Below are 57671 nucleotides of genomic sequence, written 5' to 3' on the forward strand. Positions count from 1 at the left end.
CGCCTGACTTGCAGCGTAGCCTGCTGGAGGCAGCGCGGTTGCGTGTGCTGACGGCGGGGCAGTACCTGTTCAAGCGAGGTGACCCGCCGTGCGGCGTGTATGCGGTGCTGGAAGGCACGGTGCGCATCAGTGCGGTCAGTGCCCAAGGCAAGGAAGCGGTGTTGAGCCTGGTGGAAACGCCCTACTGGTTCGGCGAGATCTGCCTGTTCGACAACCTGCCGCGCACCCACGATGCCCTGGCCACGGGCGCATGCAGGCTGTTGCAGGTGCCGCAGGCGGCGATGCTCGGCATTCTCGAACAGCATCCGCTGTTCTGGCGGGAGATGGCCCTGTTGATGAGCCATAAACTGCGGCTGTCGTTGATCAATATCGAACAGATAAGCCTGATGCCCGCCTCAAAGCGCCTGGCCCATCGGTTGCTGATGATTGCCCAAGGCTACGGCGAAGTGGAGCAGGCGCGCCGCGTGCTGCACCTGCCCCAGGAGGATCTGGCGGCAATGCTGGGCCTGTCGCGCCAGACCATCAACAGTCTGCTCAAGGCGCTGGAGCAACAGGGCATTATCGGCTTGAGTTACGGCGCCATCGAGATATGCGACCTCAACGGGCTGCAGCTGGCCGCGGGCCTATGAACCGCGATAGGTGGAGAAGCCGTAAGGGCTGAGCAGCAGCGGGATGTGGTAGTGCTGGTCGGCCTGCTTGACCTGGAAAATCACCGGCACCTCGGGGAAGAACGTCTCGCGGTTAGCCTTCTTGTAGTAATCGCCGGTCTTGAACACCACGCGGTACTCGCCCGGCTGCAGGCTGCGGTTGGCCGGGAACAGCTCGGCGATGCGGCCTTGCTGGTTGGTGACACCTTCAGACAGCGACTGCCATTTATCGCCCACGTGCTGTTCCAGGGTGACATTGACCCCGGCGCTTGGCAGGCCATTTTCCAGGTTGAGTACGTGCACGCTCAGCGGGTTGCCGTCGGCCAGGGCCAGGTTGCACAGGCCGCTCAGGCTTAGTGCGGCAAGGGTCATGCTCAAGGTTTTCATCGCGAAGTCCTTTTGAGGGAAGTGGAATCAAGGGGTGATTTTCAAGCCCAGTTGCTCGGCGGCCTGCACGGCGCAGGCTTCATCCTGCGCGGCGCCACCGGCACCGGCGATGCCTAGGGCACCGACCAGTTCGGCGTCGGCAAACAGCGGCACGCCACCGCCGAGCAACAGCAACTCGGGCAAGCTGTTGAGGTTGGCGGCCTCGGGGTTATTACGCGCCCGTTCGGCAAACAGCCGGGTCGGGGTTTTTGTCGACAGCGCCGTGTACGCCTTGCGTTGGCTGGCGAGGCTGTTGTGCGGGCCGACACCGTCAGCGCGCAGGCCCAGCAACAGGTTGCCACCGCGGTCGAGTACGGTCAGCGCAGCGGTGCAGTGAGCCAGGCTGGCGTCGGCCAGTTGGCGAGCGGTGTGCAGATCCAACTCGGCGTGGCGTGGCAATTGTGGCGCCGCCTGGGCGGCGGTGGCCACGGCGAGGCTCAAGAACAAGGCAGTGCGGTACATAGTGAGGGCTCCAGAAAGCAGGCCGTCACGGTAACCAGCGGATGCGGACAAAAGCCGCACAATTGGATGACAGGTTTGTAATCAAACTCAGGGAGTTTTGGTGGTTGTACTGGCCTCATCGCAGGCAAGCGCCACATGATGTGAACCCATTCCCCTGTGGGAGCTGGCTTGCCTGCGATGAGGCCCTTGCTACTGCAACCCGTCGCGAAACTGCCCCGGCGTCATCCCCGTCCAGCGCTTGAACGCACGATTGAAACTGCTGGTATCGGCAAACCCCAGCAAATGGCTGATCTCGGCCAATGAGCACTGCGGGTCGCGCAGGTGCAATAACGCCAGGTTTTGCCGGCACTCGTTAAGCAAGGCGTCAAACCGACACCCTTCATCGGCCAAGTGCCTTTGCAGGCTGCGCAGGCTCAAGTGCAGCGCTTGTGCAATGCGTTCGGCACTCGGCTCGCCGTCTGGCAATTGCGCCTCAATAGCGGCGCGCACCTTGCGTTCCCAGGTCAGCGGTTGCAGTTGGGCGAGGGTGCGCTTGAGCACGGTTTCGTTGTGTTCGGCCAGCTCCGGGTTGGCATCGTCCAGGTGGCTGTCGAAGTCGCTGGCGGCGAACTCCAGGCGGTCTTCGTCGGCGGCAAAGAATACTGGCGAGCGAAATACCGTATGCCATGGCTTGGGGTCGGCAGGTTCCGGGCGCCGTAGGTAAACGGCCAGCGGCGCATAGTCACGCCCGAGGCGGTTGCGGCAGGTGCGCACATAGATCGCCGCAAAGGCATCGATCGCTTCCGGCGCGGGCGCGGGGCTGCCTGGGGGTTGGAGCAGGCGAAAACGGTAGACGTCGCCGTGGCGGCTCAGCTCCAGGTCCAGGGCATCACTGACCACTTGGTGATAGCGCACGATGCGCTCGAACACCTCGCGCAAGCTGCCGCTGGCCACCAATGCGTAACCCAGCGCATGAAAGGTGGTGGGGCTGACAAACCGCGACACCCGCAACCCAATCGCCGGGTCGCCACTGGCCTCTACCGCCAGCGCCCATAAGCGCGTAGTGGCCGACAACCGATAGCGGGCGTTGGGGTCGTCCATCTGCTGCGGGTCCAGCCCGGCTTCGGCGCACAGCGCGGCGCTGTCGAGGCCCAGGGCGTCGAGCTGCTTGCGCAGGGCGCGGGTCCAGCTGGCGAGGGAAGTGGGTTCGGTCATGGCAATTGGCGCTTGTGGTCAACAGATTGGCGTGCGCGGCTAGCGTCCTGCGCTAGGGTTAGGTGCAGGATTCAGGCATCACTTCACAAGAGAATGGAAGCATGGACGGTACTTCTGCAAGCCCCCAGCCGTTGAACGCACAACAGCGTTCGGCGCATATCCGCGAGGTGGTGATGGCCGAGGGCGTGCGCCTGCGCCAGCGGCACCCCTGGTTGTTGCATCAGGACACGCTGGGCGCGGGCATCCTGGCCTTTGCCTTGTTAGGCATGCTCGGCTCGGCGGCGCTCTATATCAGCGGTCACATGGCCTGGTGGGTGTGCCTGCTGCTCAATGCGTTCTTCGCCTCGCTCACTCACGAGCTGGAACACGACCTGATCCACAGCATGTACTTTCGCAAACAGCGCGTGCCCCACAATTTGATGATGGGCCTGGTGTGGCTGGCGCGCCCGAGCACCATCAACCCGTGGATACGCAGGCATCTGCACCTCAACCATCACAAGGTTTCGGGCACCGAGGCCGATATGGAAGAGCGCGCGATCACCAATGGCGAACCCTGGGGCATCGCGCGGTTGCTGATGGTGGGGGACAACATGATGTCGGCCTTGATCCGCCTGTTGCGCGCCAAGACCTGGCCGCACAGGTTCAGCATCCTCAAGCGCGTGCTGCTGGTGTACGCACCGCTGGCCTTGCTGCATTGGGGCGCGTGGTACGTCTTCCTGGGCTTTCATGCCGCCAATGGGATTGCCAGTTTGATGGGCGCGCCCATTCAGTGGTCAGCTGGTACCTTGCAGGTGATGCAGGTGATCGATATCGCTGCGGTGGTGATCATCGGCCCGAACGTGTTGCGCACCTTCTGCCTGCACTTTGTCAGCTCCAACATGCATTACTACGGCGATGTGGAGCTGGGCAATGTGATCCAGCAAACCCAAGTGCTGAACCCCTGGTGGCTGTGGCCGTTGCAGGCGTTCTGCTTCAACTTCGGCAGCACCCATGGCATCCATCACTTTGTGGTGAAAGAGCCGTTTTACATCCGCCAGATGACCACCAAGGTGGCGCATAAGGTCATGGCCGAGATGGGTGTGCGCTTCAATGATTTGGGCACCTTTGCCCGCGCCAACCGCTTCGAGCGACGTGAGCAGGCACACAGCGATTTAGCTCACCTCAGCAGGCAATAAACGCCAGGGGCAAATCGCGAATCTGTTCGCGCACGGGCGGTTGGTAGTGGTCATCGCTGATCAACTCGTGCAGCAGTTCTTCGCGCAGTTGGTGGAATTCAAAGCTGCTGCGCTGGCGTGGATGGGGCAGGGCGATGTCGACTATTTGCTTGATGCGCCCGGGCCTGGGCTCCATCACCACCACACGGTCGGCCAGGAAAATCGCCTCTTCCACATCGTGGGTCACCAGCACCGTGGTGATCCTGGCGCGGGCACGAATCGCCAGCAGTTCATCCTGCATCTGCTGGCGAGTCAGCGCGTCGAGGGCGCCGAAGGGCTCGTCCAGCAACAGGATGCGCGGGCTGGCCACCAGGCCGCGGGCAATCGCCACCCGTTGCGCCATGCCGCCGGAGAGTTGGTGGGGGTAGGCACGGGTGAAGTCGGTAAGGCCCACCAGCTCGATAAAATCGTTGATGCGCCGCGTGCGCTCGGCCTCGCTCAGCGGCTCGTTGACCAAGCCCAAGCCGATGTTTTGCGCCACGGTCAGCCACGGAAACAGACGGTGCTCCTGGAACACAATGCCGCGTTCGCCGCCGATGCCGCTGACGGCGTTGCCATCCACCCGGATCTCGCCGCGAAACTGCGTATCGAGCCCTACCAGCAGGCGCAGCAGGGTCGACTTGCCGCAACCGCTGGCGCCGACAATCGCGACGAATTCCCCTTCGGCCACCTCCAAGTTGAATTCACGGATGGCTTCCAGTTCGAAGCCATCGACGTCGAAGGACTTGCCCACGTGGTTGAAGCTGACAATCGGTGCGTTCATGCGTGTCTCCAGCGAGTGGCGCGGGTTTCGAGGCGTTGGCCGAGCAGGTTGAGGGTGGCGCCGGTGAGGCCGACCAGCAGCATGCCGCTCATGATCAGGTCCATGCGCAGCAGCTGTTGGGCACCGATCATCAGGCTGCCGATGCCGCCATTGGAGGGCATGAAGTATTCGGCGCCGAGGGTGCCCATCCACGCGTAGATCAGGCTCAGGCGCAGGCCGGCGAAAATCCCCGACGCGGCACCCGGCAGCACCAGGCGGCGCAGGCGTTGCCAGAGGTTCAGGCGCAGCACCTGCGCGGCTTCGCGCAGTTGGGGTGACAGGTTGAGCACGCTGCGCTGGGTGGCAATAAACAACGGGAAGAAGGCGGCGAGGGCGATAAACACCCACTTGGCCAACTCACCCAGGCCGAACCAGGCGGTCAACAGCGGCACCCAGGCGAAAATGGCAATCTGGCGCAGCGCGGACAAGGTCGGGCCGAGCAGTCGCTCACTGCGCCGCGACAACCCCAGCCACAGGCCCACGGCAAAGCCCAGGCTGCCGCCGAGCAGCAAGCCGCCCAGGGCTCGGCCCAGGCTTTTGCCCAGGGCTGTGGTCAGGCTGCCATCCAGTGCGCCGGCCAGGGTGGTTTGCAGCACGGTCCAGGGGCTGACCAGAATGTTCGGGTCTACCCAGCCCTGTTGCGTCGCTGCCTGCCACAGCGCCAACAACAGCAAGGGTAACAACCAGGGCTGCAGGCGTTGCCAGCCTTCATAGCGTGGCCCGCGGCGGATCTGCGCGGTGGCAGGGTGGGGCCAGTGCACCCACTTGCGATCCAGCCAGCCGATGCCGCGGTCCATCACCACACCCAGCACGCCAATGACCACGATGCACACGAAGACGATATCGAGCATGAACAACTGGCGCGCCCACACCATCAGGTAGCCGATGCCTTCGCTGGAGGCCAACAACTCCACGGCCAGCAAGGAAGTCCAGCCGGCCCCCAGGGCCAGACGCACGCCGGCCATGAACGCCGGCAGTGCGGCGGGCAGGACCAGACGGCGGATCAGCAAGTGGCCAGGCAGGCGCAGCACCCGGGCAGCTTCGCGCAGGTTGGGCTGGGCATCGCGCACGCCCACCAGGGTATGCAGGGTCACGGGCACCACGATGGCCTTGACCAGCACCACCAGTTTGAGGGTTTCGCCAATGCCGAAAAACACCATGAACAGCGGGATCCAGGCCAGGGTCGGCACTTGAGCCAGGGCGCTGAAGGTCGGGAATACCAAGCGCTCGGCGCGCGCACTGAAGCCCAGGAACGCACCCAGTATCGCGCCGGCACTGATACCGGCCAGCAGGCCCCAGAACAGGCGCTGCAAGCTGATCGCCAGATGGCTCCATAACTCGCCGCCGGCCAACTCCACCGCGCTGCTCCACACCAGGGCGGGGGTGGGCAGAATCTGCTCGCTCATCCAATGATTGCGGCTGGCCAGCCACCATAAGGCAAACAGCGTGAGTGGCAGCAGCCACGGCAATAAACGCTGGCCCAGCTGCGGCCAGCGCGGCGCGATGCCTTTGGGCGGGGCCGCCAGCGGCAGGCTCAGAAGTGAAATCCGGGCCATGGAAGACCTCCGAATGCGTTATGTGATTTCGATCTTACAAAAGCGTGATCAAGATGATTGTGAGATAAGAAAAGTCATTTAAAGCCTCACACCGCCACGCATCCAATGCATTCGAAGAATATTTTCGATGCTGTTTGTGCATACCCCGCTGGAGGCTGCGGGTTAGCTTGCATAGTTCTAAAAGCTATTAAATTGTGAATTTATAGTATTTAAAGTTTTGTTCAGTCTGTGCCTACTTTTTGCTCCCCAGGCGACCGTCGCCCACCAGGAGCTGCGCTTATGAAACTGCCCTTTAAACGTCTGATCAGCCTGTTCGTCGGCACTGCCCTGGCCGGGTTGGTGCATGCCGCCGACCTCAAGGAAATCCGCATTGCGGTGCCCGACCTCAGTGCCGGCAGCCAGCACAGCGGCGGTGGCATCACCGACGTGTTGCGTGAACAGCAGATCTTTGAAAAAGCCTTTGCCGACCAAGGCATCCAGATCCAGTGGAATTACTTCAAGGGCGCCGGCCCGGTGATCAACGAAGCGTTCGCCAACGGCCAGGTGGACCTGGCCTATCTGGGCGACCTGGCGGCGATCATCGGCCGCTCCAATGGCCTGGACACGCGGCTGCTCAGCGCCTCCGCACGGGGAGTGAAACACTACCTCGGCGTGGTGCCGGGCTCCGGCATCAAGACCTTGCAAGACCTCAAGGGCAAGCGCGTGGCGGTGTTCCGTGGCACGGCCAGCCAGTTGTCGTTCGACAGCGCTTTGGCCAGCCAGGGCTTGAGCGAGAAGGACCTGAAGGTGATCAACCTGGACTTCAACGCGGCCGCTGCCGCCCTGGCCGCCAAGCAGATTGACGCCACCTGGGGCGGTTCCACCCTGACGGCGTTGCAGGCCAAAGGCTTGGCAGAGATACCGCTGACCACCAAAGACCTGGGCGATGCCGGCAGCATCCAGGCCGTGCTGGTGGGCAGCGCCAAATTCGTCGATGAACACCCAGACGCTGTGGCCACGTTGCTCAAGGCTCAGCAGCAAGCGGTGCAGTGGTTGACCGATGACAACAACAAACAGGCGTACATCGCACTGGTGTCAGGGCTGGCCAGTTACCCGCCGGTGATCCTCACCAATGATTTGAAAGACCAGAAACTCAGCGAAGTTTTCCCCTCCACGCTGGACCCGGTGTTCCTTGGCAAATTGCAGGATGCGGTGGACTTGGCGTCCAGGGAGAAGTTGATTCGCAAGTCGTTTCAGGTGAGTGATTGGGTGGCGCCTGGGCTGGTGGCGGCAGGGCTCTGAGCTTGTCGGTGCCTGGGCTATCGCTATCGCAGGCAAGCCAGCTCCCACACACTTGAATGTGTACACCGCTCAAATGTGGGAGCTGGCTTACCTGCGATGAGGCCCGTCAAACCGCCACACTCACCTGCTGACTATCCACCTCCACCAAGGTCTCAATCATCGCCTTCGCCGCCGGCGACAACCGCGACCCCGTGCGGCTGACAATCCCGCAGCGTGCACTCAGGGTGTCCATGTGCTGCGGCAAGTTGCGCCAGTGCAGCAGTACCAACGCCCCCCTGGCAATGTCCTCGGCAAACGCTTCTTCAGTGCCGACACCGATGGCATTGGTTTGCAGCACGATGCTCACCAGCGCCGGGAAGTGCTCGGTCTGGATGCTCGGTGAAAAATCCATACGCCCACTCAGGTTGGCCAACAGCTTGCGAATGCCTTGGGAAATCAGCGGCGCCGCCAGCGGGTAGTCGAACATATCGTTGGTCGACAGGCTGTCCTTGGCCAACAACGGGTGCCCAGGGCGGCAGAAAAACACCCCGCGTTTGGGGGTGAGTGCGCGGGTCTGGAAATTCGGGTCGGCCTCGAACTGACGAATGTCAGCGATAAAGAATTCGATCTCTTCACGGCTCAGGCGGCGGCTGAGGGTTTCCCAGTTATCCACCTGAAACGTGGTGCGGATTTTCGGGTGCGCGTTGATAAACCGCGCCACGGCATCCGGCACCAGTTTCACCGCGGGCGCCGGGCCGCAGCCGAAACGCAGGTCGCCGGCGTCCAGCTTGGTCATGCGCGTCACTTCACTGCTCAGCAGCGCTGCGCCATGCACCAGGCTCAGGGCGTGCTGCAACACCACCTGGCCTTCCGGCGTGGGGCGCAAGTCCTTGTGGCCACGGTCTACGAGCACGCAACCGAACTCCTGCTCCAGCCCCTGGATGCTGCGGCTGAACGCTGGTTGGGTGATGCCCATGGCGTCCGCGGCACGCACGAAACTGCGGTGTTCGTTGAGGGCGATGAAGTAGCGCAGTTGGCGAAGATCCATATGCTTTCCCGGCATTTTAAAAATAGGTCGAAGGCATTTGCGACCGAGCAAGCTGAGGTTTTAAATGCAAGCTCTTATTCCGTCAACGAAGCATTCATTCATTTGCTAGACCTAAATTGCATATGAATAGAGCGTTGCTGGAAGCGTCCCCCACCATTTCGCAGGCACATGAGGGTCATCACAATGAGCAACGCCGCATTAGCCGTTCAACCCATCGCCCACGCACTCGATATTCACCCGGTGGCCGGGCGAATCGGTGCCGAGATCCGTGGCATCAAACTGTCCGGTGAGCTGGATGCCGCCACCGTCGAAGCCATTCAGCAGGCGCTGGTGCAGTACAAGGTGATCTTCTTCCGCGAACAAACCCATCTTGATGACCAGAGCCAGGAAGCCTTTGCTCACCTGCTCGGTGAGCCGATTGCCCACCCGACGGTGCCGGTGCGGGACGGCACGCGCTTCTTGATGGAGTTGGATGGCACCCGTGGCCAGCGCGCCAATTCCTGGCACACCGACGTGACTTTCGTCGATGCGTACCCAAAGGCCTCGATCCTGCGTTCGGTGCTGGCGCCTGCTTCCGGTGGCGACACCGTATGGGCCAACACCGCCGCTGCCTACAACGACCTCAGCGTGGAACTGCGCGCATTGGCTGACCACCTGTGGGCAGTGCACAGCAACGAATACGACTATGCCGCCCGCAAGCCGGATGTGGCGGTGGAGAAGCTGGAGGAATACCGCAAGGTGTTCACCTCCACGGTGTACGAAACCGAACACCCGGTGGTGCGCGTGCACCCGGTCAGTGGTGAGAAAACCCTGCTGTTGGGGCACTTCGTCAAACGCCTGAAAGGCTACTCCCAGGCAGAGTCGGCGCAGTTGTTCAACCTGCTGCAAGGCCACGTCACTCGCCTGGAAAACACCGTGCGCTGGCGCTGGAACACCGGCGACGTGGCGATCTGGGATAACCGTGCCACCCAGCATTACGCGGTGGACGACTACGGCACCCAGGAGCGCATCGTGCGCCGGGTTACGCTCAAGGGGGATGTGCCGGTGGGGGTGCAGGGGCAATCAAGCAAAACCACTAAAGGTCTTTAATCTGAGTGAAGATTAAAAAATGTGGGAGCGTGGTGTTTACCAGACTCCGATCTTCACCACTTTCTCTGCCTCTGGTTCACCATAACGAAACCATTGCCCACGCAGTTCAACCTCCGTGTGGCTGATGGTGGTGCGCCGCTTCAAACCGCGCAGCCAGTCGAACAGATAACCCAGGTGCGTCTCGCGCACCTCGGCATAGGCAGGATCGCTGCCCAGGTCGTGCAGTTCTTGCGGGTCGTTTTCCAGGTCGAACAGTTGCGGGCGAAAGCCGTCGTACGCCAGGTACTTCCAGCGCTCGCTGCGCACCATGGTCATGCGGCAACGGTCGATGGGTTGCTCCAGGCGCTCGCGAGCGGGGGCCTGGAAGGCGTAGTCATATTCGGCAATGGCATAGCGGCGCCAGGTGGGTTGTGCGCCCTGCAGCAATGGAATCAATGAGCGGCCTTCCAGGCGATGGTCGGCGGCGGGCAATCCCAAGGCGTCGAGGAAGGTGGGCAGGGCGTCGATGGTTTCCACCAGGCGCTCGTCTACGGTGCCGCGGCTGATATCGGCGCTGGCACGCGGGTCGCGCACGATCAGCGGTACACCCACCGCAGGCTCCAGCAAGAATTCTTTTTCACCGAGGAAATGATCGCCGAGGAAGTCGCCGTGGTCGCTGGTGAACACGATCAGCGTGTCGTCCCAGCGGCCAGTGCTTTGCAGAAAATCGAACAGCCGCCCGAGTTGATCGTCGATCTGTTTGATCAGGCCCATGTAGGTCGGAATCACCGTGAGGCGCACCTCGTCACGGGAAAAATTCTGGCTCTCCTGGTGTTGGCGGAATGCCTGGTACGCCGGGTGATCGCTGGTGTGCTCAGGTTGAATCGGTGCCTGTACATGCTCGGTACCGTACAGCGCGTGATAAGGCGCCGGCGCGATGTAGGGCCAGTGCGGCTTGATATACGACAGGTGCAGGCACCAGGGCTGTTCACCTTGTTCGTCGATAAAGTCGATGGCGCGGTCGGTGGTGTAGACGGTCTCCGAATGTTCTTCGGCCACACGTGCGGGTTTGCCGGCGTTGCGCATGTGCCAGCCGCTGAGCACTTCGCCGTTCTCACCTTCGGCGGCGTTGGCCCATTCATGCCAAGGGTTGCTGCCGTGGTAGCCGTGATCACGCAAGTATTGAGTGTAGGGCGCGGACTCGCGCTTATCCTCGAACAGCGGGCTGTCGGGATAGATGCCGTCGTGACGCAGGTACGCGTCGAAGCCCACCTCATTGAGTGGCTCGGCCTGGGCACTGTCGGGGTCTATCTGCAGGCGCTGCAAGGCCTCAAGGTTCGGCGTGGCGTGGGTCTTGCCCACCAGGGCGGTGCGGATGCCGTGGGGGCGCAGGTAGTCGCCGATCGTCAGCTCTTCGAGCGGCAGCGGCACTGCATTCCACGCCACCTGATGGCTGCTGACATAGCGCCCGGTGTAGGCCGACATACGCGACGGGCCGCAGATGGTGCCTTGTGTATAGGCCCGACTGAAACGCACACCCGCGGCGGCCAGGCGGTCGATATTCGGTGTGTGCAAATGGGCATGGCCGTAGCAGGACAGGTAGTCGCGGCGCAGTTGGTCGCACATGATGTAGAGCACGTTGCGCACGGGTTTTGGTTCAGACATAGGAATTTACCGAACGGAGGACAGGTGGGTTTTTTCGCCGTTCGAGGGGCGCTCTGGCAAGTGCATTTGGGGACTGGGTTCTATGCATTAAGTGCATGGGTGTGGCTGCTGACGTCATCGCAGGCAAGCCAGCTCCCACAGTTGAAATGCATTTCCCTGTGGGAGCTGGCTTGCCTGCGATGACGGCCTGGCAGCAGACACATATCTACCTGGCACCCCGCGATCAAATGGTGGGAGCAGGCTTACCCGGCGAAGGACCTGATGTGAGCGGCCAGTCCTGCCAGCGCTTTATCCTCTGCCCTGGCCGCGTCATGGGAGGAGACATAGCCTTCATAACGCTCAAAATATTTGTCCTGGGTCGAGCTGATTTTTTGAAGGCGCTATCTTCCCCGGTCCCGTGCATCGGGAATAATTTGGCGTGCAGATGATCGACGCCATAACCCTCCAGAATCATGCCCGTTCTAGCCACACCTTTTAGCGCTTTGTCCAAAAGCTTCGCCGTCTTCTTGGCTGCGATGACCAAGTCACACAGCACGGTGTCCGGTTCGGCAAACGCATAGCTGCCGTGATGGGTTTTGGGGATAACCACACTGAACCCCGGCGTATTGGGAAATATGGAGAGAAAGGCCATGTGGGTCTGGTCTTCCCACAGGAGGTGGGAGGGTGCAGTACCGCGGGCAATGCTGCAAAAGATACAGTCCATCAAACGCGCTTCCTCGTGCGGGTCAAAAGGTTATAGACCCTCTTGTAGGTGATCTTTGTTATCTAATGATGACTTCACGCAGGTGACGGGCAGCCGCTTAGTCAGACCGCAAGATTTTCCAGCGCATAAGCATCCTCGTCCCTCTCATCAATCTCCTTGATCTGCTCAATCATCGCCTGCGCCAGCGGCGACAACCGATACCCTGCGCGGCTGACGATTCCGTAGCGGGTGTAGCGCTCCTCCAGGTTTTCGTCCAATCCCTCAATCTGCAAACACACCAGTTCGCCGCGAGCCATGTGCAGCACGTCGCTGTTGGCGCTGACGATGCCGATCGCGTCCGAGCGCAGTACCACGCCCATGAGGCTGTAGCCGTTTTCGCATTCCACATTGGGCTGGTAATCCGGCCGGCCGCTGAGGTCGACGATGACTTTGCGAAGGTTCGGCGGGCGGATGGTCACTGCCAGCGGGTAGCTCATCAGCTCGGCGGCGCTGACGCTGTTGTGCGCTGCCAAGGGGTGGCCGGCGCGGCAGCAGAAGTGCCAACGGCGCGGGCGCAGGCGGTGGGTGTGGTAGTCGGGGTTGGCTTCGAAGTGGCGGGTGTCGGCGACGAAGAATTCGAACTCTTCGCTGAGCAGGCGCTTGCCCAGGCTTTGCCAGTCGTCCACCTGGAACTGCACGCGGGCCTTGGGGTAGCGCCCGATAAAACTGCCGATGGCACGTGGGACTAACCCAGCTGCCGGCGCGGGGCCGCAACCGAAACGCAGTTCACCGGCTTCCAGGCCATTGAACTGGCTGATTTCGTTGGCCAGTTGTTGTGCGCCACTGACCAGGCGGCGTGCATGTTCGAGCAGCACCTGGCCTTGCTTGGTGGGCGCCAGGTCTTTGCGGCCACGGTCCACCAGTTGGCAGCCGGCACTGTGTTCCAGGGCCTGGATGCTACGGCTGAACGCCGACTGCGACAGGTTCACCGCTGCGGCTGCCGCGACGAAACTGCGCTGTTCGGCGAGGGCGATGAAGTGGCGAAGCTGGCGCAAGTCGATATGCATTTTTCACATCAAAAATATCCGGGAAATGCATTGGCTATGCATTACGTCGACTCCTTATAAAGGCTATCTCTTATGCAGTAAATGTTCGTAAAAACATAAATAAATAACCTTTGGGAATATGAGGCGACGAGTATTCCGGGGTTCTGGAGCCGCTTATGAGTCTGTTCAAGTCCTTGCCCCTGGCGATGTTGGTGGCCGGCAGTACCAGTTGGTCGCCGGCCCAGGCCGCTGAAACCCCCGCGCCTGCCGGCAAGGGCGAAAGCGCCAGTGGCCAACTGGAGACCGTCACGGTGACTGCCCGGCGGCGGACCGAAAGTGCCCAGGCCGTGCCGACGCCCATGAGCGTGGTCGGCGGCCAGGCCCTGGAAACCCAGCGGGTGTATCGCATCCAGGATTTGCAGCAACTGGTGCCCAGCGTCAACGTCGCCTATATGCATGCGCGCCAGTCCAGCGTGTCGATCCGTGGCCTGGGCAACAACCCGGCCAGCGATGGCCTGGAAGGCAGCGTGGGGCTGTATATCGACAACGTCTACCTCGGGCGTCCGGGCATGGCGGTGTTCGATCTGATGGACATCGAGCAGCTTGAGGTTTTGCGCGGTCCCCAGGGCACGTTGTTCGGCAAGAACACCACTGCCGGCGTGATCAATATCAGCACCCGCGCGCCGAGTTTTACCCCGGAGCGCAGTATCGAAACCTCCCTGGGCGAGGAAGGTTATTTCCAGACCAAGGGCACGATTTCCGGCCCCCTGACCGATGATCTGGCGGGGCGTTTCTCGGCCTATCGCACGCGCAGCGACGGCGACATCAAGAATGAACACGACGGCCATGATTTGAACGGCGGCTCCCGCCAGGGCTTTCGCGGGCAACTGCTGTACAAACCCAGCGAGGCCTTCAACCTGCGCTGGATCGGCGACTACAACGAAGAAGACTCCAGCGCCGGCACCCGCGTGCTGTACAGCACCGGGCCGACCATCAATGGCACCAACCTGTATCAATCCCGGGCCAACGCGGCAGGCGCCACCCTGGTGGACGGCACCCATCGCAAGGTCAACCTGGACAACGACCAGCACGTCACGGTGTTCCAGGGCGGTACGTCGCTGGAAGCCAACTGGACGCTGCCCAGCGACTTCACCCTGACCTCGGTGAGTTCGTACCGCTGGTGGAATTTCACCCCGCGCAACGATGACGGCCTCAACGTACCGGCGTCGTATAACGCCGGGGTTTCGGTGGAAGATAAGCAGTGGTCCCAGGAATTTCGCCTGGCGTCGCCCAGCGGTGGTTTCTTCGATTACGTGCTCGGCGCCTACTACTTCGGCTCCGACCTGGATAACAAATCCTTTGCCTACTACGGGCCCAAGGCCGATATCTGGAACGGCACGCCTGCCGGTGCGCTGAGCAACGTGAGCAGTGTGGGCAACGGGCATATCCGCACCGACAGCTTCGCGCTGTTCGCCCAAGGCACCTGGCACCTGACCGAGCGCCTGGATTTCACCGCCGGTGTGCGCGGCACCTATGAAGAAAAAAGCGCCTGGGTCACGCGCAATGCGCCAGTCGGTGGCGCGGCGGTCAGCGGGCCTGCCGCCACGGCGCGGCGTGGGCGTACCGGGGCCTATGATTCAGGCGACCTGTCGCAATACAGCGCCACGCCGTCGGGGCTGCTCAACCTCAGTTATCACTTCAACGAAAACCTGCTGGGCTACGCGACGCTGTCCCATGGCGAGAAATCCGGCGGTGTGAACCTGGCGGTGGGGTCTGCGCCGACAGCCGGAGCCGACTCGTTGCTGATTGGCACCGAGCGCGCCAACAACGCCGAGATGGGTTTCAAGAGCACGTTGTGGGACCGCCGCCTGCAGCTCAATGCCAACCTGTTCTGGACCCAGGTCAACGGCTACCAGACCAACGCCTACGACCAGGACAACCGCGTGCAGTACCTGACCAACGCCGGCTCGGTGCGCTCGCGGGGCGTGGAAGTGGAAAGCACCCTGGTGCCGATCAAGGGCCTGACCCTGAACATCAACGGCTCCTTCAATGACGTGACGTACCTGTCTTACAAGGATGCGCCATGCCCGCCGGAAACCAGCCTGCGTCCCGGTGCGCCGGCGTCCTGCGACTTGAGCGGCCATCAGGTAGTGGGCGCCTCCAAGTGGATCGCCAACGCCAACGGCGAGTACAAGTGGAACCTGGCGAACGGCTTCGAACCCTATGTCACCGCCAGCTACGCGTTCCGTTCCAAGGCGGTGGGCACGGTGGAAGATTCCGACTACGGGCAGATCCCGGCGTATGCGGTGGTCAACCTGTCTACCGGTTTGCGCGGCGACTATGACCAAGGGCAGTGGGATGTGTCGCTGTGGCTGAAAAACGCCTTCGACAAAACCTACTACACCACTCTGTGGACCGGCGGTAACGGCGGTTACGAGGGCTTGCTGGGCACGCCGCGCACCTTAGGCGTGACTGGGCGCTACGACTTCTAGGTCGGTGCGATAGGTGGCCGGGCTGAACACCCGCGTCACCAGCAGCATCGCCACTACCGTCACCGTCAGCACCACCCAGGCACTGACAAAGTTGCCGGTAAGCTCGCGCAGCCAGCCGGTCAGCCACGGCGAAATCGCATTGATCAAAAAGCCCACGCCTTGCACGAACGCCGCCAGTTGCCCCGCTTGGCGAGGGTCGCGATGGTGGTCGAGGGTCAGCAGCAGGCTCAGGGCGAAACAGGCGCCCAGGCCGAAGCCGCACAAGGCCACCCACAGGTGAGGATATTCCTGCGGCGCAATGATCAGGCCCAGGTAGCCAATGGTTTGCGCCAACAGGCTGATGCTGAGCAATGGGCGACGGTCGATACCGCGTTGCGCCAGCACTGGCATCAGCAGGGCGGCAGTCACCTGAAAAATCGTCATGAACGCCAGCAATGAACCGCTGGGCAGCATGCCCCAACCCAGTTGCTGATAGTAGGCGGGCAGCCACGCGACCATGCTCATGTAGCCGCAATTGACCAGGCCGAAATACAGCGCCAGCAGCCAGGCGCGGCGGTTGCGTAACCCTTTGAACGCAGGCGCCTGCTGTGGATTTCGCGCCGCGCCCAGCGGCAGCCAGGCCCACAGCAGCAGTGCCCCCAGCGCCGGCAGGAGCCACACACCCAATCCCGCCTGCCATTGCTCGAAATACGTGGCCACTACCGGGCTGAACAACGCCGCCAGCCCACCGCCGGCCATCAGCGAAGCTGAGTACACCCCCATCGCCACCGGCACGCGGTGATGGAATTCGCGCTTGATCATCGCCGGCACCAACGCCTGGATCAGCGCCACGCCCGCGCCGCCGAGCAGCGCGGTCACCAGCAGTGCCGAAGCCTGGCCCATCAGCCAGCGCGCCAGGCACGCCAGCAGAATCATCAACAAGCCCAGGGCGATGCCGCGACGCTCGCCCAGGCGCGCCTCCACGCGCACGCCGACCAGTGCCACCAACCCCATGCAGATCACCGGCAGGCTGGTGAGCAGGGCGCTGCTCTGAAAGCTCAGGCCGGTGGCCTGGCGAATCTCGCCGAGCAGCGGGCTGATGGAGCTGAGGATGGGGCGCAGGTTCAGGCCGAGCACCACCAGCAGGCCCCAGCCGGCGAGGGATTTATTCAGGCTCATGCAGGGTTTTCCACTGATGATACAGCGCAGTCATTGCGGCGTCGGGAAGGTGCTGGATGGGCAGGCGTTGCGCGCCGATAGGCAGGCCGACCTGTTGGCCAATGGCTGCGGTCGACAGGCCGTACGGCTCGGCCATTTCGTTGCTGGCGGCAAACACTACGCGTTCTACACCGCACAGGTACATGGCGCTCAAGCACATCGGGCAAGGCTGTCCGCTGGCATAGATCACGCACCCTTCCAGGCGTGCACCCAGCTGCCGGCTCGCTGCGCGAATTGCCAGCAGCTCGGCGTGGGCGGTGGGGTCCTGGGTCAGGTGGATCTCATTCACGGCTTCCACCAGCACTTCACCGTTGCGCGTCAGCACCGCACCGAAGGGGCGGCCACCTTGGGCGACGTTGGCGCGGGCCAAGGCGATAGCGCGTTGCAGGTGTGGTTGATCGTCGGTCATACAAGGCCCCCGGGCGCGATGAAAGGTGAAGTATGGTCAGCCACCGGGGTATGCTGAAATTAAATATAAACATGCCAATCAGTGGCAAACGCAATGGTGATGACGTTGTTCGACCCCGTGTTGTTGCGCAGCTTTGTCGCCGTGGTGGACTGCGGCAATTTTACCCGCGCCGCCGAGCGCCTGCATTTGACTCAATCCACCGTCAGCCAACAGATCCGCCGTCTGGAAGACGCAGTGGCCTGTCAGTTATTGGACCGCGATCAGCGCCGGGTAGTGGCCACCGCCGAGGGTGAGCGTCTGCTCGCGTATGCGCGCCGTATTCTCGCGTTGCACGACGAGGCCGCCGACGTGCTGATCAACCAGCAAAGCGACGGCGTGTTGCGCCTCGGCGTGCCGGAGGATTTCGCCGCCGAGCGCCTGATGCCGCTGCTATCGGCGTTTGTGGTGGCCTATCCACGGGTGCGACTGGAGGTCACCAGCGGGCTGGGCCCTGAATTGCAGCGCCAGTACCGGGGCGGTGAGTTCGATGTGTTGCTGGTCAAGCAGATGGGCGACAGCGACGACTGTGTGGCGTCGTGGCCGGAGCCCTTGTATTGGGTCGACAGCCTGAGCACGCCGGCGCTGGGCCGTGACCCGCTGCCGCTGGTGGCTTTCCCGGTGGGCGGCCTGTACCGCAACGACATGCTGCACCATCTTGAGCGTGCCGGTTGGCGTTGGCGCATCGGCTATTCCAGCGCCAGCCTGGCCAGTGTGTGCTCGGCGGTGGCGGCAGGCTTGGGCATCAGTTTATTGCCAGAACGGGTGTTGCAACCGGGCCATCGCATACTCGGCCCAGAAAGTGGCTTGCCAGCTGTTCATGGCGTGCGATTGGCCTTGTATGGTCGCAGTGGCTTGGGCGCAGCGGGCCAGAGTTTGTTGGATGAGTTGCTGGCGTTGTGTAGTGGAAACCCGCACTGAGCCATACCTTTGCTGAATATTTTGTATGCCTTTAGGGCATTGAAAAACGACGGCTTGAAGCCAGGCCACGTACCCCGTGGCTTTGGCGTTAACGGCTGTTTTATATATGCAATTTTGTTCTATTTATAACTTTAAAGATTACTTTAAGAGATAAGTGTCTGGCCCCGATGATTCAGCCCTCGACGGGCCTTCACGTAGGCCCCGTCGGTTTTTCAAAACCGCAGGGAGTGAATCAATGGGCAATGTCCAGACCGCCGCCAGTGCACCCGAGGCGCAGTGGCGCCAGGCACCGAGTGGTGAGTTGGTCGACCTTGGCCGGCCGCATCGCGCGCCGTTGGGGCAATTGCGCCTGCAGAAGACCCCGAAGCGTTTTTCCAGCCGCCGCGAAGGGGTTTTGCTCGGGTTGCTGGTGTTGGCGCTGCACGGTGCAGTGATCTATTGGGTGAGCCAGAAACCCACGCCGGTGCTGCCGATTGTGCCGCCGGAAATTCCACCGATGACCATCGAATTTTCCCAGCCGGCGCCGCCGGTGGTTGAACCGCCACCGCCTGTACCGCCACCACCGCCTCCGCCTGTGGTCGAGCCACCGCCGCCGGTGGTGGATGAGTTGGCGGCCAAGCCGGCGCCGCCCAAACCCATTGTGAAACCCAAGCCCAAGCCCGTGCCTAAACCTGAGCCCAAGCCGGCCCCCAAGGCCGTCGAGCAGCCACCTGCACCACCGACGCCAGCGCCACCTGCACCGCCCGCACCTGCGGCGCCAGAGCCGGTGACGCCTGCTTCGGCCAACGCCGCGTACCTGAAAAACCCGGCGCCGGAATACCCGTCACTGGCTCAGCGCCGCGGTTGGGAAGGCACGGTGTTGCTGCGCGTGCAGGTGCTGGCCAGCGGTAAACCGGGTGAGATCCAGGTGCAAAAAAGCAGCGGTCGCCAGCAGTTGGATGACGCGGCATTGGCAGCGGTGAAGCGCTGGAGTTTCGTGCCCGCCAAGCAGGGCGATGTGGCCCAGAACGGCTGGGTCAGCGTACCCATCGATTTCAAGATCCATTAACTATTCAGCGGCGCAGAGGGAAAACATCATGGCATTGGCATCTCCACTTGAATCCATCGAAAGCGCGGTGATCTGGCTGCTGGTGGCCTTTTCGGTCGCCACCTGGGGCCTGGCCTTGCTCAAGGGCGTGCAGTTCGGTCGCCTCAAGGCCCAGGATCGCAAGTTTCACAAACAGTTCTGGGCGGCATCGAGCCTCGACTCGGCCGCCGAACTCGCCGACACCCAGCCTGGCGCCGCCGCCCGTGTAGCCCAAGCTGGCTATGCCGCGATCCAGGTGGGCGATACCACCCACGCTGCGGATTTGAGCCAGGCGATCAATCACCAGGACCGCCTCGAACGCGCCCTGCGCCAGCAAATCGTGCGCGAGCGCCGCTCCCTGGAGACCGGCCTGGCCGTAGTTGCCAGTATCGGCAGCACCTCGCCGTTTATCGGCCTGTTTGGCACCGTGTGGGGCATCATGGAAGCGCTGAAGGGGATCAGCGCCGCCGGGTCCGCCAGCCTGGAAACCGTGGCAGGCCCGATCGGGGCGGCGCTGGTCGCGACCGGCGTGGGGATCGCCGTCGCGGTGCCTGCGGTGTTGGTCTACAACTATTTCCTGCGCCGCCTGAAGCTGACGGCGGCAGACCTGGATGACTTTGCCCACGACTTCTACAGCCTGGCGCAGAAGAACTCATTCCGCGTGCTGTTGCATCCGACACTGACCAAAGCCAGCGTCGCCAGCCCGCAAAAAGTGAAGGAGGCGTCCTGACATGGCCTTCTCCACGCAAGACAGTGATGAGGTGCTGAGCGAGATCAACGTCACGCCGCTGGTGGACGTGATGCTGGTGCTGCTGGTGGTGTTTATCGTCACCGCGCCGCTGTTGACCAACTCCATCCCGATCAACCTGCCCAAGACCCAGGCCGTAGCGCCGGTCGAGCAGAAAGACCCGCTGGTGGTGAGCATCGACGGCGCAGGCAAAGTGTTTATCAACAAGGACGCCATCCAGCCGGACCTGCTGGAGTTCAACCTGCAGGCGGCCAAGGCCAAGGACCCCGATGTACGGGTGCAACTGCAGGCCGATGACGGTGTGAATTATGGCGAAGTGGCGCGCGCCATGGCGTCGATCGAGCGCGCGGGGATTACCAAGTTGTCGGTGATCACCGCACGGTAGTTTCAAAAAATCTCGACAGTTTTTGGGCCGCTTTCCTTGGCAGGGTGCGGCCTTTTTTTATTTAAGGGTCAGGTATTTATGGATGTTGCACAGGAAAAGAATTTACATGTTTTTGAGTGTTTCCAAGCGTGCAATTCTGGACGACATGATTATGCTGGGCAGTGCATGGAGCAATTTAATTAATGGAGAAATTACATGCCTATACGGTTTCCTGTTCAGCTGGTAAACACGTTTGTAAATCCGCAGGTGTCAACTGATAAGCCTGTAGAAAATTCCCCGGTGGTGGTCTCTCCACCCTCCGGTTCACCACGTCTCAAACATCCTTCAGCCTGTAAGCCGCCAAGTTTGGTTGACTACCAGAGAAAATACGGTGCATCAAAAGGGGGGGAGTCTGCCGGCGTCTCCAGGGGGACGAACAACGGAAGTTCGACATTGAAGAAAAACGCTAATATAGAGTCTTATATTATTAAGCATTCTGGCGATTTTATAACCCCCGAAAAAGAAATTTCAACAATCTTGTCCGCAGCGATAAAGCAGCGCTGGGGATTGGATCTTGATCCCGATAAAACGTTTCTGGTTACATTTAAAGATAATGGGGAAGACGAAAAAGACGTCGTCGAAAAAATAACACTGACACAGGCGGCGCTGAAGAACAGGCAAGATGTAACGATTGAGGATAATGAGGGTTGGTTTCGAAAAATTGCCAAATATTTTTCTCCGGTAGTGTATGTTTACAATAAAATTGACGGCTGGGTCGAAGAGGCAAACAGTCGGCAAGGTATTTACCGGGAACCGAGTGCTCAGGGGGCTGCGCCTTATACTTCGGATACTCAGGTATCCATACCCGTTGATGATTTTAAAGCATTAGTCTGGGATACAGACCGGACTAAACTGTATAAAAATACCCTTGATAGCTTTTGGGACAAGCACAGCGGCTCATATACATCATTGAGTAAAATCTCTTTTGTTAAAGCGATCAATCTACAACGCTTGGAAGGCTCGCTTAAGCCTGCCGAGGCAGCACTCGCCCAGCGTGCGTTGGGGCCTGTTGCGCAAAAGGAATGGTCCGAGCTGACCGCCCAGGATTTTACAATGCCTGCGGTCAAGGACCCGGATCTGGATGTCGGTCTGCTGAGCATCAATGGCTTTCAGTCCACCGACTTGATGTGTGTGACCGACCGCAAAACCCAGCTCACATTGCTTTACATCCCTGGCAATTCCTCGCCGATCCATCGCTTCGACAATCCGGAACAAATGAAAACGTGGCTGGCCGAGCAAGCCAGGGATCCTGTAAAGCGTGAATCACTGTTGACGCATTTCTCCCTCAAGGACCAGGCCAGAAGGTCGTTTTCAGATGGTGTGCGTCAAACCTTGGAAGGGATGGCCAATTGGTCCGAAGCGCAGGCGGCAGGGAACGCGTTTCTTTCGGGGCTCAATGGCTGGGTGCCGGATCGTTTTATCACCGTTGAGCCATTAAGTGGCGATCCTTTTGAAGCGGTCAAGGTTCGGCAAAAAGAGCGTTCTTACTCGGATGCCGACAATGCCATTGTCAGCGATGGCGACTACACCAAGAACAAGATACTGCAGGGTGTGGAAGAGGCCACAAAGGTCGCAATGTTCATGACACCACTGGCGCTGGTCATGCCGGAAGTAGCCATAGGGCTGGATATTTTCTTCCTGGCTGCCGGGGTCACCCAGGCAGGCATCGGTATTGATGATGTCGTCAAAGGCAAAGCGACGGGGGCTGACCGTATCGTTTTTGGCGTATTGAACGCCGTGCCGCCATTAGCCACTCATGCGGGGGCGCCGCTTGCGAAGGTGCTGACAGAGCGGGTCTCCGGGGAGGGCATTGTTGCAGGGGGTGATATTGCAGCCCAGGCGCCCACTCAAGTCACCGAACAAGGGCGGCCAAACTTCAACCCGCCACGACGTGTCAATGGCCAGATAGGATACCCGATGAGCCCTGTTGCGCCTCCGAAGATCCTCGAGGAATTCACGATTCCGATGGACGATATCCATCAAATGTTCTTGCAAGACTACATGGTTTTTGTAGATCAGTACGGTACAAAAGTTACGTATGACGTAGAGGCACGCCTCTGGCGTGGGCTCAACGAGAACGGGCAAGTGAATGACATTTTTTATTGGCGTAAGGGGCAAGGAAAGTGGCTGAGTGGTACTAAAGCCGAGGCGACTGCCGGGAGTAAAAGTGCACCGGTTTCGACTATTAATAAAACACTGAAAGTACCGCCACTGCCGTCGCTGCCTTCCGCCGCTACAGAAGTGCCAAAAGTCATCCACTATTTTTGGGCAGGCAATGAGATGCCAGAGCATTTGCTCGAAAATATTATTGAGAACTCCAGGAAAAGCCCGGGGTATAAGTCTATCGTTCACGTGGATGCCAATAACGCTGGGGCCTTTCAGAAGATAAAATCCGCTCTGGATCACCGAGTGGGTGGGCTTGAAGTTCACGATTTGAAAGAAGAGGAGGCTTTTCGAGAACTCAATGCCGGCAAGTATGGGGAGATGTATCAGTATTTTCGCTCAGGACAAGGGCAGAATTTATCGGCCTCGTCTGACGTCATGCGCGTTGCGCTGATAAAAAAATACGGTGGTATTTATCTCGATACTGACGATGTTCTGACTAAGGGGGTAGGCGATGTCATGCTGAAAGCCACTCCAAATGATATTCTGATGAATTCGCCCGTTACTTACGCTGCCACGGACTTCAATGGGTTCAATACAAGTAATTTTGCTAGCCATCCCGACAATCCTTTGCTCGATACCCTTATGGAAGAATCTTATCAGCGATACAAGGCTAATGAATCCTGGTTGCAGGCAAATCGTCCGTTCCTGCCTGAGGAAGCGACAACCGCAGAGCAACAGGCTTATAAAGAGTATGAAACAAAGATTTTTGAAATAACCGGTCCGAGAATGTTTGGGGATGTGCTCGAACGAGAGAATTACGGTTTCTTTCCGATTGTCGATGAAATAAACGAGCTCTTGAATGCTCGTGTTCTCCTTCCCGAAAATTATGCAAAAAAATACACTGAGTTGAGAGATTATTATATGCCGATGAATCATAAGTTTGGGGTTTCTATCGGGGCGGAGCACTCCATGCAGCATTCTCGTTAATGCGGGTATAGGCTTGGCGGCATGAGCAATAAGTGAGCGCTGGACGCTTGAACGTGACCACTGATTGCTCATCTGGAAAGTAATCCAGCTTCGCCAAAGAGAAGGGCATCGTCTCGCTCTGACACCTGGGTGTCGGGGCGAGCGATGGCGTTTCCTGAGGTGTGGGCGGGGAGACACGGCTAAATTCTATTTTGTTATTAATAAATTCTTTTTTATTCCTTATTCTGTTTGAAGGTCGTCCCTATACTGAGCTGCAACGCTAAACGTTGCAGGAGGGCACACCCATGCACAGCGAGTCGATTCGTTATCTGATCGTGCCGGGCTGGCAAGGATCGCCAGAAGATCATTGGCAAACCCATTGGCAGAACAGCTTGCCCAACAGCGCACGGGTGGAGCAGGCCGATTGGCTGACGCCGCGTCGCGAGGATTGGGTGGCGGCACTGGCCGAGGCCATCGCTGCTGACAGTACGCCGGTTATCCTGATCGCCCATAGCCTGGGCTGCATCACCGTGGCCCACTGGGCCGCCACCGCACCCGTGCAGTTCTTGCGACAGGTACGCGGTGCGTTGCTGGTGGCTCCGGCGGATGTCGAGCGCCCTGCGTGTGCCCCTGCACTGCGCAATTTCGCCCCTATTCCAACTGACCTGCTGCCATTTCCCAGCCAGGTGGTCAGCTCCGATAACGACAGTGCCGTGAGCGCCCCCAGGGCTCTGGACCTGGCGCGTCAATGGGGCGCCGAAGCCGGCATCTTGTCGGGCGCCGGGCATATCAATGTGAAGTCCGGCCACCGGCGCTGGGAGCAAGGGTTTGCTTACCTCTATCGCCTGCAACATCGCCTCGAGCACCACGCTCGGCGCAGCGCCTAATATTTTTCAACGCCCCGTCCCTGTGCGGATTGGGGCGGGAGCCTGCCATGAGTCTGCATGAAACCTTTGGCCAGCCGTTGCTGACCTTTCCCGATGCCGAAAAAAGCCCGTTGAGCATCCGCGCCAAGGCGCTGGTGTTCGTCGACCCACGGTCACGCCAACTGCGTGAAGAGTTGGAAAGCCTTGCGCCGCGTGCCTTGCCCGTATTGATTCGTGGTGAGACCGGCAGCGGTAAAGAATTGCTGGCGCGGCACATTCACCGTGGCAGCGACCGTACTGGCCTGTTTGTCTCGGTCAACTGTGGCGCCATCAGCCCCACCTATGCCGATGCCGAGTTGTTCGGCTATGCCGCCGGTAGCCACAGTGGTGCGGCGAGCAGCCGGGCGGGATGGTTCGGCTCGGCCAACGGCGGCACCTTGTACCTGGATGAGATTGGCGACTTGCCGCTGCCGATCCAGGTGAAGTTGCTCGCGGCCCTGGAAAACCACGAAGTCACCCGTGTCGGTGCCCATCAGCCGAGCCCGGTGGATGTGCGCCTGGTGGCCGCCACCAGCATCGACTTGGCCCAAGCCGTGGCCGTGGGCAAGTTCCACGAGCGTCTGTTTCATTACTTGAGCGAAGGCCGGCTGGACCTGCCAGCGTTGCGCGAGCGGGTGGGGGATATCTTGTCCCTGGCCGAATATTTCCTCGGCATCTACAGCCAGCGCCTGGACCTCCCGGTGCCGCTGATCAGCGACGCCGCCCAGCAGGTGCTGGAGCAACACACCTGGCCGGGCAATACCCGTGAACTGGAAAACGTCATTCACTTTGCCTTGCTGGTGAGCAGTGGCGATGAAATCTTGCCCGAGCATTTGAACTTGCCGGTGGCGGGTTCGCCGCTGGAGCAAGTACGACGAATTTTTGCCAGCGCCAGCCCAGCCGAGAAGGAATCGGTGCGTAAATTCCTGTATGAGCAAAATGGAATATCAACGTGAATAAAAGATATTGTTCGGGAATAAAAAATCTAGGTATTGTCCTCACCACGCCGCGATAGCACTTCGCTGGCACCTCACATAAAAACGGTCGTTAGAAGGACATTGCATGAAAAAGGTTCTGTTGTTTACCGCTCTGGCGGCTGCCCTGACTGCCGGCTTCGCCCAGGCCAACGAAAAGCTGGTGGTGGCTGCTACGCCGATCCCGCACGCCGAAATCCTCGAGCTGATCAAGCCGACCCTGGCCAAGGAAGGTGTGGACCTGCAGATCAAAGTCTTTACCGATTATGTACAACCGAACGTGCAAGTCGCTGAGAAACGTCTGGACGCCAACTATTTCCAGACCCTGCCGTACCTGGAAAACTTCAACAAAGGTAAGGGCACCAACCTGATTACCGTGGTGGGTGTGCACGTTGAACCCTTCGGCGGCTACTCGAAAAAGATCAAGAAAATTGAAGATCTGAAAGACGGCGCCACCGTGGCTATCCCTAACGAAGGCTCCAACAGCGGCCGCGCCCTGTTGCTGCTGCAAAAGGCCGGTGTGATCACCCTCAAAGACCCGACCAACGCCTTGGCCACGCCGAAAGACATCGCCAGCAACCCCAAGAACCTGAAATTCAAAGAGCTGGAATCGGCCCTGCTGCCACGGGTACTGGACCAGGTTGACCTCGACCTGATCAACACCAACTACGCCCTGGAAGCTGGCCTGAACCCGGCCAAGGACGCGTTGATCATCGAAGACGCCAAGTCGCCGTACGTGAACTTCCTGGTGGCGCGCCCGGACAACAAGGACAGCGATGCTATCCAGAAGTTGGCCAAGGCCCTGACCAGCCCGGAAGTCAAAGCTTTCATCGAGAAGAAGTACAACGGCGCGGTGGTGCCAGCGTTCTGATGTAAGCCAAAACTCCTTCAAGGTTTCAACGCCGACGGCTACTACAGCGTCGGCGTTTTTTTATCTGAAATACACTCAAAGACTGTGGGAGCTGGCTTGCCTGCGATAGCGGTGGGTCAGTGTCACATCTGTACCTGACGGACCGCTATCGCAGGCAAGCCAGCTCCCACAGAGGTAAGTTTTTTGGTGATATGGATATGCTATCTAGGTATTTAAACTTTGATTTTTATACCTTTAAAGTTCGCGCTAGCTGACGTTATCCACGTCGGCACGGACTGCGCTCGCGGCATTACCCATGCGGCGATATGGACTGCACATGACCTTCGATTTCGCTTTTATCCTCAGCACCCTGCCGGCGTTTCTCAAGGCCGTGGGTGTGACGCTGCAAGTCGGCCTGATCGCCATTGCCACCTCCTTGCTGGTGGCGCTGATCAACGCTGCGCTGCTGGTGTTTCGCACGCCTTACCTGTCGCGCCTGGTGGCGTTGTATGTAGAGCTGGCGCGTAACACGCCGCTGTTGATCCAGCTGTTTTTCGTCTACTTCGCGCTGCCGGCCCTGGGTTTCAATATTTCCGGGTTCTGGGCGGCGATTATCACCATGACCTTTCTGGGCGGCGCCTACCTCACCGAAGTGCTGCGCGCCGGTGTGGAAGCGGTGCCGCTGGCGCAAATCGAGTCGGGCAAGTCCATTGGCCTGTCCGACTGGCAACTGCTGCGCCATGTGATTCTGCCCCAGGCCGGTATCCTCAGCCTGCCGGCGTTGTTCGCCAATTTCATTTTCCTGCTCAAGGAAACCACCGTGGTGTCCGCGGTGGCGGTGCCGGAGATTCTCTACACCACCAAGAGCTACATCGCCCTCTACTACAAGACCTACGAAATGCTCGCCGTGCTGACGCTGATTTGCGTGCTGTTGTTCCTGCCGTTGTCGCTGTTGCTCAGCCGCCTGGAAAGGAGGCTCCAGCATGGCCAGTTCGGGTCTTGAGTTGCTCTGGGTGTCGTTGCCGCAACTGAGCAAGGGCGCTGCGCAAACCCTGTCGATTTCGTTTTTGAGCATCGCCTTCAGTACGGTGGGCGGCGTGCTCTACGGCGTGCTGCGCACCTTGAATAACAAGGCGATCAACGGCGTGCTGCGGGTCTACCTGGAACTGTTTCGCGCCATTCCGGTGCTGGTGTGGTTGTACCTGCTGTTTTTTGGCCTGCCGATCTTCTTCGGCCTGAGCATTCCGAGTTTCTGGTGCGCGGTGCTGGTGCTGTCGTTGTGGGGCGCCAGCGAGGTGGGCGAAGTGGTGCGTGGCGCGCTGCATTCGTTGCCCCGTGGCCAGCGCGAAGCGGGCCTGTCGATTGGCCTGTCCGGCCCACAGTTGTACGGCTATGTGCTGCTGCCCCAGGCCCTCAAGCGCATGACGCCGCCGACCATCAACGTGTACACGCGCATCATCAAGACCAGCTCCCTGGCGGTGCTGATTGGTGTGGTGGATGTGATCAAGGTCGGCCAGCAAATCATCGAGCGCACCTATGAGTCTGTATTGATCTACGGTGCGCTGTTCCTGTTTTTCTTCTTTATCTGCTACCCGTTGTCAGCCGCCTCCAAGGTGCTGGAACGGCGCTGGGCCCAAGCATGAGCGCATTGATCGAGTTCCAGGGTTTCAACAAATTCTTCGGCGAGACGCAGGTGCTCAAGGGCATCGACCTGAGCGTGCAAAGCGGCGAGGTGGTGGTGATCCTCGGCCCCAGCGGTTGTGGCAAAAGCACCTTGCTGCGTTGTTTGAACGGTTTGGAAGTGGCACACAGCGGCAGTCTGCGGTTTGCAGGCCTTGAGCTGTTGGATAAAACCACCGACTGGCGCCAGGTATGCCAGGACATCGGCATGGTGTTCCAGAGCTACCACCTGTTCCCGCACATGAGCGTGCTGGACAACATCCTGCTCGGCCCGCTGAAAGTGCAAAAGCGCGACCCCCGCGAGGCCCGTGAGCAGGCGCAAAAACTGCTGGAGCGCGTGGGCCTGGCCGACAAGCGCGATGCCTTCCCTCGCCAGCTTTCCGGCGGCCAGCAACAACGCATCGCTATCGTGCGCTCGTTGTGCATGAACCCCCAGGTCATGCTGTTTGACGAAGTCACCGCGGCCCTCGACCCGGAGATGGTCAAGGAGGTGCTGGAAGTGATCCAGGGCCTGGCCCGCGATGGCATGACCCTGCTGATCGTTACCCACGAAATGGCCTTCGCCCGCGCCGTCGCCGACCGCGTGGTGTTCATGGAGGCCGGTCGAATCCTCGAACACAACACCCCCGAGGCATTCTTTACGAACCCGCAGACCGCACGCGCGCAGCAGTTCCTGGAGAAGTTCTCCTTTGTTTCAACACTGCCCAAAAAGATCAAGGAACTGGAGCTGATATGAAAAAGTTACTGCTGCCACTGTTTGCCGTCGCCTTGCTGGCCGGCTGCGATAAAAAGGCCGAAGAGCCGGTAAAACCTGCGGCTGTGAGCTACATCGACAAAATCAAAGCGCGGGATAAACTGATTGTCGGCGTGTTTACCGACAAGCCACCCTTCGGCTTTGTGGACGAAGCCGGTCGCTATGTCGGCTTCGATACCGACATCGGCCGGCAATTCGCCAAGGACCTGCTGGGCGACGAAAACAAAGTGGAATTTGTTGCCGTGGAACCGGCCAGCCGCATTCCCTTCCTGCAAAGCGACAAGGTCGACCTGATCCTCGCCAATATGACCGTGACGCCTGAACGCAAGGAAGCGGTGGACTTTACCAACCCCAATCTGAAAGTCGCGGTCCAGGCCCTGGTGCCGAATGACAGCGCCGTCAAAAGCCTGGATGACCTGGCCACCCGCACGACCATCGTCACCACTGGCACCACGGCGGATATCTGGCTGACCAAGAACCACCCGGACTGGAAGCTGCTCAAGTTCGAGAAGAACTCCGAGTCGCTGCAGGCGCTGTCGGCTGGCCGTGGTGATGCGTATGCGCAGGATAATCTGGTGTTGTTCAGTTGGGCCAAGCAGAACCCAGGTTACCGTGTGCTGGAAGAGAAACTGGGTGATGAAGCGCCGATTGCCCCGGCGGTGAAGAAGGGCAATACCGAGCTGCGTGACTGGGTGAATGCCGAGCTGGCAAAGTTGGGCGAGGAGAAATTCCTACTCAAGCTCTATGACCAATATGTGCGTAAAGAGCTGAGCGATGACACCAAGCCTGAGAGTGTGATTGTGGAAGGCGGTAAGTGGCAGGGCTGATTGAACACGTCCTTGTAGGAGCGAGCTTGCTCGCGAAGAACGCACAGGCAACGCGGGCTACCAGATAACGCTGCGTTATCGTTGACGTTTTTCGCGAGCAAGCTCGCTCCTACTCCGGCCAATGCCAAGCCGGTGCATCCAAAATGCCTTGTCCCACAATCCGCGTTTCCCCCATCACCTTCTCCAACACAATCGAGTTACACCCCTCATCCTGCTGCAACGCCGCAATCAACCGGCTGGCATGGCTCACCACCCACACCTGGCACTGTTTCGAGGCCTGGATAATCAAGCGCGCCAGTGCTGGCAACAAGTCCGGGTGCAGGCTGGTCTCCGGCTCGTTCAGCACCATCATGGTCGGTGGCCTTGGCGTCAGCAGCGCGGCGATCAGCAGCAGGTAGCGCAGGGTGCCGTCCGACAGTTCCGCCGCCGACAACGGGCGCAGTAAGCCTTCTTGATAGAACTCAATGGCAAAGCGTCCGCCCTGCAAGGGTTCGATATGCAACCGTGCGCCGGGGAAGGCATCACTGACCGCGTGCTGCAACGCCTCGACATCGCCCACTTCGCGAATCGTCTGTAACGCGGCCGCCAGATCCCGACCGTCGTGATGCAGCACCGGCGTGCGCGTGCCTAATTGCGGCTGACGTACCGGCGCATCCACATCGCTGCGAAAGTGATCATAAAAACGCCAGCCACGGATGCTTTCGCGCAGCAGCAACACTTCCGGCGAACCGCGCAGGCTGCCGACCTGATCGAACAGGCTGTGATAGTTGGGCGTGTGCTGGGCCAGTACGTCCCAGGCGCGGCCATCACGGGCGCGTACCATCGGGCCCGAACGCTGCACCAACAGGCTGGCCGGGCGGTAGAGGGGGCCGGCCCAGATACATTCCTTTTTAATTTCCGGGTCCAGTTTGAACTCGCTGCCGGGAACCGGGATGGGCATGCCCAGGGAGATGGCGTAGCTGAAGTCCTCCCCGGCAAAGCCCAGGCGCAAGCGTTTGACGCCTTGGGCAACCACGGCCTCCACCGGCACTTCGCCATTGCGCATGCGCCGGCTGATGTTTTCCGGCCCGGCCCAGAATGTGGAATCCAGCCCGCCTTCACGGGCCAGCGCATTGATCACCCCGCCCTGGGCGGTTTCGGCCAACAGGCGCAGGGCGCGATACAGGTTGGACTTGCCGCTGCCATTGGGCCCAGTCACCAGGTTCAGCCGGTCCAGGGGCACCACCAATTTGTTGATCGAGCGGTAATTGGCCACCGCGAGGGTTTTAAGCATGTGTATTTAGTCAGCGTGGGAACCATTGGAGTATGGGATCCTCCATGCAGATAAGGAACCCTGATCTAAGCTCACAGTCGCATACACACTTGAACGTCGGCATCACGCAAAAGGAGCCTGCATGGGCGGTCGCACTTCGACATTTATTTTCAGCCTTGGCCTCCTGGCGCTGCTCAGTGGCTGTGGCCAAGACAAGGCCGAGCCCAAGCAGCATTCACGGGTGTTCGTGCAAACGGTGCAGTCGGCGGATTTTGCCGCGGCGGTCACGTTGACCGGTGATATCCAGGCGCGGGTGCAAACCGATCTGTCCTTTCGCGTGGGCGGCAAGATCATCCAGCGCATGGTCGACGTGGGCGACCGAGTAACGGCCAGGCAAGTGCTGGCCAAGCTCGACCCCAAGGACCTGCAAACCAATGTCGATTCCGCCCAGGCTCAGGTTGTGGCTGAACAGGCGCGGGTCAAGCAGACCGCCGCCGCCTTCGTGCGCCAGGAAAAACTCTTGCCCAAAGGTTATACCAGCCGCAGCGAATACGACGCCGCCCAGGCCGCGCTGCGCAGCAGTCAAAGTGCCCTGGCCGCTGCCCAGGCGCAGTTGGCCAATGCCCGCGAACAATTGGGCTACACCGCGTTGATCGCCGATGCACCGGGGATCATCACGGCGCGCCAGGCCGAAGTCGGCCAAGTGGTACAAGCTACCGTGCCGATCTTCAGCCTGGCCCGCGATGGCGAGCGTGACGCCGTGTTCAACGTGTATGAGTCCTTGCTGGTTGAGCCGCCGCCCGACGCGCCGATTACCGTCAGCCTGCTGGACAACCCGAGCATCAAGGCCGTGGGCAAAGTCCGCGAAGTCACGCCCGCCGTGGCCGCCAATACCGGCACCGTGCAAGTGAAGATCGCCCTGCAAAGCCTGCCCAAGGGCATGGAGCTGGGCTCGGTGGTCAGCGCCACCGCCAATGGCCCGGCCAAGGCGAGCATCGAGCTGCCCTGGTCGGCCCTGACCAAAGACCTCAACGAGCCAGCCGTATGGCTGGTGGACGGCGAGGGCAAGGCGCAGTTGCACAAGGTCACCGTGGCGCGCTACCTCACCGGCAAAGTGATCATCGGCGAGGGCCTCAACGGCGGTGAAAAAGTCGTGATAGCCGGTGGGCAATTGCTGCACCCCGGCATGGTCGTCGAGATCGCCCAACCCGGAGCGCAGCCATGAAGCAACTGACGCTCATTGTCGCCGTCAGCCTGTTGCTGGTGGCCTGCTCCAAGGAAGAGGCGCCGCCCGAACCCATACGGCCCGTGCTGTCCATGGAAGTGAAGGCTGAAGATCAGGAAAACCTCGGTCGTTTCGCCGGCACCATCCAGGCCCGCTATGAAAGCAACCTGGGTTTCCGCGTGCCTGGCCGCATCGCCCGTCGCGCCGTGGATGTCGGCGCCGAAGTGCAGAAAGGCGCCTTGCTCGCCGTGCTTGACCCCACCGACCAGCAGAACCAATTACGTGCCGCCCAGGGCGACCTGGCGCGGGTACAGGCGCAGTTCATCAACGCCCAGGCCAACGCTCGGCGGCAACAGGAACTGTTCAACCGTGGCGTCGGCGCACAGGCTCAATTGGATGTGGCCCAGACCGACCTGAAAACCACCCAGGCGACCCTCGACCAGGCCCGCGCCTCGGTCAATCAAGCCAAGGACCAGCTCAACTACGCCGAACTGCGCACCGACCACGCCGGCATCGTCACCGCCTGGAATGCCGAGGCCGGCCAGGTGGTCAGCGCCGGCCAGCAGGTGGTGACCCTGGCCCGTCCGGACATCAAGGAAGCCGTGATCGACTTGCCCGCCGGCTTGGCTGAACGTCTGCCTGCCGATGTGGTGTTCCTGGTCGCCGGGCAATTGGACCCCAGCGTGCACACCACCGCCGTGGTGCGTGAGATCGAGCCTCAGGCCCAAAGCGCCACGCGCACCCGTCGCGCACGCCTGAGCCTGGCCGAAACCCCGCCCGCGTTCCGCCTGGGCACGGCAATCAGCGTGACTTTGAGCACCGCCATCGCCCCGCGCATCGAACTGCCCCTGAGCGCCTTGCAGGAAGTCGACGGCAAGACCCGTATCTGGCTGCTCGATACCCAGAGCCAGACCGTACAACCCCGCGAGGTCACGGTCATCAGTCGTGATGCTCACAGCGCCTTGCTCAATGGCAGCGTCAAACCCGGCGAGCGCATTGTCACCGCCGGCGTGAACAGCCTGAAACCCGGGCAAAAAGTCAAAATCGACGAGGACAGCCCGCGATGAAAGGGAGCTTCAACTTATCCGACTGGGCCCTCAAGCATCAGTCCTTCGTCTGGTACCTGATGTTCGTCGCGCTGCTGATGGGCGTGTTCTCGTACATGAACCTGGGCCGTGAAGAAGACCCGTCGTTCACCATCAAGACCATGGTCATCCAGACCCGCTGGCCGGGCGCGACCCAGGAAGAAACCCTCAAGCAGGTCACCGACCGCATCGAGAAAAAACTCGAGGAACTCGACTCCCTCGACTACGTGAAAAGCTACACCCGGCCCGGCGAGTCCACGGTGTTCGTGTTCCTCAAGGACACCACCAGCGCCAAGGCTATCCCGGAGATCTGGTACCAGGTTCGCAAGAAGATCGATGACATTCGCGGCACCTTCCCCCAGGGCTTGCAGGGGCCGTCGTTCAACGATGAATTCGGTGACGTGTTCGGCTCGGTGTATGCCTTTACCGGCGATGGCCTGTCGATGCGCCAGCTGCGTGACTACGTAGAGCAAGTGCGCGCCGAGATCCGCTCGGTGCCAGGGCTGGGCAAGGTCGAGATGATCGGCCAGCAAGACGAAGTGATTTACCTGAATTTCTCCACGCGCAAACTCGCGGCCCTGGGCATTGATCAGCGCCAGGTCGTGCAAAGCCTGCAATCGCAAAACGCCGTGACCCCGGCCGGGGTGATCGAGGCAGGGCCCGAACGCATCTCCGTGCGCACCTCCGGGCAGTTCGCCTCGGAGAAAGACCTGGCCAACGTCAACCTGCGCCTCAATGACCGTTTCTACCGGCTGGCGGATATTGCCGACATCAGCCGTGGTTATGTGGACCCGGCGCGGCCGATGTTCCGCTTCAACGGCAAACCGGCGATTGGCTTGGCCATCGCCATGCAGAAGGGCGGCAATATCCAGTCGTTCGGCAAGGCCCTGCACGGGCGCATGGACGAGCTGACCGCCGACCTGCCGGTGGGCGTCGGCGTGCACAAGGTGTCCGACCAGGCCGAAGTGGTGGAGGAGGCCGTCGGTGGCTTCACCAGCGCATTGTTCGAGGCGGTGATCATCGTGCTGGTGGTGAGCTTTATCAGCCTCGGCATGCGCGCCGGGTTGGTGGTGGCGTGCTCGATCCCGTTGGTGCTGGCGCTGGTATTTGTGTTCATGGAATACAGCGGCATCACCATGCAGCGTGTGTCGCTGGGCGCGTTGATCATCGCCCTCGGCCTGCTGGTGGATGACGCGATGATCACCGTGGAGATGATGATCACGCGCCTGGAAAAAGGCGAAACCAAGGAACAGGCGGCGACTTACGCCTATACCTCCACGGCGTTCCCGATGCTCACCGGCACCCTGGTGACCGTGGCCGGCTTCGTGCCGATTGGCCTCAACGCCAGTTCGGCGGGCGAGTACACCTTTACTCTATTCGCGGTGATTGCCGTGGCGATGCTGGTGTCGTGGGTGGTGGCGGTGCTGTTTGCGCCGGTGATCGGCGTGCATATCCTCAGTGCCAATGTGAAACCGCACAACGCCGAGCCAGGGCGCATTGGCCGGGCCTTCAATGGCGGCATGCTGTGGGCCATGCGTAACCGCTGGTGGGCGATTGGCATCACCGTGGCGTTGTTCGTGGCCTCGGTGTTTTCCATGCAGTTTGTGCAGAACCAGTTCTTCCCGTCGTCGGACCGCCCGGAAATCCTCGTCGACCTGAACCTGCCGCAAAACGTCTCGATCAACGAGACGCGCAAGGCCGTCGACCGCCTCGAGGCGATCATCAAGGACGACCCGGACATCGCCCGTTGGAGCACCTACATCGGCCAGGGCGCGATTCGTTTCTACCTGCCGCTGGACCAGCAGCTGGAAAACCCCTACTACGCGCAGCTGGTGATCGTGAGCAAGGGCCTGGAAGAGCGTGGCGCCCTGATCGCCCGCCTGCAACAGCGCCTGCGCGATGATTTTGTCGGTATCGGCAGCTACGTGCAGCCGCTGGAAATGGGCCCGCCGGTAGGGCGGCCGATCCAGTACCGTGTGTCTGGCAAAGACATCGACCAGGTGCGCAAGCACGCCATTGAACTGGCGACCTTGCTCGACCAGAACACCCATTTGGGCGAGATCATCTACGACTGGAACGAGCCGGGCAAAGTGCTGCGGGTGGACATCGCCCAAGACAAGGCGCGGCAATTGGGGCTGTCGTCGGAAGACGTGGCGCAGTTGATGAACAGCGTGGTCAGCGGCGCGGCGGTGACCCAGGTGCACGACGATATCTACCTGATCAACGTGGTCGGCCGCGCCGAAGATGCCGAGCGGGGCACCCCGGAGACCTTGCAGAACCTGCAGATCGTCACGCCCAACGGCACCTCGATTCCACTGCTGGCGTTCGCCACCGTGCGTTACGAGCTGGAGCAGCCGCTGGTGTGGCGCCGCGACCGCAAGCCGACCATCACCATCAAGGCCGCCGTGCGCGATGAAATGCAGCCGACCGACCTGGTCAAGCAGTTGGCGCCGACCATCGAGAAATTCAGCGAAGGCTTGCCGGTGGGCTACAAAGTCGCCACCGGCGGTACCGTGGAAGAAAGTGGCAAGGCTCAGGGGCCTATCGCCAAGGTGGTGCCGTTGATGCTGTTCCTGATGGCCACCTTCCTGATGATCCAGTTGCACAGCGTGCAGAAGATGTTCCTGGTGGCGAGTGTCGCGCCACTGGGGCTGATCGGCGTGGTACTGGCGTTGATCCCCACGGGCACGCCCATGGGCTTTGTGGCGATCCTGGGGATTCTGGCGCTGATCGGCATCATCATCCGCAACTCGGTGATTCTGGTCACTCAGATCCACGAATACGAAGAGGCCGGCTACACGCCGTGGGATGCGGTGGTGGAGGCGACCGAACACCGGCGTCGACCGATTCTGCTGACTGCTGCGGCGGCGAGCCTGGGCATGATCCCGATCGCACGGGAGGTGTTTTGGGGGCCGATGGCTTACGCGATGATTGGTGGGATCATCATTGCGACATTGCTCACGTTGCTGTTTCTGCCGGCGCTGTATGTGGCCTGGTACAAGATCCGCGAGCCGAAACAGGATTAACACTGAGAGAGGGGCTGTCAGTTAAGCGCAGATCCTCTGTGGGTGCGGGCTTGCCCGCGAAGGTGGTGCGTCAGTCGCTGCATCTGTGACTGAACTGTCGCTTTCGCAGGCAAGCCAGCTCCCACATTTGGATCTTCATTCTGGTTAAGGCTGTGTGAAACTTCTGAAAAATCCGCATGTCGTCCTGGCTCGCTACTGCATGTTGTACCCTCTGGTCCTTATTCCAAACCCAGGTCGATCCTCATGCAGTGCCTGCGTTTCACCTTGCTGCTCTGCGCGTTGCTCCTTGCGCCGCCCACCTTCGCCGCCACCGTACTGGAAAACGCTTTATGGCGTGTCGAGCTCGACCCCGCCACCCTGGCGCTGCGCGTGACACCTGCGGGCCAAGCCTCGGTGCAGGCCTCCAGCGGTGTGGCTGCGCATGCCGTCAGCCAATTGCGGATCACCCCTGACCAGGCCACTTGGCAATGGGACAACGGCGCCTATCGCCTGAGCGCCCGCCTGCAACAGCGCGACCTGGCCCTGACCATCAACGCCCGTGAGCCCGGTGAGCTGGCCCTGCTGCGCCAGCCCGCCGAGGCCATGGGACGAGGGTTGATCTGGCCCTTGGCCGAGGGGCATTACGTGCCTGCCGGCAATGCCATCTGGAACGCGTTTCTGCTGGAGCGGGGCGAGTTCAATACCACCCAGGACCTGAGCCTGCCGCTGTGGGGCGTGGATCACGCTGGCTTCACCTTGAACTGGCTATTGACCAACCCCTACAACAACCGCCTGCAATGGCAAGCCGACGGCAACGGCCTGGCCCTCTCAGCTTCCCATGAATTCACCCCGCTGGCGCCCGACGCGCCGATGACACTGCGCCTGTCCTTGGGCGATGCCGATCCGTTGGCTGGCGCCAAGCGCTACCGCCAGTGGCTGGTGGAGCAGGGCCGCTATGAACCGTTGGCGGACAAACTGCGGCAGACGCCTGAAGCCCAGAAGCTGCTGGGCGCAAGCCATGTGTACCTCTGGGACAACGGCCTGCTGGCTTTGGGTGATGTGCGTGATTGGCCAACACTGATCAAACGGCTGCGCAGCCATGAACTCAAGACGCTGATGGACAAAGAGAGCGCACAGCTGCTGGCGCAGTCCACTCCCTTGAATCGCTATGAGCAAACCGTGCTGCTGCGCGGCCTCAACGCGGCGATCAACACCAAGGCCCGGCAGGCCTGGCAGGTGGAAGAGCCCGACATGACCCGCCTTGCCGCTCGCTATGGTGAGCTGCGCAGTGAACTGGCCGTGGACTTTGCGGGGGCCTTGGGTGATAGCCCGCAAACTTGGGGCAGTAGCACCATTCAAGCCCTGCGCGACGCCGGGCTGCAGCGTCTGTTGCTGACCTTGGGCGAAGGTTGGGAGGGTGGCCTCTGGCATCCCGAAGCGATTCGCGCGGGGGTGGATGCCGGTTTTCTGATGGCGCCTTACGACTCCTATGAAACGGCCCTGTCCGCCACGGAAAACCCCGATTGGACCACCGCCCACCTGGGCGCCAAGGCCTATCGCGACTGCGCGATCGTGCTGAAAGACGGCAAGCTGAAAACCGGCTTCCAGAAGTCCGGCCACTACACCGACCCGCGTTGTGTACGGCCTTTGCTGGAGGCGCGGGTGAAAGCGGTACAAGCCAAAGCTGGTTTCAACGCCTGGTTTCTCGATGCCTACGCCACCAGCATGCTGTTCGACAGTTACCGCAGCGACGCCAGCATGACCCAGGCGCAAAACGCCGAAGGCAATATCGAAGCCTCCCGCTGGATAAACACCGTGCCCAAGCTGGTCACCGGCTCCGAAGACGGCAACGCCATCACCGCCCAGGGCATCCTGTTTGCCCACGGCATGCAGACCCCGGTGATCGGCTGGGGGGATCCTGAGATGACCAAGGACCAACAGTCGCCGTACTTCGTCGGCAACTGGTACCCCACGGAGCAACCAGCGGTGTTCTTCAAATCGGTGCCGTTGAAGGAGCCGTTTCGCACCGTGTATTTCGAGCCGACGATGCGCCTGCCGTTGTATCAGGCGGTGTTCCACGGCTCGGTGATCACCACCCATCATTGGCTGTTCGACAGCCTCAAGCTGAGCAATGTGCAGGTCGAGAACGAGTTGACCCAACTGCTCTATAACGTGCCGCCGCTGTATCACCTGAGCACAGCTACACTCAAACAGCGCTTGCCGGTGATACAACGCCAGGATGCCTTTTTCCGTGCGCTACACCAGCGTCTGGCTACTCAGGCGATGATCGATTTTCGCTGGTTGAGCGATGACCGGCAGGTGCAACAAACCACGTTTGCCGATGGTACTCGGCTGGTTGCCAACTTCTCTGGGCAAATCCGTGAGATCGCTGGGGCCACCCTTGATGAATACAGCATTACCGCGTTCGAGGCAGGCGACAACGTAATGCAGTATCGCGCCGGCAACCCTCTACATTGAGTGAGGGCACCCTTGCCGGTCAGGAAGGGAGTCATCCTCATGTATATCAAATCTGCGTTGTTGGCATTTTGCTTGCTGATTGTCATCGCGTGCCAGCACGAGTCTCCTCAGGCTGGCCCACGGCTTCTGATCGAGAACGCCTACATCTTTACCATGGAGCCGGACCAGCCCCGTCCGTTCATGGGCTACCTGCTGGTGGATCAGGCCGGCGCCATCAGCGGATTGGCCGCCGGCAAAGCGCCCCCCGGGCTAGTGGCGCAACGCCGTATTGATGCAAGGGGGCAATGGGTGATGCCGGGGTTTGTGTCGGCGCACAGCCACCTGTGGCAAAGCGGGTTCTACGGGATTGCCGCGAATGAAAACCTTGAAGGTTGGCTTGCCCGGCTTTACGGCGTTGAAGCGCCAAAGCTGGACGCCGCGCAGCTCTATCAACTGACCCGGCGCGGTGCGAGCCAGTCCCTGCGCAACGGTATTACCACGATGTTCAACTTTACCTATACCGGGGCGGACCGCAGCGGCGAAGTGGACCGCCAACAACTGCGCGGCGCGCTCGACGCGGGGGGGCGTGTGATACACGGGTTCAATGTACGCACCATCAGCGAAAGCTGGACTCCCGCCATGGCCCGTGAGCGTACTGCGGCATTCCTGATGTGGGCCGGCGCGCAATCTGAATCAGGGCGTTATCTGGGCACGATGCTTGCCGGCGGCGCTGGGTTCGTCGACGCTGCGGTCGGGCAGGCCCAGGTTGAAGGCGACCTGATGCATGAGTTTTCTTTGGGCAACCAGCAGCACTATCTTGAGTCCGTAGCAGATTCCGCGGGGGAGCGCGCCCGTTATCCGGTACTTGGACAGGCGGGTATCATCGGGCCGCGCTTGATCTTTGGCCACTTCATTCACTCCACACCCGAGCTGACTGCTGCGGCGGCCAAGGCGGGTGTCGCCATGGTCTGGAATCCGATGTCTAACGGTCGCCTGGGGTCCGGGATGGCGGATGTGCTGGCTTATCGCGCCGCGGGCATGAAAGTGGGCATGGGCGTGGATGGCGAAGCCAGTGCCGACCGAGCGGATCCCTTCGAGAATATGCGCATGGGCTTGTATCAGGTGCGCGCCGTTCATCAACGGGCGGCCGCGATGCAAGCCTATGAAGTGATGCGCATGCACACGCTGGGCAGCGCCGAGGTGCTGGGGGTGGAGGACAAGCTGGGCAGTCTCAAGTTGGGTAAACGTGCTGACCTGCTCCTGGTGGACCCAGGTAGCTTCACTCCCTGGCAGGAACCTTATGCCGCGCTGGTGTTTGCAGGTGGAGTGAAAGACATTCGTGAAGTCTTTGTGGATGGTCTCTCACTGGCTCGCTGATCAGGCAGGCTTGCGCCACACACTCGCCAACCAAGGCTGCTGCTCCCGCGGCAACCCGGCCGGCCGGTAGTAGTGCTCCAGCTCTTCAAACCCGGCCTCGGTCAGCAAGGCTCGCCACGCCTCCAGATCGTGATAAGACCCATACCGCGGCCCATTCCAGCCCTCTTGGTTCTCGCCCCGAGGGTTGGAGCTGAACAGCACGCCTCCAGGTTTCAACGCGCCATGCAGTTCTTTGAGCACGCGCGGCAGTTCCTGCTTGGGAATATGAAACAGCACCGCATTGGCAAACACCCCGTCAAAGCGCGCAGCGGGCAGGTCCAGCTTGAGAAAGTCCTGCTGCAGCACCTCACAGCCGCTGTCTTCGCGGGCCATCTGCGCAAAACGCTCGGAGCCATCCAGGCCCACGGCGATATGCCCCATGCGCGTAAACGTCTGCAAATCCCGCCCTGGCCCACAGCCGAAATCCAGCACGGTAAACGGCGGCGTGCCCTGGATATGCCGCAGCAGCGCGTCGATGTTCTGGCTCACATCGTGATCGCGGGTGCCTTCACGGAAGTCTTCGGCCACCTTGTTGTAATGGCCCAAGGTGGTGGCGGTGATCTGATTGAGGTCGTCGGGAGCAAGTTTCATGGCATGGCGCACGGCTGCGGCTGAAGTAACGGGACTATACCCTGGCCCACTCTTGAGTTGAAAACCGTGTATCCGCTGTAGGGCGCTTCATGGCGTTCGCAGTGTGCGCATCCGACAGACCGCCACGGGGAATTGTGGGTAAGATTCGGCCCTCATTTGCAGAGGGCTATACATCCATGGAAGAGGAAAAACATTCACCCGTTGGCCACCACACCGCGCCGAACAAGGTTGACCAATACGCCACGAGATTGAGCAATGACCTGCTCTGGCTCAATGAGCGTGCCTGGCCGCTGACGGTGGGGATTCTCTCGGTGGCAGGCCTGTACCTGTACCAGTACATCCAGATGGAAAAGGTGCCGCTGAGTATCTTGTCGGCGTCGGCGTTCACCGCATTGCCAGCGATGTTCGCCATGTTGGTATTTGTGATCGGCATGATGGGCGCATCGATCCTGGTGCCCACGTTCATCTTGTTCACGCGCCTGAACGGCACAGGTGTGCGTCTGAGTGATCAACTCAATCTCAGCCCGCAGTCGCCGCAAGAGACGGCCCAGCACAGGAGGTTACTGGGACATTGGGGGGCCAGCCTGTTGGTGATGTTTGTGTTCTGGATGTCCGCCGTATACCTGTCCGTGAACGCCGAAAGTGGGCTTTTGCTGACGCTCGGTTGGATCGTGGCGATCATGGCGGCGGTAGTGGCCTATGTCGGCATCATCATTCGTGCCCGGCCCGCCCATGTTGCCCTGCGTGAGTTGTCCGGCGAGTTCTGGCTGGCCAGTGCTGGCGCCGGGGCCATTCAAATGGTGGTCATTCTGATGGTGACGGTGCCGGTCTCCCGCGCCTTCAGCGAGTACTCCGACAGCGCCGTGTTCTTTGCGCCGTTCATGGCCGCCGAAATGGCCGTGCTATTTCTGATCCAGGGGAGCGCCGCCTGCCTGGTGGTGCGCATGCGCGTTCAGAAAAACCCGGTGGCGTTCGCCTCACTGGTGGCCTTTGCCCTCATCGTTTTACTCGGGCTTATCCCGGCGAGCGGGGCCAAGTTGGGCGGCCTGCCGCTGCAAGGCTCCGCTTCGGGAGGGCGCGTGTGTACGTTGATGACCTGGGCGGCAGAGGCCAAGGTTCCCGGCGTGCTGGTAGACGCCGACAACCCCAAGCGCAGTGTAAAACTGCGGGTGATGGCCGACTCGGATGGCAGCTACATCGTGAGGCCCTGGCAGGCCAAGGAAAAAACCATCACCTTCGTGCCCCGCGCCAGCGTTGCCCAACTGGATGAGTGCCCGTGAGCTAGCGGGTTTCCAGGCGGGCGGAGCCCACTGCTCTCACTTCCTGCATCGAACGGTTATCGGTTCGAGAGCTGATCCAAGAAAAACCGTTTTCCGCGGCTCGGACAGTGATTGCGAAGTTCTGTGGCACAACGAATGTCGGTGCAGAAGAAATGGGAGTGGCTGCTGCATTTTCGTTTACGGTAGCGAACAGCACGAGGACGGCCGACACGAAGCCGCTGGAAGTCATGAGGTTTGGCATGTGCTGAATCTCCTAGGTCGAATGTGTCGAGTATTAAATGGTGTTTGAGCTCGTAAGCATCCCTTTCAGTAAAGTTTTACCGCCACAGCTTGAACGTCCTGCTCGCTATCAACGTTCTGACCAGCGGCATAATTCCCGCTTTGGGAAACGGCCTTGAGCGCACTGTTTCGGCCACCGTCAATTGCTTCAAGGCAGCTGTATTTGGCAGGAATTTCACCGGAAGCAGGATGCCAGATACATCCGACTGTGTACTGAGCATCATTAGTCCTGTTCAGAGCCACCGTGTTGTTGTCAGCAATGCTGAATGCCTGGGTCCATGTGTTCGGTGGAGGCTCAATCAGCTGGATACCAAATATTCCGGCAGGAGGAATCCACGTGAAATAGCTGGTCCTGCCGTCGTTATCCTTGCGCTCTACCAGGGCAATTCCGTTGTTATTGATTGCGCGTCCATAGTTCATGGTGCCGATTGCCAGATTCAGAGTCAGCGGAGCCGACGTGGGTGTATTCCAGACTGCTGTTCGGGCCGGGTTGGCATTGGTGTTGGGATACTCGCAAAAGCCTATGGATTGTAGGGCGTTATTGAGGCCAGTGACCACGCAATGGTTGGCCCCGGTAGCGAGGGGCAAGGGTGTCACGGTATAACCGGTGGCATTCGCTTGAGCTAACTTGGGAACGGTAGTGCCGTTGCTGCCCGGGCAGTTCAGGGCAATCCCCGGATAGTTGCTCGTAAGCGTGTTGTTTATGTCCTGAGGAGTGCATGCGTCGTTGTACCCTGCCAACCCGAGTAGCGACGAAAAAACGCGCATAGGCGTGCCAGTTCCGGCAAGCCACACAACTGTGGAGTACTCTTTGCCGTCGCTGCTGATGCTTGATCCGAGCATATCGCCGCGCTGGTTGAACGCGTTGACGGTGGTCCGTACATCTGCAGCACGCAGTAGTGTGCCAGGAAGCGGAGCGAGCGCTGTAGGAGTGCTTGTCGGGGTAGTCACGTTCCAGATCACGGCGGTATCGACATTGTTAGCGTTCTTGCAGATGCCAGCAATCCAGCCACCGTTGGAGACAGCACTTGCGTAGCAGGGCTGAGTTTCCACCAGTGGTTTCAGTGCTAGCTGTGCGTTCGGTGTGTTCAGGTTTACCACCCAAGGCGCATTGTTAGCGCTGGAATCGGGCGGCGAGCAGTTGCCGACAGCAATAGCGTTGTCGTTGATGCTGGTGGTTTCGCACTGCCCAGCCATAGGCCCCAATTTGACGTAGTGGGCAGCATTGGCTGTCAATGCAAGTACACTCGCCAACAGGCTGCCCGCGATTTTCATTAGGTGTGTTTTGATCATCAGTCCGTCCTTGGGGAAACATTCACGGTCTGATTAGATATACAAAGAACATGGCCAACAACTGTCATAGTTGACAGGTATGAACGCGCACTCAGCGCTTGTTCAATACCCGCGCCAATCGGTCCCCGCTCAGTTGGATCACCGCCACCAGCACCACCAGCAGCACAATCACCGTGAGCATGATCTGCGTATCGAAGCGCTGGTAGCCGTAGCGGTAGGCAATATCGCCCAGGCCACCGGCACCGATCGCCCCGGCCATGGCCGATGAGTTGATCATGGTCACCAGGGTGATCGTGAAGCCGCCGACGATGCCGGGCAACGCCTCTGGCAACAGCACATGCCAGATGATGTGCCAGCGGCGGCAACCCATGGCCTGCGCGGCTTCGATCAGGCCATGGTCGACCTCGCGCAGGCTCACTTCAGCGATGCGTGCAAAGAACGGCGTGGCGGCGATGGTCAGCGGTACCACTGCCGCCCAGACGCCATAGGTGGTGCCGACGATCAGGCGCGTGAACGGGATGAGCGCCACCATCAGGATCAGAAACGGAATGGAGCGGAACAGATTCACGAACGCTCCCAGCACGCGGTTAAGGGCCGGTGCCTGGTAGATGCCGCCCTTGTCACTGGTGACTAGGAACACTGCCAGCGGGATGCCCACCAGCAGCGCGATCAGCGACGACACCCCCACCATCAACAAGGTGTCGATGGCGCCCTGCACTAAACGATCAAACCACATAGCCCAGCACCTCCACCTGTTGTGCCCAATTGGCCGCACGTTTGCGCAGCTCTTCGCCGTTGTGCGGCGATGCATTCACTGCCAGCAGCAGTTGCCCCAAGGCATGCCCCTGGATGCGTTCCACGCCCCCATGCAGTAAACGCACGCGGCCGCCGAGGGCACTGAACAGCGCCGCGAGGTCTGGCTCCAGGGTGTCGCTGCCGGTGAACAGCAGGCGCAGCACCAGTGCGGCGTCGGCCGAGGCTGGCGTGGGTTGCAGGCGGCTTTGCAACTCTGGCGGCAAGCCGTGTTGCAGCGGTGCGAGCAGGGTCTTGCTGACCTCATGTTGCGGATCGCCAAACACCTGCCACACCGGGCCTTGCTCGACGATACGCCCGTGTTCGAGCACCACCACGCGGTCGCAGATGTCGCGGATCACCGCCATCTCATGGGTGATCAGCACGATGGTCAGGCCCAGGCGTTGGTTGATCTCGCGCAGCAGGCCGAGGATCGACTGGGTGGTTTCCGGGTCGAGGGCCGAGGTGGCTTCGTCGCACAGCAGAATCTCGGGGTCGTGCACCAGCGCGCGGGCGATGCCGACGCGCTGCTTTTGCCCGCCGGACAGCTGCGCCGGGTACGCTTTGTGTTTGTCTTGCAGGCCTACCAGTTCCAGCAGTTGATGCACCTTTCGCGAGCGTTGTGCCTGGGGCACGCCAGCGACCTTGAGCGGCAACTCGACGTTCTGCCACACGGTCTTGGCCGACATCAGATTGAAGTGCTGGAAGATCATGCCGATGCGCCGCCTTAGCGCCACCAGGTGGTCTTCATCGAAGCTGCCGATGTCCACCTGGTCGATCAGCACCCGCCCGCTGCTGGGTTGTTCCAGACGGTTGATGGTGCGGATCAGCGACGACTTGCCGGCGCCGCTGCGGCCGATGATGCCGAACACTTCGCCACGCTGGATCGCCAGGTCAATGCCTTGCAGCGCATGCACCGTGCCGTCATAGGTCTTGCCCAGATTGATGAAGCGCACATGGGCGCGGTTCAAGTCCGGGTGCAGTTCAGTCTGTTCGGCGTGGCTGGGCGCGTGCTCCAGGTCACGCAAGCGGGCGTTGGCGGCACTCATGGTTTAGCTTCCCAGCCGACCTGGTAGAGCTTGCCCAGGGACTTGTCCAGGGCAGCGCGCACTACAGGCGAGTGCTGGTAGATATCGACGAACTTGATCACCCGTGGGTCGGTTTTGCTTTTGGGCTGGATGACGAACTGAATCACGTATTCCGGGTGGTCGAGGCCGTCGAACAACAGCGCCGACTCGGCATCGAAGGTCTTGGACAGGCGGATATACGCCGGGTAGCCCTGCACCAGATCGGCGTCGTCATAGGCGCGCACCAGTTGCACGGCTTCCACTTGCAGGATCTTGATGTTTTTCGGGTTGGCGACGATGTCTTCCTCGGTGGCCTTGTAGCCCACACCCGGCTTGAGGGTGATCAGCCCGGCCTTGGCCAGCAGTTGCAGGCCGCGACCGCTGTTGATCGGGTCGTTGGCAATCGCCACGCTGGCGCCTGCGGGCAGCTCGTTGAAGCTCTTGTACTTTTTCGAGTACAGCCCGACGTTGTTGATGATCCCTGGCGCGTACGGCACCAGGTCAAACCCGGCGGCGGCCTTGGCGTTTTCCAGGAAGGGAATGTGCTGAAAGTAGTTCACGTCAATATCGCCGGCGGCGAGGCTGACGTTGGGCGCGATCCAGTCGGTGAACTCCACCAGCTCGACCTTCAGGCCCTGCTTGCCGGCCTCTTCTACGGCGGCTTCCAGGGGAATGGCGAAGGCGGCGGTGGTGCCGACTTTCAGCGGGGCATCGGCGGCGAATACCGCCGAGCTGAATAAGCCGAAGGCCAGGGCCAGTGCTTTGACTGGGTGGTTTAAGAATGTCTTTTTCATAGTGGTTTTCCAGTCATAAGGTCTTAGATAGCGAGATCGTTCCCACGCTCCGCGTGGTAATGCAGCCAGGGACGCTCCGCGTCCCAAAAGCGAACGCAGAGCGTCCAGGAGGCATTCCCACGCGGAGCGTGGGAACGATCAAACAACGTGGCGGTAGGTAGAGCCGGTGTGTTGTTTGGGTAAGCGGGCCGTGTCGTGGAAGACTTTTTCCCGCAGCGTTCCCGGCGCATATTCGGTCTTGTACGAGCCCCGCCGTTGTAACTCCGGTATCACCAGCTCAATGAAATCCACATAGCTCTCCGGCGTCACAATGCGCGTCAGGTTGAAACCATCCAGCCCGGTTTCGCTGATCCAGGATTCCAGCTCATCGGCCACCTGTTCAGGCGAGCCCACCAAGGTGATATAGCGCCCGCCCAAGGCGTGCTGTTCAAGCAATTTGCGCCGGGTCCAGTCGTTGTTCTGCAGGTTCTGGGTGGCCGACTGGATCGCGTTGCTTTTGACGTACTGGATCGGTTCGTCCAACGCGTACTGGGCAAAATCAATCCCGGTCGAGGCCGAGAAGTGCGCCACGCCGGCTTCCGCGCTGGCGTAGCTCAGGTACTCGGCGTGCTTGGTCCACGCCAGCTCTTCGGTGGCGCCCACGATCACGTTGAGGCCCATGAACACCTTGATGTCATCCGGGTTGCGCCCAGCCGCCACCGCGCTGGCGCGCACCTTGTCCACCTGGCGCTTGGTCGCGGGTTTGTTCTGCCCGCTGATAAACACGCACTCGGCATGTTGCCCTGCGAACAGCAAGCCGCGCTCGGAACTGCCGGCCTGGAACAGCACCGGCGTGCGCTGCGGCGATGGCTCGCACAGGTGGTAACCCTCCACCTGATAGAACTCGCCGTGGTGCTCTACCTTGTGCACCTTGCCCGGTTGCGCATACACCCGCGCCTGGCGATCGTTGCGCACCGCGTCGTCTTCCCAGCTGCCTTCCCAGAGCTTGTACAACACCTGCAGGTATTCATCGGCCTGGTCGTAGCGCCGGTCATGCTCGACCTGTTCGGTAAGGCCCATGGCCTTGGCGGCGCTGTCGAGGTAGCCGGTGACAATGTTCCAACCCACCCGGCCGCGGCTCAGATGATCCAGCGTCGACATGCGCCGGGCGAACAAGTACGGCGGTTCGTAGGTGAGGTTGGCGGTGAGGCCGAAGCCAAGGTGCTGGGTGACGGCGGCCATGGCCGACACCAGCAGCAGCGGGTCGTTGACCGGTAGCTGGATCGACTCCTTGAGGGGCACGTCAATGGAGTCCTGATAGACGTCATACACGCCGACGATATCAGCGATGAACAAACCGTCGAACAACCCGCGCTCCAGGATCTTCGCCAGTTCAGTCCAGTATTCGAGGGTCTTGTACTCGGTCGAGTTGTCTCGTGGATGAGCCCACAAACCGTGATTGATGTGCCCGATGCAGTTCATGTTGAAAGCATTGAGCAGGATCTTTTTTTTGCTCATCAGATGGTCCCCCGCAGCGGCGGGTTTTCATCGTTGAGGTAGTAGTTGCCGACCGCATGGTATTTCCAGCGCACCGGGTCGTGCAGGGTGTGCACCCGGGCATTGCGCCAGTGGCGGTCCAGGCCATGCTCGGCCAGGGTCGCCTGGCTGCCGGCCAGTTCGAACAAGGTGCTGCCGGCTGCCAGGGAAATCTCTGTGCTCAAGGCGCGCACTTCGGCGACGGCGATGGAGGCTGCGGCGACGGTCTGGGTATTGCTGTCGGCCTGGGCGCGATCAAGGAATTCACCTGCGCGCTCCAGCAAGGCTTCGGCGGCGTGCAGGCGGCTGCTCAGGTGGCCGAAGCTCTTGAGTGTCAGCGGGTCTTCGGTGGCTTTGTCGTTGCCGGCGTCGATCCACGGGCGGGTCTTGGTGCGCACAAAATGCAAGGCGTCCTCAAAGGCTGCGCGGGCGATGCCGGTGTCGATGGCTGCGTGGAGAATCTGCGCCAGCGGGCCGACGGTGGTCGGGCGTTCGAACGCGCTCTGGAACGGCACCACGTCTTGCGCCGCGACCCACACGTTGTCGAACACCACCGAACCGCTGCCGGTGGTGCGCTGGCCGAAGCCGCTCCAGTCGTCGATCACCGTCAGGCCCGCGCTGTCACGCGGCACGAAGGCCAGTTGCTGCACGCCGTTTGCATCCACCACCGAGGTGGGGATGCGCTGGGCATAGATCGCCCCGGTGGCGTAGAACTTGCGCCCGCTGATGCGAAAACCATCGCCGTCGCGGGTGAGGCTGGTGATGCGGTCATGGGCGGTCTTGGTGCCCAGTTCCGCCAAGGCGTTGCCAAAGCGTTGGCCGGCCAATACCTCGGCGTACAGGCGTTGCTGCTGTTCGGAGCTGCCGTTCACGCGCAGTACTTCGAGGGCATAGAAATGGTTTTGCGGAATCTGGCCCAACGAGCCGTCGGCCTGGGCGATCAGTGCGATGACCTTGGCCAGGGTGACGTTGGACACGCCCGCGCCGCCGTAGGCCTTGGGCACGCTGATGCCCCACAGGCCAGAGCGGGAAAACACGTCCAGTTCGGGCAATGGCAGGCGGCGTTCGCGGTCGCGTTGGGCGCTGTCACGGCGCAAGTCTTCAGCAAGGTCGCTGGCGACAATAAGCGCTTGTTCGTCGCTGGTGATGACCGCGACGGGGTGAGAAAGGGTCATGAGTTTCTCCAGAAGCTCGTGGAAAAAGTGTTCTGGTTGGTTAAATCCAGGAATGACGAGCCGGCAAGGTGCCGTTGAGTCGATAGGCGCCGATGGCGTGGTACTTCCAGCGCACCGGGTCGTGCAGGGTGTGCACCCGGGCGTTGCGCCAGTGACGGTCAAGGTTGAATTCGGCCAGGGTGGCGCGGCTGCCGGCCAGTTCGAAGAGCTTCTCGGTGACTTGTAACGCCACTTCGGTGGTCAGCACCTTGGCCTCGGCCACGGCAATCGAGGCGTGGGCGGCGGATTGCGCGGTGATCGGCGAGGCGCTGACCTGGTCCAGCACCTGGCCTGCCTTGCGCAGCAGGGCTTCGGCGGCGTGCAGTTCGATCTTCAGCTTGCCGATATCGGCGATCACATACAGGTCGTCGCTGGCTCGCTCGACCTTGGCGTCGATCCACGGGCGCGAACGCTCACGTACGAAGGCGATGGCATCGTCGAGGGCGCCCCGGGCGATGCCGGCGTCTATGGCGGCCTGGATCAGTTGCGACACGGCCCCCTGGATATTCGGGCTTTCGCCCAGGCGCCAGTTGTCGATGACCAGTTCCGGGTCCACTGCCACGCGGTCAAGCAAGACGGTGCCGCTGGCGGTAGTGCGTTGGCCAAAGCCGGACCAATCATCAACGATGCGCAGCCCTTCGCTGCCGCGACGTACAAAGGCCATGACCTGCTTGCCGTCATCGTTCAGGGCCTTGATTGCCACCCAGTGAGCGAACAGCGCGCCTGTGGAGTAGAACTTCTGGCCGCTGAGCACGTAACCGTCGCCTTCGGCCGTGAGGCGCGCCTTGAGCTCAAGGGTATTTTTGGTGCCGCGTTCCGGTCCGCCGTTGCCGATGCGCCAGCCGTCGAGCACGCTCTGGAACAGCTGCTTTTTCTGACGCTCGGTGGCGGTGCCCTGCAATACGTGCAAGATGCCGAAATGGTTCTGCGGGATCTGCCCGAGTGCCGGGTCGGCCGCGCTGATGATCGCGAAGACTTCGGCCAGGGTCACAAACGACACCTGGGGGCCGCCGTATTCACGGGGAATGGAAATACTGCCCAAGCCGCTGCGGGTGAATTGTTCGAGCTGCGCCCAGGGCAGTTTGCGTTGCTGGTCGCGCTGGGCGGCCTGCGCACGCGCAGCCTGGGCCAGCTCGTGGGCGGCGCTCAGCGCCTGGGCGTCGTTGCGCAGCACCGTGGCGGGCAACAGCAGGGGGGCTACGTCCAGATCACTCTGGGGGGATGTTAGAGCCAAGTTAGACATCAGCGCCGCTCCTTGGCTGCACGCAATGCCCTGGCGTTGTGCACCGGGGTAATTCTGACCATACCGACCTCGCATTCAATGAAATAAACAGAAAAATCAGGAATGTCCGGTGGTCCGGTGCATATACCCTAAGCGTGTTAATTATTTAAATAAACTAACTTTTAGGAATATGCATAGAAGGGCTCACCCCGGTTCACAGGGTGAGCCGAAGCGACGCGGTTGATAGCCCGGGGCGGGCGAGGCTGGGCAGGGAGTAGGTGTGCAGGCGGCGATGCGCAGCGTACGGGCGGGCGCCCAGCGGGAGTTGTTACCCACGCGGTCGAGAATGCAGTAGGTGACCTCCAATCGGCAGTCGTCGCCGGCTTCGACAATGATGTGGGGCGGCACCCACACCTGCACCGCCAGGCCGACGCTCTGGGCCTGTATGCGGGGCAGGTCCAGGCGTACATCGCCCCAGCGCAAGGTGATGGCATCGCCCGTGCTCATGTTCAGGTAAGGCTCGATGGTCAGCGGAATGCCGCGCCTTACCTGGCTGCTGTTGACGCCATGGCGGCGGATCGTCTCGGGCAGGTTCACGGGCGCCAGGTTCTGGTTTTCATCGCTGCCCTCCGGGTTCAGGCGCGGCGAAGGCTGACCGCCGGGGTAGCTGGTCTTGACCCGCACCAGGGTCACCGCCGAGCGCATCGGGCCATGGCCGATCTGCAAGACCTGATAATGGACGCGTGCCGGGCCATCCTGCACAAAGCTCTGCGGTACGCACAGGTGGGTATAGGTGCCGATCTTGCAAGCCGTCACCTTACGCGAGGCAGCAAAGCAGTTGTTCCAGAACAGTTCAATCAGGTCACCTTCTTCCATGCTCGGATAGGGCGAGATATCGACCTGCAAATGGGCGGACGCCAGGGCGCTGATGCCGTTTCCAATAGCCTGGGGCAGCCTTGGGGCACGGAGCGTGGCCGGGGTTTGAGTGTGTGTCATAAGTAATCTCCTTGATGCAGCCAGCAGCAATCGTTCCGAAGCCTCGACGCACAGGCGCAAGGGGGTTCGAAAGGCACGATTCAGTCAGTAGCTGGGATGGGATCCAATCCTCAAGGCGCTAGATAAGAGGGTTGGCCAGGGAGCGTCAATGGAGGCAAAGGGCTTAACGGCGGGTTTGGAGAGATTCAGAAGGGTCTGACGGGGCGGGGGATTTTAAGGCGCTTACGACGGGGGCTTTTACGCGCTCAACCTGCAACCCCTTGTAGGAGCGAGCTTGCTCGCGAAGAACGCCCAGGCAACTCGGTCAATCTGATTCACCGCGTTATCGTTAACGTTCTTCGCGAGCAAGCTCGCTCCTACATTGGGAGGTGTCAGTGGGCGAGGAATTTGCTCAGGAATTGCTTGGTACGTTCTTCCCTGGGGTTGGCAAACAGCGCCTTGGCTTCGCCCTGTTCGACGATCACGCCCTTGTCGAAAAAGATCACCCGGTTGGCCACATCACGGGCAAAGCTCATCTCGTGAGTGACGATAACCATGGTGCGGTTTTCTTCGGCCAGGCTACGAATGGTCGCCAAAACTTCGCCCACCAGTTCCGGGTCGAGGGCCGAGGTGGGTTCGTCGAACAGGATCACCTCCGGCTCCATGGCCAATGCGCGGGCAATCGCCACACGCTGTTGCTGGCCGCCGGACAGCCGCCTCGGGTAAGACGCTTCCTTGCCCGCCAGGCCGACCCTGGCCAACAGCGTGCGCCCCAGTTCGGCCGCCGCTTCCCGTGGCATCTTCTTGACCACGATGGGGCCTTCGATGACGTTTTCCAGCGCGGTACGGTGGGGGAACAGGTTGAAGTTCTGGAACACGAAGCCCACATGCTGACGCAGACGCCGCACCAGGCCCTGTTGCTGGTTGAGCGGCCTGCTGCTGTCGATCTCGATGTCACCCACCTTGATACGGCCGCTGGTGGGCTCTTCGAGGAAGTTCAGGCAGCGCAGGAAGGTGGTCTTGCCCGAACCGCTGGGGCCGATGATGGCGACCACTTCGCCTTCCTTGACCTCAAGGTCGATGCCGTTGAGCACCACCTGACCATTGAATTGTTTGGTCAGTTTTTCAACCACGATCATGCTTCAAGACTCCAGGTCATGCCGGTTGACCCGGTCTTCCAGACGATTTTGCAGATGCGCCAGGATGCTCGCCAGGATCCAGTAGATCAGGGCCGCGGACAGATACATGGTGAAGATTTCGAAGGTACGTGCCGACACCAGTTGGGCCTGGCGGAACAGCTCGGGCACCTGGATGGTGGCGGCCAGCGCCGTGTCCTTGACCAGCGAAATAAAGCTGTTGCCCAAAGGTGGCAACGCCGTGCGCATCGCCTGGGGCAGGATGGCCCGGCGCAACGTTTGCGCTCGGGTCATACCGATACTGGCAGCGGCTTCCCACTGGCCACGCTCGATGGAGGCGATGGCGGCCCGCAGGATTTCACAGGCATAGGCGGCCATGTTCAGCGAAAAGCCGATCATGGCGGCCGGGATCGGGTCCAGCTCGATGCCCACTTGCGGCAAGCCGTAGTAGATCAGGAACAGCTGCACCAGCAACGGCGTGCCGCGAAAGAACGACACGTAGACCCGGGCCGTCCAGCTCAAGAGCTTGAAGCGCGACAGGCGCATCAAGGCCAGGCCGAAGCCCAGCAGCAGGCCGAAAAACATCCCGCCCAGACTGAGGATTACCGTGTAATACGCGCCCTTGAGCAGAAAGGGCGCGGAGTCCAGCGCGAGTTGGAAACCTGCTTCCATTATTGCGTGACGTCAGCGTTGAAGTACTTCTCGGACAGCGTCTTCAAGGTGCCGTCGGCGCGCAGTTTGTCCAGAGCCTTGTTCACCGCGTCGAGCAATTCAGGCTCGCCTTTGCGCAGGGCGATACCGGATTCCTGACGGGAGAAGGCGTCGCCGGCAGCGGCGGTGTCGGGGGCTTTCTTGGCGTATTCCAGGGCGGCCAGGCGGTCGATCAGGATGGCGTCGATGCGGCCGATACGCAGGTCTTGGAACTTGGTTGGGTCGTCGTTGTAGGTCTTGATAATAGCTTTAGGCTGGTTGTCCTTGAGCCATTGTTCGTAGTTGGTGCCCAGGCCCACACCGACTTTCTTGCCGGCCAGGTCGTCGGCTTTCTTGATCGAGTCGACGTTCTTTTTCAGCACCAGCGCCTGGATGCCGGACACGGTGTAAGGCTTGGAAAAATCGTATTTTTTCTTGCGCTCTTCGGAGATGGTTACCTGGTTGACCACAGCGTCCAGGCGCTTGGATTCCAGCGCGGCGAGGATGCCGTCCCATGGCGTGGCTTGCAGCTTGACCTTCACGCCCAGCTCCTTGGCCAGCGCCTCGGACAGTTCCACTTCAAAACCGCTGAGCTTGCCGCTTTCATCGACGAAGCTGAACGGAGGGTAGGTGCCTTCCAGGCCGATCTTGATCTCGCCGGCCTTCTTGATAGTGTTCAACTGCTCGCCGGCAACCGCCTGGCCCAGCCAGCCAGCGCCAAGCGCCAGGCCCAAAGTGCCAACCAACAGCGTGCGACGAAATGCAGAAATAGTCATGGAGAGCCCCTGTGTTTTTATGGTGAGCGAAGCAGGTGACGCGGTAGTCGTATCCTGCCCTAAAGTGCGAAGCGCGTCTTCGCCTTCGGCGCGATGATAAGACGGGTTTTTAAGTCTTGAAAATAATAAAAATAGAATTTCATATTCTTTTTGGAAATATGTACGGCTTGTGTGGGAGCTGGCTTGCCTGCGATTGCAGTGTGTCAGTGCCAAGTTTCTGGCTGACCCACCGCAATCGCAGGCAAGCCAGCTCCCACATCGACCGTATTCAATCAGTTGAAAACTGAGTCATAAGCAAACAACGCCGGCGCCCCACCGGTGTGCAGGAAAATAATCGGCCCCTCTTCAAAGCGCTGGCGCCCGATGCCGTCGAGCAAACCGGCCATGGCCTTGCCGGTATACACCGGGTCCAGCAACAGACCTTCCTGGCTGGCCAAAAGTTTGATCGCCGAGAGGGTGCCAGCGTTTGGCTCGCCATAACGCGGCCCGAAATACTCGTCCCACAGGGTCACCTTAAAGGCTTCGGGAATAGCCACACCGAGCAACTCGGCGGTGCGTTCGGCCAGGCCCTGCACTTTGGGTAATTGCGCTTGCTCGGTGCGCGACACCGTGATGCCGATCACCGGCAACTGCGGCAATGCTTCGCTCAAGGCCAGGGCCAGGCCGCTGTGGGTGCCGGCGCTGCCAGAGGCAAGCACAACCGCGGCGAATTGGATGCCGCTGTCTTCAATCTGCGCGGCCAACTCCAGCCCGGCGCGCACGTAACCCAACGCGCCGAGGGCATTGGAGCCGCCGATAGGCACCAGGTACGGCTTCTTGCCGTTGCTGCGCAGGCGGTCGGCGAGGGCGTTGAGTTGGTCGTCGACGTTGTCGAGGTTTTCCACCAGTTCCACTTTGGCGTCGAACAGCTCCAGCAGCAGGCGATTGCCGTTGCCAAGGTAGTTGGGGTCGTCGGTGCCGGTAGGGTTTTCCAGCAGGGCAACACAGCCCAGGCCGAGCTTGGCGGCGAGCGCGGCGGTCTGGCGCACATGGTTGGACTGGATCGCGCCAGCGGTGACCAAGGTGTCGGCGCCCTGGGCAAGCGCGTCGGCGGCCAGGTATTCGAGTTTGCGCAGCTTGTTGCCGCCCATGGCCAGCGGCGTGGTGTCATCGCGTTTGACGTAGATGTCCCTGCCCAGCCAGGCCGACAGCCGCTCGAGTTTTTCCAGGGCGGTGGCATTGCCCAGTAGTTCCAGGCGGTCAAAACGGGCGAGCTGTTGTTTGATCATGGTTACGCACGGTGGCTGAGTGATGGGGGGACTATAGGCAGGCACTTTTCATCGGGCAACCGTCAATCGCTTATGCCGAAAGGTTCTTATGCTCACACCATTGGTTCTTAAGAGCTGCCTGGGTGCATACCGTAAAGTGATGGCCATTTCGTCAGGAGTGAATACCGTGAGTGAGCGTTCCAGTCATTGGCAATTGCAGACCATCGTCAGCCAGCTGCGCGGCGCCCGCGACCAGTGGCGAACGCGCAATGGGCGCTTGAGTGGCGAGCATGGTGGTCGCGAGTTGCCGTCCCGCGAGGCGGTGGCGCAGATACTTGAGGCGTTGTGCGGTGCACTGTTTCCGATGCGCCTGGGCCCGGCGGACCTGCGCGAAGAAAGCGAAGACTTCTACGTGGGCCATACCCTCGACGTCGCGCTCAACGCCTTGCTAGCCCAGGCGCGCCTGGAGCTGCGCTATGCCGCGCGCCAGGGCGGTGAGGATGACAGTGAAGTCAACGCCCAGGCCATTCGCCTGATCCAGGATTTTGCCCTGGCGTTGCCATCCCTACGCAGCCTGTTGGACACCGACGTACTGGCCGCCTACCACGGCGACCCGGCCGCACGCAGTGTGGATGAAGTGCTGCTGTGCTACCCGGGCATCCTGGCGGTGATCCACCATCGCCTGGCCCACCACCTGTACCGCGCCGGCCTGCCGCTGCTGGCGCGGATCAGTGCAGAAATCGCCCACTCGGCCACCGGCATTGATATCCACCCCGGCGCGCAAATCGGCCCGAGTTTCTTTATCGACCACGGCACGGGCGTGGTGATTGGCGAGACGGCGATCATCGGCGAGCGCGTGCGCATCTACCAGGCCGTGACACTGGGGGCCAAACGCTTTCCGGCGGATGAAGATGGGCAATTGCAGAAAGGCCACCCGCGTCACCCCATTGTTGAAGATGATGTGGTGATTTACGCCGGGGCGACGATCCTGGGGCGGATCACCATTGGCCAGGGTTCGACCATTGGCGGCAATGTGTGGCTGACCCGCAGCGTGCCGGCCGGGGCGAATATCACTCAGGCGAACTTGCAGCATGATGATGGGGCGCAGAAGTAATACCTGAGTAGACACCCATCAGTGTGGGAGCTGGCTTGCCTGCGATAGCGGTGTATCAGTCAAAGGAAGGGCGGCTGACCCACCGCTATCGCAGGCAAGCCAGCTCCCACATTTAGAATGTATTTCAACGTGGGGTCGCTGAACGATTTGCCTCCTTCATCCGTCATACCAATCCCTGAGCTAGTGTAGGAAACACCTACCACTCAGCCCCGAGATTAGTCCCAGACCGCCTATTCATGTTTAACTTGAACGTTCGTTCAAGTTAAACCGGTGGTTCGCTGCCCGCTCACAACAGGAGGCTTACCTTTGCTGAGTCCGTTTTTTACAGCCATATCCCGCAACCTTGAGGTGCATCGTTCATGAGTGCATCGTCCACCCCTTCCAGCGGCATGGTGCGCATGAATGCGCCCGTTTTCTACTTTGCCGCGACCGTCATCCTGCTGTTTGGCATCACTGTCATCGCTATCCCGCAACAGGCCGGTGCCTGGTTGCTGGCGGCGCAAAACTGGGCGGCCAACACGGTCGGCTGGTACTACATGCTGGCGATGACCCTGTATCTGGTCTTCGTGGTGGTCACCGCGCTATCGGGCTACGGCAAGATAAAACTCGGTGCCGACCACGACGAGCCCGAATTCAGTTACCTGTCCTGGGCCGGCATGTTGTTCGCCGCCGGGATCAGCATCACGCTGTTTTTCTTTTGCGTCTCGGAGCCGCTGACGCACTTGGTGCAGCCGCCCCAGGGCGAAGCAATGAACGCCGATGCGGCGCGCCAGGCCATGCAGGTGTTGTTCCTGCATTGGGGCCTGCATGGCTGGGGCGTGTTCGCGTTTGTCGGCATGGCCCTGGCGTATTTCGCTTACCGGCATAACCTGCCGCTGGCGTTGCGCTCGGCGCTGTACCCGCTGATCGGCAAGCGCATCAATGGCCCTATCGGTTACGCGGTGGATGGCTTTGGCATCATTGCCACGGTGTTCGGCCTGGGTGCCGACATGGGCTTTGGCGTGCTGCACCTCAACTCTGGCCTGGACTACCTGTTTGGCATTGCCCATACCCAGTGGATCCAGGTGGGCCTGATCACCCTGATGATGGGCGCGGCGATCATCGTGGCCGTGGCCGGCGTCGACAAAGGCGTGCGGGTGATGTCCGACATCAACATGCTGCTGGCCTGTGCGCTGCTGCTGTTCGTGTTGTTCGCCGGGCCTACCCAGCACCTGCTCAACACCTTGATCCAGAACATCGGTGACTATCTGGGCGCGTTGCCCACCAAAAGTTTTGATGTGTACGCCTACAACGAGCCGAGCGACTGGCTGGGCGGTTGGACGGTGTTCTACTGGGCCTGGTGGATCGCATGGTCGCCGTTCGTGGGCCTGTTTATCGCGCGCATTTCCCGTGGTCGTACCATCCGCGAATTCGTGTTTGGCGTGCTGCTGATTCCACTGGGCTTCACCCTGGCGTGGATGTCGATCTTCGGTAATAGCGCCATCGACCAGGTGCTCAACCATGGCATGGCAGCACTGGGCCAGTCGGCGATCGATGACCCATCGATGAGCCTCTACCTGCTGCTGGAAACCTACCCGTGGAGCAAGACCGTGATCGCGGTCACGGTGTTCATCAGCTTTGTGTTCTTCGTGACCTCAGCGGACTCCGGCACTGTGGTGCTCTCCACCCTGTCGTCCAAAGGCGGCAACGCTGACGAAGACGGGCCGAAGTGGCTGCGTGTGTTCTGGGGCGCGATGACCGCCTTGGTCACCAGTGCGTTGCTGTTCGCCGGCAGTATCGACTCGCTTAAGTCGGCGGTGGTACTGACCTCGCTGCCGTTCT

Annotated in this window: 49 protein-coding genes and 1 pseudogene (2 of these 50 running past the window's edge); 25 read left to right on the top strand and 25 right to left on the bottom strand. The window is 60.8% G+C overall.

The window, feature by feature from the left end; translation table 11 throughout:
* Positions 1-629: the 3' portion of a Crp/Fnr family transcriptional regulator gene (locus QK296_RS03110; RefSeq protein ID WP_003187570.1), read on the top strand. It extends 58 nt beyond the left edge of the window; only the last 629 of its 687 coding nucleotides appear in the window; the start codon falls outside the window, past its left edge; the stop codon is at positions 627-629.
* Here the strand turns inward: QK296_RS03110 and uraH are convergent.
* From uraH to QK296_RS03125, 3 genes are all read right to left on the bottom strand, one after another.
* Positions 624-1034 (bottom strand): hydroxyisourate hydrolase, encoded by a 411-nt coding sequence (gene uraH, locus QK296_RS03115; protein ID WP_032894191.1) that lies wholly within the window; start codon positions 1032-1034, stop codon positions 624-626. The two genes, QK296_RS03110 and uraH, sit on opposite strands and share 6 nt — an antisense overlap.
* A gap of 27 nt (positions 1035-1061) precedes the next feature.
* On the bottom strand, positions 1062-1535 hold the full coding sequence (locus tag QK296_RS03120; protein ID WP_032894190.1) for a heme-binding protein: 474 nt from the start codon (positions 1533-1535) through the stop codon (positions 1062-1064).
* 189 nt (positions 1536-1724) lie between these two features.
* Positions 1725-2729 (bottom strand): AraC family transcriptional regulator, encoded by a 1005-nt coding sequence (locus tag QK296_RS03125; RefSeq protein ID WP_003187576.1) that lies wholly within the window; start codon positions 2727-2729, stop codon positions 1725-1727.
* A gap of 101 nt (positions 2730-2830) precedes the next feature.
* Here QK296_RS03125 and QK296_RS03130 point away from each other — a divergent pair, with 101 nt between their 5' ends.
* Positions 2831-3904 carry a fatty acid desaturase gene (locus QK296_RS03130; RefSeq protein ID WP_169856439.1) on the top strand — a complete coding sequence of 358 codons (1074 nt, stop codon included), beginning with the start codon at positions 2831-2833 and terminating at the stop codon, positions 3902-3904.
* Here QK296_RS03130 and QK296_RS03135 read toward each other — a convergent pair.
* Complete coding sequence (locus QK296_RS03135; RefSeq protein ID WP_098949864.1) at positions 3891-4706, bottom strand: ABC transporter ATP-binding protein; 816 nt, start codon at positions 4704-4706, stop codon at positions 3891-3893. The genes QK296_RS03130 and QK296_RS03135 overlap by 14 nt on opposite strands.
* Complete coding sequence (locus QK296_RS03140) at positions 4703-6301, bottom strand: ABC transporter permease (protein ID WP_169856440.1); 1599 nt, start codon at positions 6299-6301, stop codon at positions 4703-4705. Before QK296_RS03140 ends, QK296_RS03135 begins: the two co-directional genes overlap by 4 nt.
* Before the next feature lie 279 nt (positions 6302-6580).
* On the opposite strand from QK296_RS03140, the gene QK296_RS03145 reads away from it, so the two are divergent.
* Positions 6581-7582, top strand: coding sequence for an ABC transporter substrate-binding protein (locus QK296_RS03145; RefSeq protein WP_003187584.1), 1002 nt, complete (start codon positions 6581-6583; stop codon positions 7580-7582).
* Positions 7583-7688: 106 nt separating this feature from the next.
* On the opposite strand, the gene QK296_RS03150 is transcribed toward QK296_RS03145, so the two are convergent.
* Complete coding sequence (locus tag QK296_RS03150) at positions 7689-8609, bottom strand: LysR family transcriptional regulator (protein ID WP_003187586.1); 921 nt, start codon at positions 8607-8609, stop codon at positions 7689-7691.
* A 183-nt stretch (positions 8610-8792) separates the two neighbouring features.
* On the opposite strand from QK296_RS03150, the gene QK296_RS03155 reads away from it, so the two are divergent.
* Positions 8793-9698, top strand: a complete 906-nt coding sequence (locus QK296_RS03155) for a TauD/TfdA family dioxygenase (RefSeq protein WP_003187589.1) — start codon at positions 8793-8795, stop codon at positions 9696-9698.
* 36 nt (positions 9699-9734) lie between these two features.
* On the opposite strand, the gene QK296_RS03160 is transcribed toward QK296_RS03155, so the two are convergent.
* The 3 genes and pseudogenes from QK296_RS03160 to QK296_RS03170 form a co-directional block, all read right to left on the bottom strand.
* Positions 9735-11342, bottom strand: coding sequence for an alkaline phosphatase family protein (locus tag QK296_RS03160; RefSeq protein WP_282390589.1), 1608 nt, complete (start codon positions 11340-11342; stop codon positions 9735-9737).
* 242 nt (positions 11343-11584) lie between these two features.
* Positions 11585-12045: pseudogene (locus QK296_RS03165) on the bottom strand (HIT family protein).
* 101 nt (positions 12046-12146) lie between these two features.
* Positions 12147-13091, bottom strand: coding sequence for a LysR family transcriptional regulator (locus tag QK296_RS03170; protein ID WP_282390590.1), 945 nt, complete (start codon positions 13089-13091; stop codon positions 12147-12149).
* Positions 13092-13246: 155 nt separating this feature from the next.
* Here QK296_RS03170 and QK296_RS03175 point away from each other — a divergent pair, with 155 nt between their 5' ends.
* A complete protein-coding gene (locus tag QK296_RS03175) occupies positions 13247-15562 on the top strand; it encodes a TonB-dependent receptor (RefSeq protein ID WP_282390591.1) in 2316 nt (771 codons plus the stop codon).
* Here the strand turns inward: QK296_RS03175 and QK296_RS03180 are convergent.
* Positions 15533-16720, bottom strand: a complete 1188-nt coding sequence (locus QK296_RS03180; RefSeq protein ID WP_003187597.1) for a CynX/NimT family MFS transporter — start codon at positions 16718-16720, stop codon at positions 15533-15535. The genes QK296_RS03175 and QK296_RS03180 overlap by 30 nt on opposite strands.
* Positions 16707-17168, bottom strand: coding sequence for a nucleoside deaminase (locus QK296_RS03185; protein ID WP_057709527.1), 462 nt, complete (start codon positions 17166-17168; stop codon positions 16707-16709). The genes QK296_RS03180 and QK296_RS03185 overlap by 14 nt, the downstream gene beginning before the upstream one ends.
* A gap of 105 nt (positions 17169-17273) precedes the next feature.
* Here QK296_RS03185 and QK296_RS03190 point away from each other — a divergent pair, with 105 nt between their 5' ends.
* The 12 genes from QK296_RS03190 (at position 17274) to QK296_RS03245 (ending at position 29425) form a co-directional block, all read left to right on the top strand.
* Positions 17274-18125: a LysR substrate-binding domain-containing protein gene (locus tag QK296_RS03190; protein ID WP_282390641.1), complete on the top strand. Its 852-nt coding sequence runs from the start codon at positions 17274-17276 to the stop codon at positions 18123-18125.
* A gap of 235 nt (positions 18126-18360) precedes the next feature.
* A complete protein-coding gene (locus QK296_RS03195) occupies positions 18361-19173 on the top strand; it encodes an energy transducer TonB (protein ID WP_003187602.1) in 813 nt (270 codons plus the stop codon).
* Between the two features lie 25 nt (positions 19174-19198).
* Positions 19199-19921 carry a MotA/TolQ/ExbB proton channel family protein gene (locus QK296_RS03200; RefSeq protein ID WP_087149709.1) on the top strand — a complete coding sequence of 241 codons (723 nt, stop codon included), beginning with the start codon at positions 19199-19201 and terminating at the stop codon, positions 19919-19921.
* 1 nt (position 19922) lies between these two features.
* Positions 19923-20324 (top strand): biopolymer transporter ExbD, encoded by a 402-nt coding sequence (locus QK296_RS03205; protein ID WP_003187607.1) that lies wholly within the window; start codon positions 19923-19925, stop codon positions 20322-20324.
* 195 nt (positions 20325-20519) lie between these two features.
* On the top strand, positions 20520-23456 hold the full coding sequence (locus tag QK296_RS03210) for a DUF6543 domain-containing protein (RefSeq protein ID WP_157255538.1): 2937 nt from the start codon (positions 20520-20522) through the stop codon (positions 23454-23456).
* 284 nt (positions 23457-23740) lie between these two features.
* A complete protein-coding gene (locus tag QK296_RS03215) occupies positions 23741-24322 on the top strand; it encodes an alpha/beta hydrolase (RefSeq protein WP_003187610.1) in 582 nt (193 codons plus the stop codon).
* Between the two features lie 47 nt (positions 24323-24369).
* A complete protein-coding gene (locus QK296_RS03220; protein WP_056782590.1) occupies positions 24370-25296 on the top strand; it encodes a sigma 54-interacting transcriptional regulator in 927 nt (308 codons plus the stop codon).
* A 106-nt stretch (positions 25297-25402) separates the two neighbouring features.
* Positions 25403-26185 carry a MetQ/NlpA family ABC transporter substrate-binding protein gene (locus QK296_RS03225; RefSeq protein ID WP_003187613.1) on the top strand — a complete coding sequence of 261 codons (783 nt, stop codon included), beginning with the start codon at positions 25403-25405 and terminating at the stop codon, positions 26183-26185.
* Between the two features lie 316 nt (positions 26186-26501).
* Positions 26502-27167: an amino acid ABC transporter permease gene (locus QK296_RS03230; protein WP_003187615.1), complete on the top strand. Its 666-nt coding sequence runs from the start codon at positions 26502-26504 to the stop codon at positions 27165-27167.
* Positions 27148-27807 (top strand): amino acid ABC transporter permease, encoded by a 660-nt coding sequence (locus tag QK296_RS03235; protein WP_003187616.1) that lies wholly within the window; start codon positions 27148-27150, stop codon positions 27805-27807. Before QK296_RS03230 ends, QK296_RS03235 begins: the two co-directional genes overlap by 20 nt.
* Positions 27804-28580 carry an amino acid ABC transporter ATP-binding protein gene (locus QK296_RS03240; RefSeq protein ID WP_282390592.1) on the top strand — a complete coding sequence of 259 codons (777 nt, stop codon included), beginning with the start codon at positions 27804-27806 and terminating at the stop codon, positions 28578-28580. Before QK296_RS03235 ends, QK296_RS03240 begins: the two co-directional genes overlap by 4 nt.
* On the top strand, positions 28577-29425 hold the full coding sequence (locus tag QK296_RS03245; RefSeq protein WP_003187618.1) for a transporter substrate-binding domain-containing protein: 849 nt from the start codon (positions 28577-28579) through the stop codon (positions 29423-29425). The genes QK296_RS03240 and QK296_RS03245 overlap by 4 nt, the downstream gene beginning before the upstream one ends.
* Positions 29426-29534: 109 nt before the next feature.
* Here the strand turns inward: QK296_RS03245 and QK296_RS03250 are convergent, their stop codons facing one another.
* A complete protein-coding gene (locus QK296_RS03250; protein WP_034125474.1) occupies positions 29535-30698 on the bottom strand; it encodes an AAA family ATPase in 1164 nt (387 codons plus the stop codon).
* A gap of 121 nt (positions 30699-30819) precedes the next feature.
* Here QK296_RS03250 and QK296_RS03255 point away from each other — a divergent pair, with 121 nt between their 5' ends.
* The 5 genes from QK296_RS03255 to QK296_RS03275 all read left to right on the top strand — a co-directional run bounded on the left by QK296_RS03255 (position 30820) and on the right by QK296_RS03275 (position 39826).
* Positions 30820-31902: an efflux RND transporter periplasmic adaptor subunit gene (locus QK296_RS03255; protein WP_003187621.1), complete on the top strand. Its 1083-nt coding sequence runs from the start codon at positions 30820-30822 to the stop codon at positions 31900-31902.
* Positions 31899-32969 (top strand): efflux RND transporter periplasmic adaptor subunit, encoded by a 1071-nt coding sequence (locus QK296_RS03260; protein WP_120247812.1) that lies wholly within the window; start codon positions 31899-31901, stop codon positions 32967-32969. Before QK296_RS03255 ends, QK296_RS03260 begins: the two co-directional genes overlap by 4 nt.
* Positions 32966-36013, top strand: a complete 3048-nt coding sequence (locus QK296_RS03265) for an efflux RND transporter permease subunit (RefSeq protein WP_282390593.1) — start codon at positions 32966-32968, stop codon at positions 36011-36013. The genes QK296_RS03260 and QK296_RS03265 overlap by 4 nt, the downstream gene beginning before the upstream one ends.
* A gap of 243 nt (positions 36014-36256) precedes the next feature.
* Entirely contained in the window at positions 36257-38470 is a 2214-nt protein-coding gene (locus QK296_RS03270) for a glycoside hydrolase (protein ID WP_282390594.1), read from the top strand.
* A 39-nt stretch (positions 38471-38509) separates the two neighbouring features.
* Positions 38510-39826: an amidohydrolase family protein gene (locus tag QK296_RS03275; protein WP_282390595.1), complete on the top strand. Its 1317-nt coding sequence runs from the start codon at positions 38510-38512 to the stop codon at positions 39824-39826.
* Here the strand turns inward: QK296_RS03275 and QK296_RS03280 are convergent, their stop codons facing one another.
* The gene (locus QK296_RS03280; protein ID WP_057709531.1) at positions 39827-40456 is read right to left on the bottom strand and encodes a class I SAM-dependent methyltransferase; all 630 of its coding nucleotides are present in this window, start codon (positions 40454-40456) and stop codon (positions 39827-39829) included. It abuts the gene before it with no gap.
* 176 nt (positions 40457-40632) lie between these two features.
* Between QK296_RS03280 and QK296_RS03285 the strand changes: the two genes are divergently transcribed.
* Positions 40633-41736 carry a hypothetical protein gene (locus QK296_RS03285; protein ID WP_282390596.1) on the top strand — a complete coding sequence of 368 codons (1104 nt, stop codon included), beginning with the start codon at positions 40633-40635 and terminating at the stop codon, positions 41734-41736.
* Between the two features lie 306 nt (positions 41737-42042).
* Here QK296_RS03285 and QK296_RS03290 read toward each other — a convergent pair whose 3' ends face one another.
* From QK296_RS03290 to QK296_RS03345, 12 genes are all read right to left on the bottom strand, one after another.
* Positions 42043-43308, bottom strand: coding sequence for a hypothetical protein (locus tag QK296_RS03290; RefSeq protein WP_120247816.1), 1266 nt, complete (start codon positions 43306-43308; stop codon positions 42043-42045).
* Positions 43309-43399: 91 nt separating this feature from the next.
* Positions 43400-44044 (bottom strand): methionine ABC transporter permease, encoded by a 645-nt coding sequence (locus QK296_RS03295; RefSeq protein WP_003187635.1) that lies wholly within the window; start codon positions 44042-44044, stop codon positions 43400-43402.
* The gene (locus QK296_RS03300) at positions 44034-45149 is read right to left on the bottom strand and encodes an ATP-binding cassette domain-containing protein (RefSeq protein WP_282390597.1); all 1116 of its coding nucleotides are present in this window, start codon (positions 45147-45149) and stop codon (positions 44034-44036) included. The genes QK296_RS03295 and QK296_RS03300 overlap by 11 nt, the downstream gene beginning before the upstream one ends.
* A complete protein-coding gene (locus QK296_RS03305; RefSeq protein ID WP_212613723.1) occupies positions 45146-45961 on the bottom strand; it encodes a MetQ/NlpA family ABC transporter substrate-binding protein in 816 nt (271 codons plus the stop codon). The genes QK296_RS03300 and QK296_RS03305 overlap by 4 nt, the downstream gene beginning before the upstream one ends.
* A gap of 138 nt (positions 45962-46099) precedes the next feature.
* Entirely contained in the window at positions 46100-47458 is a 1359-nt protein-coding gene (locus tag QK296_RS03310; RefSeq protein ID WP_282390598.1) for an LLM class flavin-dependent oxidoreductase, read from the bottom strand.
* Entirely contained in the window at positions 47458-48651 is a 1194-nt protein-coding gene (locus QK296_RS03315; RefSeq protein WP_003187639.1) for an SfnB family sulfur acquisition oxidoreductase, read from the bottom strand. Before QK296_RS03315 ends, QK296_RS03310 begins: the two co-directional genes overlap by 1 nt.
* 40 nt (positions 48652-48691) lie before the next feature.
* Positions 48692-49933: an SfnB family sulfur acquisition oxidoreductase gene (locus tag QK296_RS03320; RefSeq protein WP_282390599.1), complete on the bottom strand. Its 1242-nt coding sequence runs from the start codon at positions 49931-49933 to the stop codon at positions 48692-48694.
* Positions 49934-50116: 183 nt separating this feature from the next.
* A complete protein-coding gene (locus tag QK296_RS03325) occupies positions 50117-50908 on the bottom strand; it encodes a hypothetical protein (RefSeq protein ID WP_282390600.1) in 792 nt (263 codons plus the stop codon).
* A gap of 371 nt (positions 50909-51279) precedes the next feature.
* The gene (gene tcyN, locus QK296_RS03330; protein WP_192002168.1) at positions 51280-52026 is read right to left on the bottom strand and encodes an L-cystine ABC transporter ATP-binding protein TcyN; all 747 of its coding nucleotides are present in this window, start codon (positions 52024-52026) and stop codon (positions 51280-51282) included.
* Between the two features lie 3 nt (positions 52027-52029).
* A complete protein-coding gene (tcyL, locus tag QK296_RS03335; RefSeq protein WP_003187646.1) occupies positions 52030-52695 on the bottom strand; it encodes a cystine ABC transporter permease in 666 nt (221 codons plus the stop codon).
* Entirely contained in the window at positions 52695-53489 is a 795-nt protein-coding gene (gene tcyJ, locus QK296_RS03340; protein WP_014716462.1) for a cystine ABC transporter substrate-binding protein, read from the bottom strand. The genes tcyL and tcyJ overlap by 1 nt, the downstream gene beginning before the upstream one ends.
* 272 nt (positions 53490-53761) lie before the next feature.
* Positions 53762-54757 (bottom strand): D-cysteine desulfhydrase, encoded by a 996-nt coding sequence (locus QK296_RS03345; RefSeq protein WP_003187648.1) that lies wholly within the window; start codon positions 54755-54757, stop codon positions 53762-53764.
* A gap of 166 nt (positions 54758-54923) precedes the next feature.
* On the opposite strand from QK296_RS03345, the gene epsC reads away from it, so the two are divergent.
* Together epsC and betT are read left to right on the top strand one after the other, a co-directional pair.
* Complete coding sequence (epsC, locus tag QK296_RS03350; protein ID WP_003187650.1) at positions 54924-55850, top strand: serine O-acetyltransferase EpsC; 927 nt, start codon at positions 54924-54926, stop codon at positions 55848-55850.
* Positions 55851-56248: 398 nt separating this feature from the next.
* Positions 56249-57671 carry the 5' portion of a choline transporter BetT gene (gene betT, locus QK296_RS03355; protein WP_169856569.1) on the top strand. The gene runs 539 nt beyond the window's last position, so only the first 1423 of its 1962 coding nucleotides appear in the window; its start codon is at positions 56249-56251; its stop codon lies off the right edge, out of view.

The sequence above is a fragment of the Pseudomonas sp. AL10 genome, from assembly GCF_029960685.1.
Taxonomy (GTDB): domain Bacteria; phylum Pseudomonadota; class Gammaproteobacteria; order Pseudomonadales; family Pseudomonadaceae; genus Aquipseudomonas; species Aquipseudomonas lactis.

Excerpts from the sequence above, each read along its gene's own strand:
- QK296_RS03125 (WP_003187576.1), bottom strand. The coding sequence starts at position 2,729 with ATGACCGAACCCACTTCCCTCGCCAGCTGGACCCGCGCCCTGCGCAAG.
- QK296_RS03265 (WP_282390593.1), top strand. The coding sequence starts at position 32,966 with ATGAAAGGGAGCTTCAACTTATCCGACTGGGCCCTCAAGCATCAGTCC.
- QK296_RS03275 (WP_282390595.1), top strand. The coding sequence starts at position 38,510 with ATGTATATCAAATCTGCGTTGTTGGCATTTTGCTTGCTGATTGTCATC.
- QK296_RS03300 (WP_282390597.1), bottom strand. The coding sequence starts at position 45,149 with ATGAGTGCCGCCAACGCCCGCTTGCGTGACCTGGAGCACGCGCCCAGC.
- QK296_RS03120 (WP_032894190.1), bottom strand. The coding sequence starts at position 1,535 with ATGTACCGCACTGCCTTGTTCTTGAGCCTCGCCGTGGCCACCGCCGCC.
- QK296_RS03250 (WP_034125474.1), bottom strand. The coding sequence starts at position 30,698 with ATGCTTAAAACCCTCGCGGTGGCCAATTACCGCTCGATCAACAAATTG.
- QK296_RS03235 (WP_003187616.1), top strand. The coding sequence starts at position 27,148 with ATGGCCAGTTCGGGTCTTGAGTTGCTCTGGGTGTCGTTGCCGCAACTG.
- QK296_RS03295 (WP_003187635.1), bottom strand. The coding sequence starts at position 44,044 with ATGTGGTTTGATCGTTTAGTGCAGGGCGCCATCGACACCTTGTTGATG.
- tcyL (WP_003187646.1), bottom strand. The coding sequence starts at position 52,695 with ATGGAAGCAGGTTTCCAACTCGCGCTGGACTCCGCGCCCTTTCTGCTC.
- QK296_RS03140 (WP_169856440.1), bottom strand. The coding sequence starts at position 6,301 with ATGGCCCGGATTTCACTTCTGAGCCTGCCGCTGGCGGCCCCGCCCAAA.
- QK296_RS03205 (WP_003187607.1), top strand. The coding sequence starts at position 19,923 with ATGGCCTTCTCCACGCAAGACAGTGATGAGGTGCTGAGCGAGATCAAC.
- tcyJ (WP_014716462.1), bottom strand. The coding sequence starts at position 53,489 with ATGACTATTTCTGCATTTCGTCGCACGCTGTTGGTTGGCACTTTGGGC.
- QK296_RS03160 (WP_282390589.1), bottom strand. The coding sequence starts at position 11,342 with ATGTCTGAACCAAAACCCGTGCGCAACGTGCTCTACATCATGTGCGAC.
- QK296_RS03305 (WP_212613723.1), bottom strand. The coding sequence starts at position 45,961 with ATGAAAAAGACATTCTTAAACCACCCAGTCAAAGCACTGGCCCTGGCC.
- QK296_RS03170 (WP_282390590.1), bottom strand. The coding sequence starts at position 13,091 with ATGCATATCGACTTGCGCCAGCTTCGCCACTTCATCGCCCTCGCCGAA.
- QK296_RS03220 (WP_056782590.1), top strand. The coding sequence starts at position 24,370 with ATGAGTCTGCATGAAACCTTTGGCCAGCCGTTGCTGACCTTTCCCGAT.
- QK296_RS03195 (WP_003187602.1), top strand. The coding sequence starts at position 18,361 with ATGGGCAATGTCCAGACCGCCGCCAGTGCACCCGAGGCGCAGTGGCGC.
- QK296_RS03320 (WP_282390599.1), bottom strand. The coding sequence starts at position 49,933 with ATGTCTAACTTGGCTCTAACATCCCCCCAGAGTGATCTGGACGTAGCC.
- QK296_RS03135 (WP_098949864.1), bottom strand. The coding sequence starts at position 4,706 with ATGAACGCACCGATTGTCAGCTTCAACCACGTGGGCAAGTCCTTCGAC.
- QK296_RS03225 (WP_003187613.1), top strand. The coding sequence starts at position 25,403 with ATGAAAAAGGTTCTGTTGTTTACCGCTCTGGCGGCTGCCCTGACTGCC.
- QK296_RS03315 (WP_003187639.1), bottom strand. The coding sequence starts at position 48,651 with ATGACCCTTTCTCACCCCGTCGCGGTCATCACCAGCGACGAACAAGCG.
- QK296_RS03145 (WP_003187584.1), top strand. The coding sequence starts at position 6,581 with ATGAAACTGCCCTTTAAACGTCTGATCAGCCTGTTCGTCGGCACTGCC.
- tcyN (WP_192002168.1), bottom strand. The coding sequence starts at position 52,026 with ATGATCGTGGTTGAAAAACTGACCAAACAATTCAATGGTCAGGTGGTG.
- QK296_RS03230 (WP_003187615.1), top strand. The coding sequence starts at position 26,502 with ATGACCTTCGATTTCGCTTTTATCCTCAGCACCCTGCCGGCGTTTCTC.
- QK296_RS03185 (WP_057709527.1), bottom strand. The coding sequence starts at position 17,168 with ATGACCGACGATCAACCACACCTGCAACGCGCTATCGCCTTGGCCCGC.
- QK296_RS03175 (WP_282390591.1), top strand. The coding sequence starts at position 13,247 with ATGAGTCTGTTCAAGTCCTTGCCCCTGGCGATGTTGGTGGCCGGCAGT.
- QK296_RS03215 (WP_003187610.1), top strand. The coding sequence starts at position 23,741 with ATGCACAGCGAGTCGATTCGTTATCTGATCGTGCCGGGCTGGCAAGGA.
- QK296_RS03155 (WP_003187589.1), top strand. The coding sequence starts at position 8,793 with ATGAGCAACGCCGCATTAGCCGTTCAACCCATCGCCCACGCACTCGAT.
- uraH (WP_032894191.1), bottom strand. The coding sequence starts at position 1,034 with ATGAAAACCTTGAGCATGACCCTTGCCGCACTAAGCCTGAGCGGCCTG.
- QK296_RS03310 (WP_282390598.1), bottom strand. The coding sequence starts at position 47,458 with ATGAGCAAAAAAAAGATCCTGCTCAATGCTTTCAACATGAACTGCATC.
- QK296_RS03210 (WP_157255538.1), top strand. The coding sequence starts at position 20,520 with ATGCCTATACGGTTTCCTGTTCAGCTGGTAAACACGTTTGTAAATCCG.
- QK296_RS03180 (WP_003187597.1), bottom strand. The coding sequence starts at position 16,720 with ATGAGCCTGAATAAATCCCTCGCCGGCTGGGGCCTGCTGGTGGTGCTC.
- QK296_RS03130 (WP_169856439.1), top strand. The coding sequence starts at position 2,831 with ATGGACGGTACTTCTGCAAGCCCCCAGCCGTTGAACGCACAACAGCGT.
- QK296_RS03345 (WP_003187648.1), bottom strand. The coding sequence starts at position 54,757 with ATGATCAAACAACAGCTCGCCCGTTTTGACCGCCTGGAACTACTGGGC.
- QK296_RS03270 (WP_282390594.1), top strand. The coding sequence starts at position 36,257 with ATGCAGTGCCTGCGTTTCACCTTGCTGCTCTGCGCGTTGCTCCTTGCG.
- QK296_RS03260 (WP_120247812.1), top strand. The coding sequence starts at position 31,899 with ATGAAGCAACTGACGCTCATTGTCGCCGTCAGCCTGTTGCTGGTGGCC.
- QK296_RS03255 (WP_003187621.1), top strand. The coding sequence starts at position 30,820 with ATGGGCGGTCGCACTTCGACATTTATTTTCAGCCTTGGCCTCCTGGCG.
- QK296_RS03325 (WP_282390600.1), bottom strand. The coding sequence starts at position 50,908 with ATGACACACACTCAAACCCCGGCCACGCTCCGTGCCCCAAGGCTGCCC.
- QK296_RS03285 (WP_282390596.1), top strand. The coding sequence starts at position 40,633 with ATGGAAGAGGAAAAACATTCACCCGTTGGCCACCACACCGCGCCGAAC.
- QK296_RS03290 (WP_120247816.1), bottom strand. The coding sequence starts at position 43,308 with ATGATCAAAACACACCTAATGAAAATCGCGGGCAGCCTGTTGGCGAGT.
- QK296_RS03150 (WP_003187586.1), bottom strand. The coding sequence starts at position 8,609 with ATGGATCTTCGCCAACTGCGCTACTTCATCGCCCTCAACGAACACCGC.
- QK296_RS03240 (WP_282390592.1), top strand. The coding sequence starts at position 27,804 with ATGAGCGCATTGATCGAGTTCCAGGGTTTCAACAAATTCTTCGGCGAG.
- QK296_RS03245 (WP_003187618.1), top strand. The coding sequence starts at position 28,577 with ATGAAAAAGTTACTGCTGCCACTGTTTGCCGTCGCCTTGCTGGCCGGC.
- QK296_RS03280 (WP_057709531.1), bottom strand. The coding sequence starts at position 40,456 with ATGAAACTTGCTCCCGACGACCTCAATCAGATCACCGCCACCACCTTG.